The 57,671-nt window shown below is 72.3% G+C and carries 45 protein-coding genes, 2 pseudogenes and 2 CRISPR repeat arrays (1 of these 49 only partly in view); of the genes and pseudogenes, 27 read left to right on the top strand and 20 right to left on the bottom strand.

The window, feature by feature from the left end; all coding sequences use genetic code 11:
- Together cas1e and cas2e are read left to right on the top strand one after the other, a co-directional pair.
- A protein-coding gene (gene cas1e, locus ACZ6Y7_RS26025; RefSeq protein ID WP_465760446.1) for a type I-E CRISPR-associated endonuclease Cas1e crosses the window boundary here: on the top strand, positions 1–292 show its final stretch. The gene continues 623 nt to the left of window position 1, outside the view; the window shows 292 of its 915 coding nt (coding positions 624–915); its start codon lies beyond the left edge, outside the window; the stop codon is at positions 290–292.
- Between the two features lie 49 nt (positions 293–341).
- Complete coding sequence (gene cas2e / locus ACZ6Y7_RS26020; protein ID WP_402224408.1) at positions 342–662, top strand: type I-E CRISPR-associated endoribonuclease Cas2e; 321 nt, start codon at positions 342–344, stop codon at positions 660–662.
- A gap of 959 nt (positions 663–1,621) precedes the next feature.
- Positions 1,622–2,139: a CRISPR direct-repeat array (repeat unit 29 nt; unit sequence CGGCTGACCCCCGCGGGTGCGGGGAGGAC).
- A 330-nt stretch (positions 2,140–2,469) separates the two neighbouring features.
- Here cas2e and ACZ6Y7_RS26015 read toward each other — a convergent pair.
- Both ACZ6Y7_RS26015 and ACZ6Y7_RS26010 read right to left on the bottom strand, forming a co-directional pair.
- Complete coding sequence (locus tag ACZ6Y7_RS26015; protein ID WP_465760347.1) at positions 2,470–2,616, bottom strand: hypothetical protein; 147 nt, start codon at positions 2,614–2,616, stop codon at positions 2,470–2,472.
- A 456-nt stretch (positions 2,617–3,072) separates the two neighbouring features.
- Entirely contained in the window at positions 3,073–4,467 is a 1,395-nt protein-coding gene (locus ACZ6Y7_RS26010) for an endonuclease domain-containing protein (RefSeq protein WP_465760346.1), read from the bottom strand.
- A 314-nt stretch (positions 4,468–4,781) separates the two neighbouring features.
- On the opposite strand from ACZ6Y7_RS26010, the gene ACZ6Y7_RS26005 reads away from it, so the two are divergent.
- The 9 genes and pseudogenes from ACZ6Y7_RS26005 (at position 4,782) to ACZ6Y7_RS25965 (ending at position 13,445) form a co-directional block, all read left to right on the top strand.
- Entirely contained in the window at positions 4,782–5,150 is a 369-nt protein-coding gene (locus tag ACZ6Y7_RS26005; protein ID WP_465760345.1) for a hypothetical protein, read from the top strand.
- Positions 5,151–5,574: 424 nt separating this feature from the next.
- A complete protein-coding gene (locus tag ACZ6Y7_RS26000) occupies positions 5,575–5,856 on the top strand; it encodes a hypothetical protein (RefSeq protein ID WP_465760344.1) in 282 nt (93 codons plus the stop codon).
- Positions 5,853–6,146 carry a hypothetical protein gene (locus ACZ6Y7_RS25995; protein ID WP_465760343.1) on the top strand — a complete coding sequence of 98 codons (294 nt, stop codon included), beginning with the start codon at positions 5,853–5,855 and terminating at the stop codon, positions 6,144–6,146. Before ACZ6Y7_RS26000 ends, ACZ6Y7_RS25995 begins: the two co-directional genes overlap by 4 nt.
- Positions 6,147–6,524: 378 nt before the next feature.
- On the top strand, positions 6,525–6,920 hold the full coding sequence (locus tag ACZ6Y7_RS25990; protein WP_465760342.1) for a hypothetical protein: 396 nt from the start codon (positions 6,525–6,527) through the stop codon (positions 6,918–6,920).
- Between the two features lie 225 nt (positions 6,921–7,145).
- Complete coding sequence (locus tag ACZ6Y7_RS25985) at positions 7,146–7,493, top strand: hypothetical protein (protein WP_465760341.1); 348 nt, start codon at positions 7,146–7,148, stop codon at positions 7,491–7,493.
- Between the two features lie 528 nt (positions 7,494–8,021).
- Positions 8,022–10,025: an N-acetylmuramoyl-L-alanine amidase gene (locus ACZ6Y7_RS25980; RefSeq protein ID WP_465760340.1), complete on the top strand. Its 2,004-nt coding sequence runs from the start codon at positions 8,022–8,024 to the stop codon at positions 10,023–10,025.
- Between the two features lie 41 nt (positions 10,026–10,066).
- A complete protein-coding gene (locus tag ACZ6Y7_RS25975) occupies positions 10,067–11,629 on the top strand; it encodes a DUF2637 domain-containing protein (RefSeq protein ID WP_465760339.1) in 1,563 nt (520 codons plus the stop codon).
- A 34-nt stretch (positions 11,630–11,663) separates the two neighbouring features.
- Positions 11,664–11,911: pseudogene (locus tag ACZ6Y7_RS25970) on the top strand (DUF4158 domain-containing protein); the annotation flags it as partial.
- Between the two features lie 163 nt (positions 11,912–12,074).
- Positions 12,075–13,445: a DNA sulfur modification protein DndB gene (locus tag ACZ6Y7_RS25965; RefSeq protein ID WP_465760338.1), complete on the top strand. Its 1,371-nt coding sequence runs from the start codon at positions 12,075–12,077 to the stop codon at positions 13,443–13,445.
- A gap of 259 nt (positions 13,446–13,704) precedes the next feature.
- On the opposite strand, the gene ACZ6Y7_RS25960 is transcribed toward ACZ6Y7_RS25965, so the two are convergent.
- Positions 13,705–14,760, bottom strand: a complete 1,056-nt coding sequence (locus tag ACZ6Y7_RS25960) for an SMP-30/gluconolactonase/LRE family protein (RefSeq protein WP_465760337.1) — start codon at positions 14,758–14,760, stop codon at positions 13,705–13,707.
- A gap of 105 nt (positions 14,761–14,865) precedes the next feature.
- A complete protein-coding gene (locus ACZ6Y7_RS25955; protein WP_465760336.1) occupies positions 14,866–15,723 on the bottom strand; it encodes an SDR family oxidoreductase in 858 nt (285 codons plus the stop codon).
- Positions 15,724–15,886: 163 nt separating this feature from the next.
- Here ACZ6Y7_RS25955 and ACZ6Y7_RS25950 point away from each other — a divergent pair, with 163 nt between their 5' ends.
- From ACZ6Y7_RS25950 to ACZ6Y7_RS25940, 3 genes and pseudogenes are all read left to right on the top strand, one after another.
- The gene (locus ACZ6Y7_RS25950) at positions 15,887–16,261 is read left to right on the top strand and encodes a winged helix-turn-helix transcriptional regulator (RefSeq protein WP_465760335.1); all 375 of its coding nucleotides are present in this window, start codon (positions 15,887–15,889) and stop codon (positions 16,259–16,261) included.
- Positions 16,262–16,350: 89 nt separating this feature from the next.
- A complete protein-coding gene (locus ACZ6Y7_RS25945) occupies positions 16,351–16,518 on the top strand; it encodes a hypothetical protein (RefSeq protein WP_465760334.1) in 168 nt (55 codons plus the stop codon).
- Between the two features lie 200 nt (positions 16,519–16,718).
- A pseudogene (locus tag ACZ6Y7_RS25940) lies at positions 16,719–17,698 on the top strand (IS5 family transposase).
- Positions 17,699–17,717: 19 nt separating this feature from the next.
- On the opposite strand, the gene ACZ6Y7_RS25935 reads toward ACZ6Y7_RS25940, so the two are convergent.
- The 3 genes from ACZ6Y7_RS25935 to ACZ6Y7_RS25925 are packed head-to-tail and all read right to left on the bottom strand — an operon-like array spanning position 17,718 to position 19,552.
- Positions 17,718–18,320 (bottom strand): GNAT family N-acetyltransferase, encoded by a 603-nt coding sequence (locus ACZ6Y7_RS25935; protein ID WP_465760333.1) that lies wholly within the window; start codon positions 18,318–18,320, stop codon positions 17,718–17,720.
- Positions 18,313–18,930, bottom strand: coding sequence for a hypothetical protein (locus ACZ6Y7_RS25930; RefSeq protein WP_465760332.1), 618 nt, complete (start codon positions 18,928–18,930; stop codon positions 18,313–18,315). Before ACZ6Y7_RS25930 ends, ACZ6Y7_RS25935 begins: the two co-directional genes overlap by 8 nt.
- Entirely contained in the window at positions 18,920–19,552 is a 633-nt protein-coding gene (locus ACZ6Y7_RS25925; RefSeq protein WP_465760331.1) for a TetR/AcrR family transcriptional regulator, read from the bottom strand. The genes ACZ6Y7_RS25930 and ACZ6Y7_RS25925 overlap by 11 nt, the downstream gene beginning before the upstream one ends.
- Positions 19,553–21,388: 1,836 nt before the next feature.
- Here ACZ6Y7_RS25925 and ACZ6Y7_RS25920 point away from each other — a divergent pair.
- From ACZ6Y7_RS25920 to ACZ6Y7_RS25905, 4 genes are all read left to right on the top strand, one after another.
- Positions 21,389–21,592, top strand: a complete 204-nt coding sequence (locus tag ACZ6Y7_RS25920; protein WP_465760330.1) for a DUF5988 family protein — start codon at positions 21,389–21,391, stop codon at positions 21,590–21,592.
- A 14-nt stretch (positions 21,593–21,606) separates the two neighbouring features.
- Positions 21,607–26,859 carry a type I polyketide synthase gene (locus ACZ6Y7_RS25915; RefSeq protein WP_465760329.1) on the top strand — a complete coding sequence of 1,751 codons (5,253 nt, stop codon included), beginning with the start codon at positions 21,607–21,609 and terminating at the stop codon, positions 26,857–26,859.
- Positions 26,856–27,725 carry an oxygenase MpaB family protein gene (locus ACZ6Y7_RS25910; protein ID WP_465760328.1) on the top strand — a complete coding sequence of 290 codons (870 nt, stop codon included), beginning with the start codon at positions 26,856–26,858 and terminating at the stop codon, positions 27,723–27,725. Before ACZ6Y7_RS25915 ends, ACZ6Y7_RS25910 begins: the two co-directional genes overlap by 4 nt.
- A 128-nt stretch (positions 27,726–27,853) precedes the next feature.
- Positions 27,854–28,750: a spirocyclase AveC family protein gene (locus ACZ6Y7_RS25905; protein WP_465760327.1), complete on the top strand. Its 897-nt coding sequence runs from the start codon at positions 27,854–27,856 to the stop codon at positions 28,748–28,750.
- 1,165 nt (positions 28,751–29,915) lie between these two features.
- Here the strand turns inward: ACZ6Y7_RS25905 and ACZ6Y7_RS25900 are convergent.
- From ACZ6Y7_RS25900 to ACZ6Y7_RS25885, 4 genes are all read right to left on the bottom strand, one after another.
- Complete coding sequence (locus tag ACZ6Y7_RS25900; protein WP_465760326.1) at positions 29,916–30,563, bottom strand: peroxiredoxin-like family protein; 648 nt, start codon at positions 30,561–30,563, stop codon at positions 29,916–29,918.
- Positions 30,564–30,721: 158 nt separating this feature from the next.
- Complete coding sequence (locus tag ACZ6Y7_RS25895) at positions 30,722–31,675, bottom strand: recombinase family protein (RefSeq protein WP_465760325.1); 954 nt, start codon at positions 31,673–31,675, stop codon at positions 30,722–30,724.
- Positions 31,676–31,936: 261 nt separating this feature from the next.
- The gene (locus ACZ6Y7_RS25890; RefSeq protein WP_465760324.1) at positions 31,937–32,587 is read right to left on the bottom strand and encodes a response regulator; all 651 of its coding nucleotides are present in this window, start codon (positions 32,585–32,587) and stop codon (positions 31,937–31,939) included.
- Positions 32,584–33,735 (bottom strand): sensor histidine kinase, encoded by a 1,152-nt coding sequence (locus ACZ6Y7_RS25885; RefSeq protein WP_465760323.1) that lies wholly within the window; start codon positions 33,733–33,735, stop codon positions 32,584–32,586. Before ACZ6Y7_RS25885 ends, ACZ6Y7_RS25890 begins: the two co-directional genes overlap by 4 nt.
- Before the next feature lie 133 nt (positions 33,736–33,868).
- Between ACZ6Y7_RS25885 and ACZ6Y7_RS25880 the strand changes: the two genes are divergently transcribed.
- Both ACZ6Y7_RS25880 and ACZ6Y7_RS25875 read left to right on the top strand, forming a co-directional pair.
- Positions 33,869–34,621, top strand: a complete 753-nt coding sequence (locus ACZ6Y7_RS25880) for a class I SAM-dependent methyltransferase (protein WP_465760322.1) — start codon at positions 33,869–33,871, stop codon at positions 34,619–34,621.
- Positions 34,618–35,211 carry a DedA family protein gene (locus tag ACZ6Y7_RS25875; protein WP_465760321.1) on the top strand — a complete coding sequence of 198 codons (594 nt, stop codon included), beginning with the start codon at positions 34,618–34,620 and terminating at the stop codon, positions 35,209–35,211. Before ACZ6Y7_RS25880 ends, ACZ6Y7_RS25875 begins: the two co-directional genes overlap by 4 nt.
- 115 nt (positions 35,212–35,326) lie before the next feature.
- On the opposite strand, the gene ACZ6Y7_RS25870 is transcribed toward ACZ6Y7_RS25875, so the two are convergent.
- Positions 35,327–38,545 (bottom strand): Tn3 family transposase, encoded by a 3,219-nt coding sequence (locus ACZ6Y7_RS25870; RefSeq protein WP_465760320.1) that lies wholly within the window; start codon positions 38,543–38,545, stop codon positions 35,327–35,329.
- 261 nt (positions 38,546–38,806) lie between these two features.
- Between ACZ6Y7_RS25870 and ACZ6Y7_RS25865 the strand changes: the two genes are divergently transcribed.
- The gene (locus ACZ6Y7_RS25865) at positions 38,807–39,394 is read left to right on the top strand and encodes a TetR/AcrR family transcriptional regulator (RefSeq protein WP_465760319.1); all 588 of its coding nucleotides are present in this window, start codon (positions 38,807–38,809) and stop codon (positions 39,392–39,394) included.
- 311 nt (positions 39,395–39,705) lie between these two features.
- Here the strand turns inward: ACZ6Y7_RS25865 and ACZ6Y7_RS25860 are convergent, their stop codons facing one another.
- Positions 39,706–41,136, bottom strand: a complete 1,431-nt coding sequence (locus ACZ6Y7_RS25860) for an amidase (RefSeq protein ID WP_465760318.1) — start codon at positions 41,134–41,136, stop codon at positions 39,706–39,708.
- A gap of 107 nt (positions 41,137–41,243) precedes the next feature.
- On the opposite strand from ACZ6Y7_RS25860, the gene ACZ6Y7_RS25855 reads away from it, so the two are divergent.
- From ACZ6Y7_RS25855 to ACZ6Y7_RS25840, 4 genes are all read left to right on the top strand, one after another.
- The gene (locus tag ACZ6Y7_RS25855; protein ID WP_465760317.1) at positions 41,244–41,882 is read left to right on the top strand and encodes a TetR/AcrR family transcriptional regulator; all 639 of its coding nucleotides are present in this window, start codon (positions 41,244–41,246) and stop codon (positions 41,880–41,882) included.
- A 231-nt stretch (positions 41,883–42,113) separates the two neighbouring features.
- A complete protein-coding gene (locus ACZ6Y7_RS25850) occupies positions 42,114–42,371 on the top strand; it encodes a hypothetical protein (RefSeq protein WP_465760316.1) in 258 nt (85 codons plus the stop codon).
- Positions 42,372–43,196: 825 nt separating this feature from the next.
- Positions 43,197–43,418 (top strand): hypothetical protein, encoded by a 222-nt coding sequence (locus ACZ6Y7_RS25845; RefSeq protein WP_465760315.1) that lies wholly within the window; start codon positions 43,197–43,199, stop codon positions 43,416–43,418.
- A gap of 123 nt (positions 43,419–43,541) precedes the next feature.
- Positions 43,542–43,862 carry a hypothetical protein gene (locus tag ACZ6Y7_RS25840; protein WP_465760314.1) on the top strand — a complete coding sequence of 107 codons (321 nt, stop codon included), beginning with the start codon at positions 43,542–43,544 and terminating at the stop codon, positions 43,860–43,862.
- A gap of 1,327 nt (positions 43,863–45,189) precedes the next feature.
- Here the strand turns inward: ACZ6Y7_RS25840 and ACZ6Y7_RS25835 are convergent.
- From ACZ6Y7_RS25835 to ACZ6Y7_RS25805, 7 genes are all read right to left on the bottom strand, one after another.
- A complete protein-coding gene (locus tag ACZ6Y7_RS25835) occupies positions 45,190–45,360 on the bottom strand; it encodes a hypothetical protein (protein WP_465760313.1) in 171 nt (56 codons plus the stop codon).
- 1,203 nt (positions 45,361–46,563) lie between these two features.
- Positions 46,564–46,887 (bottom strand): hypothetical protein, encoded by a 324-nt coding sequence (locus ACZ6Y7_RS25830; protein ID WP_465760312.1) that lies wholly within the window; start codon positions 46,885–46,887, stop codon positions 46,564–46,566.
- A gap of 17 nt (positions 46,888–46,904) precedes the next feature.
- Complete coding sequence (locus tag ACZ6Y7_RS25825; protein ID WP_465760311.1) at positions 46,905–47,363, bottom strand: hypothetical protein; 459 nt, start codon at positions 47,361–47,363, stop codon at positions 46,905–46,907.
- 45 nt (positions 47,364–47,408) lie between these two features.
- Positions 47,409–48,017: a hypothetical protein gene (locus ACZ6Y7_RS25820; protein ID WP_465760310.1), complete on the bottom strand. Its 609-nt coding sequence runs from the start codon at positions 48,015–48,017 to the stop codon at positions 47,409–47,411.
- Positions 48,018–48,389: 372 nt separating this feature from the next.
- A complete protein-coding gene (locus ACZ6Y7_RS25815) occupies positions 48,390–48,644 on the bottom strand; it encodes a hypothetical protein (protein ID WP_465760309.1) in 255 nt (84 codons plus the stop codon).
- A 177-nt stretch (positions 48,645–48,821) separates the two neighbouring features.
- A complete protein-coding gene (locus ACZ6Y7_RS25810; RefSeq protein WP_465760308.1) occupies positions 48,822–49,100 on the bottom strand; it encodes a hypothetical protein in 279 nt (92 codons plus the stop codon).
- A gap of 443 nt (positions 49,101–49,543) precedes the next feature.
- A complete protein-coding gene (locus ACZ6Y7_RS25805; protein ID WP_465760307.1) occupies positions 49,544–52,765 on the bottom strand; it encodes an AAA family ATPase in 3,222 nt (1,073 codons plus the stop codon).
- Between the two features lie 794 nt (positions 52,766–53,559).
- Between ACZ6Y7_RS25805 and ACZ6Y7_RS25800 the strand changes: the two genes are divergently transcribed.
- Together ACZ6Y7_RS25800 and ACZ6Y7_RS25795 are read left to right on the top strand one after the other, a co-directional pair.
- Entirely contained in the window at positions 53,560–54,219 is a 660-nt protein-coding gene (locus tag ACZ6Y7_RS25800; RefSeq protein ID WP_465760306.1) for a ParA family protein, read from the top strand.
- Positions 54,219–55,361: a ParB/RepB/Spo0J family partition protein gene (locus ACZ6Y7_RS25795; RefSeq protein WP_465760305.1), complete on the top strand. Its 1,143-nt coding sequence runs from the start codon at positions 54,219–54,221 to the stop codon at positions 55,359–55,361. Before ACZ6Y7_RS25800 ends, ACZ6Y7_RS25795 begins: the two co-directional genes overlap by 1 nt.
- A gap of 266 nt (positions 55,362–55,627) precedes the next feature.
- Positions 55,628–57,668: a CRISPR direct-repeat array (repeat unit 29 nt; unit sequence CTCCTCCCCGCACACGCGGGGGTCAGCCG).
- Between the last annotated feature and the right edge of the window lie 3 nt (positions 57,669–57,671).

The raw sequence follows: 57,671 nt of genomic DNA, 5'->3' as shown, positions 1-57,671 counted from the left end.
CGGCAACCAGCAGGCCTTCGTCTACGACATCGCCGACCTGTACAAGGCCGAACTGACCATCCCGCTCGCCTTCTCCCTCCACGCCTCCCCACAGCCCGAAGCCGACGCCCGCCGCGGCTTCCGCGACGGTCTGCGTCTGTTCCGCCTGTTGCCGCGCATCGTCACGGACATCCAGCGCCTCCTCGCCCCGGACCAGGACATCGCCCTCCCTGATCCGGAGGAGCAGCTCGTGGACCTGTGGGACCCGGTCTCCGGCCCCGTCCCGGGCGGGGTCAACTACGCCGGAGAGTAACTGCTGTGAGGCCCGGCCGGCCCGCACACCACCCGAACGGGGTGCACCCATGGCAGCCATGACCGTCATCTCCGCCACAGCGGTCCCCGACCACCTGCGCGGCGCCCTCACCCGCTGGCTCCTCGAGGTCACCCCCCAGCTCTACGTCGGAACCATCTCCGCCAAGGTCCGCGAGGAACTCTGGCAGGCCGTCAGCGGCTGCGTCGGCGACGGGGTGGCCGTTCTCGTCCACACTGCGGCCAACGAACAGGGCTTCGAACTGCGGACCGCCGGCGAGCAGCGTCGCCAGCCCATCGACTTCGACGGCCTGACCTTGGTCGCGATGAAAGGTCTTCAGCCCATGGACGCTCTGATCACGATCGAAGCGTAGGAACGGTGCTGTCGGATGGATCGACCCGGCATCATCGACAGCTGGCTCGTGCCAGGGGTGCAGCCGAAGCATTAGCGGCTGCACCCGGTCAAGCCAACGTTTGAATGGACCAGCGTGCTGCCAGAGACCAGCACCCGGCGCCGGGATTAAGGCTCCTCGAGGCACCGCCGACACATCGAAACTCAAGGTAGGCTCGCACGCTGTCGTTGCTTGGCGACGTGGATCACTGAGAGCTCGTGCTCCGCGCATACTTTGTCCAGCACGGATTCCTAGCGGGGGTCCCTTCCGGTTTGACCTGCATTCAGGTTGCCACTTACGGTAACCAAACCGATGTGCCGTCCGCCGGTCGTCCCTGAGGTTGGTTGCAAGACCTCCCGCCACTCGCAGGTGGGGGCACTGGTTCTGTGAGTGGCTCGCTTGAGGAGAGCGTTGGCGCCGTGGGCCAGATGACCCCCGTTGGTGCGCGGAGGACTGGAACTCGATCATGCGCAGGAGTTCATCGTTCGGCTGACCCCCGCGGGTGCGGGGAGGACCCGCCACACATGAGTCCCACAGCTCCATCCGGCGGGACCCCCGCGGGGGGCGAGGAGGACGCGGCCCCTCGTCCCGGGATTCACCCCGGCTGACCCCCGCGGGTGCGGGGAGGACGCCGACCGCGTCGACCCGGCGCGCGATCCCGAAGTCCCAGACCGGCTGACCCCCGCGGGTGCGGGGAGGACGCTGCGATGAGGGTGGTGTTGAGGACATCTCGCGCGGCAGGATCCCGGCCCGCGTAGAGCGGCTGACCCCCGCGGGTGCGGGGAGGACCCCGTCCGCGACGCGATCGCCTACGCTGGCGCCGGCTGACCCCCACGGGTGCGGGGAGGACCCCGGCGGCTCACCCTCGGTGACCAGCCACGCCGGCTGACCCCGCGGGTGCGGGGGGGGCACTAATGGGCCATCACGTTATGAAGCGCCCAACGGCTGACCGCCGCGGGTGCGGGGAGGACGGTGGCCACGGCTCTGACGTGCACGCCTACCCCGGCTGACCCCCGCGGGTGCGGGGAGGACTCGTCCATCGGGATCTCGGGCATGCGGTGCTGCGGCTGACCCCCGCGGGTGCGGGGAGGACGAGGGGATCCGGATCGCCACGATCGCGATCGCCGGCTGACCCCCGCGGGTGCGGGGAGGACTCCTTGCTCTCTTGCGGGGTCGGTGCGTCCGGCGGCTGGCCCCCGCGGGTGCGGGGAGGACCACAGCTCGGCGTCGGTGAACTCGGGGACGGGCGGCTGACCCCCGCGGGTGCGGGGAGGACGTCCTCCTCAACGAAGAAGGCGTGGCGGATGTAGGCTGACCCCCGCGGGTGCGGGGAGGACGAGCATGATGCCGCTGATGTCGGCGGTGCGCTGGGCTGACCCCCGCGGGTGCGGGGAGGACGTCCTGGTCTACGTCGGCATCCGGGGTGTCGACGGCTGACCCCCGCGGGTGCGGGGAGGACACTTCGTGACCTGCGGCGGAGTAGCGACTTTGCCACTTCTTGACCGGTCTGCAGTGCTGCGCCCGGGGTTTGCGGGCGACCGCTGACAGGCACGCACGCTGTTGAGGTGTCACGGATCTGCGTCCATCGTGTCACGGTCAGCTTGGTGCGAGCCACTGCCGAACCGGAGCCCGTGGTACTTCGACACAGTGTCAGATCCGCGCGGAGCTGAAGAACGGCATCGAGACCGCGTGGCGGGAACGCGGCTACAAGCAGGTCAAGCCGATGTGGACCGGGCGCCGCTCATTCCGCTCGACGGAGTAGCCCGCGTCGCTGAGCACAAGGCCGCGCTCAGGCCGCCACCGTGTCCCGGACCGCCTGCTCGCTGCGCTCACGGAACTCCTCCGCGGTGAGGCGGACACGCTCAGGCTCGGGAGCGGACGGGTGCGCCTCGTCGTAGGCGATCCACCACCACGCGACCACATTGAGCAGGAGCATTGCCCCGACCAGGCTGGCGAGGCCCAGCACAGTCCCCAGGCACCCCTTCGCCAGCCCCTTGTCGAACACTTCCTCCGCCCTGCTCCGTCCCGCCACCGTAGGCGCGCGGCCAGGACCTGTGCTTGAGTACTCGTACTCAAGCGCAGGTCACAGAGCGAACGCCTGAGCGGTCCGGCAAGCACCCCGGCCGCATCGTTCCGACCGCGAAGGCCCAACGCTGGGAGCCCGCCGAGATCGTGCGGGCCCTGCTCGCAAAAGAAGCGGCCGCCGCGGCGCAGCCGACCTCCGCACCGGTCGCACCCGCGCGGCCTTCCGCAGTCCGGGTGCCCGGTCCGCGTGCCGGCGGCGGTGGCTATCGCCCCGGCCGTCCGGTCACGGACGCGTCGTGGGACGCGCGGCCAGGGGGGCGCGTCAGGTCGCTGCCACCCGACTGCGCCTCCCGATTACCGTCCCACCTCAGCCCCGTAGCTCCCCGCGCAGCGCCGGGTAGCGCAGTTCCAGGCCGAGGACGGCGGCCGGGGGCCGCTGGTGGTAGCGGATCCAGAAGGGGGCGGCGCCCTGTTCGGCCTGGGGGCGGCAGCGGTGGCAGAGCAGGCCGCGGGTGAGGCCGGTGTGGGGGTCGTGGTCCTCGGTGTGGGCGGGGCGCCCGGCCTGGGGGAGCACGCCGCAGACGGCGCAGCGGCCGCGGTGGTAGGCGAGGAGGCGTTCGGCGGGGCGCTGGCGGTGGTCGTAGGTGGGCAGGGGCCAGGGGAGGTAGGCGGGGTCGGAGGTGTTCCAGCGCTGCTCCCACCGCGCCCAGAGGCGCTTGCGGACGGCGCAGCGCTCGCAGTCGGTCGGGCAGCCGCCGGAGGCCGGGGGGCAGAGCGGGGCGGCGTCGAGTGCGTGGCGCAGGTCGAGGCGCAGGCGTTCGAGGGGCGGGGCGTCCGGCGGGGCCCAGCCGTCGGGGGCGGGTGGGGGCAGGGGGTGGTCGAGGAGGACGGCGGGGGCCATGGCGAGGCGGTCGGGGGTGACGGTGTTGGGCTCGAAGATGAGCTCCGGGACCCGTGCGGCGACGGCCTTGACGATGCGTCCGGGCATGGTGTTGGAGTCCAGGCGCCGGCCGTTGCGGCTGGTCAGCAGCGGGCGGCGGCCGGTTTCGGGGTCGCGGCCGTCCACGCGGTGCGGCAGGTAGTCGGCGATGGCCTGCCAGACCTCGCGGGAGGGCTGGTGGGTGATGGTGCCGTCGCCCTTGGGCGCGGGGCAGGAGAGGGTGCGGATCCGGCGGTGCGGGTCCTCCTCGTGCAGGTCCTCCAGGTCGATGCCGACGGCCTGCCGGGGGCGCAGGCCGTCCAGGAGGAGGTGGACGAGCAGGCGGTCGCGGTGCGGGGCGGTGTCGTGGGGGCCGCGGCGGTGGCGGCCGGGCAGGAGGTCGTCGGCCGCGTACTGCATCGCGGCGGCCTGTTCGAGGGTGAGCGGTGCGGTGCGGGGCAGCGCGGTGGGGGAGGGGCGCAGTGCGGCGGCGTTGAACGGGGGTTCGGGGATGTGGCCGGCGCCGGCGGCGTAGGCGTAGAACGCTGCGAGGGCGGCGAGGCGCCGGGCGGGGTTGTGCAGGGAGACGCGCGGTGCGAGCGGGCGGCGTGAGGGCCGGTCGGGGTTGGGGCGGCGAAGTGCGGGGGCGTAGGCCCAGGTGGAGGCGGTCGAGGCGTCGGCGTTCCAGGCGCCGATGCCGGTGGTCTCCTCGGTGAAGTACAGCCAGTCCCGCAGGTCGGCCTCGTAGCGGGTGGGCGTGGTGCCCTGCAGGGCGCGGCCGTGCTTGCCGAGGCCGGCGGCGAGCCACTGGGCGAGGACGTCGTACGGGTCGGGCCTGGTCACCGGGAAACTCTATGCGCGGGGCGGCCGGGGACGGGCCGGCCCCCGGACACCGGTCCCGCCGGACCGCGCCCGACCGGGCCGTGGTGCGCGGGGAACGGGCGCTTCCGGCCGGGCCGACGGCCCTCTTTTCGCCCACGCACGGGACGGACGGGCGACCTCGAGTAGTCTCTGCGGATCGGATTGCGAACATCGCACGAAAGCCGCCGCGAACGGGGATCAGGGGTGGACCGTCAGGCACTGGTGGTCGGCGTGGAGGGGACGGCCGGGAGCCTCGAGGACGAGTTGCCGCCGTCATCGCGTCGACGGGCGCGCGCGTGGTGATCGCCCACTCGCTCGGCAGCGTCGTCGCCTACGAGGCCCTGCACGCCCACCCGGAACTCGAGGTCGGCCTGCTCCTGACCCTCGGGTCACCCCTGGGACTGCCCCACGGGGTCTTCGACCGTCTGTCGCCGGCACCCGCCGACGGCACCGGACAGCGGCCCCCGGGCGTCCGCCGCTGGGTCAACCTCTGCGACCACGGCGACCTCGTCGCGATCCCGCGTCCGCTCACCCGGCGCTTCCCCACCGTGGACCTCGACCTGGTCGACAGCATCGCGCCCTTCGACTTCCACAAGGTGGCCCCGTACCTCCGCTCTCCCGTGGTGGCCGCCACCCTCGCCCCGCTCCTACGGGGAACCGGCTGACCGACGTCGTCGGCGCACCTGGCGTGACAGGGCGCCGTCGGTGTCTCGGGGCACGGCTCGGCGTGGCGGGCCCACACGGCACCAGGGGCCGGGCGCCTTCGGCCAGGGCCGCCACGCGAGGCCCGGGGTCATGCCACCGCCGCCTCCGCGAGTACGCGGGACGGCGGGCAGTGAACCATATGGTGCACTGCCCCTCCCGCGAGCGCGCGGTCCCCGCCCACCGGATCCGGTGGATCCGGTGGGCGGGGCGAAGAGCACGCGGACAGGGAGGATCGGCGCGGCCGGAAAGGCCACCGGATGCCGCGCCCGATCCTCGGCCGTCGACCGCAGCTCCTCGACGCCGGAAGGACCCGGGTACCGGAAGGAGACGTCGACGGGGGACACTGGTACCGGTCCCGCCCGCACCAGACGCCCGGAGGACACGGTGAGCGCAGCGCCCCTGCACGGCCATCACGACGGCCGGCGGCCCATCCCCCGAACCCAGGACGCCGTCGCCAACGCCCTGCCGCCCGCGCAGCGGATGGAGTTCTACCGGGAGATGGGCGAGGCCGACGTCGAGACGATCGGGGGCGTGCTGAAGCGGTGGTGGCTGCGCGCCGAGCTCTACCGCGATCCCGAGGGCGACCGGATCCACGACGCCGTCCAGGCCGGCACCGCCCCCGGTACCCCCGCGTCCGCGGTCCTGCGCCGGCTCGGCGCCCAGTGACGGACTTCAGCGACTCCCCGGACGACGAGCACGACCCGCTCACCCTCTCGCCGGCCGTCGAGGAGTTCCTCGGCGACCCGGACACGCCGGCCGACGTGTTCTCCGCCCTGGTGGCGTTCCTCGTCGACCTGCGCGAGAACCCCTTCCCCCACCTGAGCATGCCCGTGCCGGGCCGCCCCGGGATGCACTCCGCGCCGCTGCGCCGGGATCTGGGGCTGGTGGAGTACGCGGTGAACGAGGCCGCCGACCCGCCCCGGATCTACGTCTCGCGGATCCTGCGAGCGGACTGAGCGGCAGGCCCGCCTCCGCGGGAATGGGGATGAGCCCTGTCGTCAGCCCGCGCGAGGCGGCGGGCGGAGCGGATGGTACCGGGCTGTCGCGGACTGTGGCGGTCTGGTCCGCCGCCCGGGTTGGGCGGTCTTCCAGTGCTGACGCCATGGGCCCGGCTGACCCCCGCGGGTGCGGGGAGGACGTTCATGATCCGTTCGATGCGGCCCGCCTCGGCGGCTGACCCCCGCGGGTGCGGGGAGGACGGCGCGCACCAGCACGTCGACTTCCGCTTCGCCGGCTGACCCCCGCGGGCGCGGGGAGGACATCCTGGGAGGAGGCCCTTGGCCACCCCGAGAAATCCTTGAGTCTGAGACGTGACGTCGGGGGATGATGGGGCGATGTTCGTCCGCACGGAGAGCCTGCCGCACACCCCGCAGCAGCCCATGACGGTCCGGGTTCACACCGCCGTCGGGTCCGCTGTGGTGCTCTGGCGCGGTGATCCGCGAGACGCCGACGGCCAGCATGTCATCGAATGGACAGTCGACGAGGACATCCACTGGGGCCAGAACACCCGGGCGGCCTCCGCCGTCGATCCGGAGCTTCGGCAGGAAGGCGACCGGGTGGTCATGAGCGGCCGCCTCCACCTGACCGACGACGGCGCCGCCTACCTCCAGATGGGTCATTGGCCCGTGCAGTTCGATCTGGCATCAGCCGTCCCCGGCAGCCTGGACGGTTCCTGGGTGCAGATCGGCGTCGGATCGGACAGAGTCGCCCTGCATCCCTACCGAACCTGACCGGGCCACCCTCGGGTTCGCGGCCGCCCTTGACTGCCAAGTAGGAGCATCAGGCGTCGTACGAGGAACGGCAGGGGGGAGCCGGGCCGGCCACCGCGCTCGGGCGCCTGAGGGGACCGGGAAGGCCGCGCTGCGCCGGGTTGTGGAGGAACCTGGGTATCCGGTCCGTCCCGGTTGAGTAGTCGCGCCGATGTGCCGTCCTGATCGGCACGGTGGGATCGGTCCATGGACAACCAGCCCGCCGTATCCGCGTCGCGGTCGCATGACCGTGGCGCCTGGAAGTTCCCGCTCGTCGCGACGGTTCTGCTGCCGATCTCCCAGGTTCTCTTCTGCTACGTCGCCCTCGTGCGCGCGGTCACCGTCGACCAGTGCGTGCCGCGGGGAGCCTGCGGGCGGGACTGGGGCCCGCAGTACGACGCCGCCCACGGCCTGACGGGTGTACAGGTCGTGCTCATCGCGGCCGCCTGGATGCTGCCGCGCCGGACGCGGTGGGCTCCTTGGCGCTTCGTCGCGTCCGCTGTGAGCGTGCTGTGCGGCCTGGCGTGCAGCGTGGTGATCCAGGACTTGGGTTGAGGGCGAGCGAGGTGTGCGGACGAGCGCGGCGCGACGCCCGGTGGGACCGCCCGGCGCCTCGTGCGGCCCCGCACCGCGGAGGAGCCGGTACGAGCGGGGCGGTCGCGATGCCGGGCCGCGACCAGGAGGAGCCGCAGCAGTTCCGGCGGGCCGATCGCGACCGGAGCCGCGCCGGCCGCCGTCCACACACCCGTGCGCCGTTCCTCCGGTCCGTGCCAGCCGGTCGACGCCGCCACCGCCTGCCCGGCCTGACGCGGGCGTCGCGCGCGCCCACCCTCCGAGGACCGGTCCCGGCGGGCCGGGCGGGCGACCTGCTGCCGTGGGACGTGGTGTGCCTGCCGCGCGCCGGGGCCGCGGCCGGCCACGCGTGCCCCGGCCGCGCGAATGTCACGCCGGGTGATTCGTGGTCAGACGGGCTACAACCGTGGAATGGTCCGATTCCCCGCCCCCGCTCCCGCCCTCTCCCGGGTGGCCCCGCCGCCCCCGTCCGCCCCGCGGCCCCGCGCGGCACGCCGGACACGGCCCCTGGTGGCCGGCCTGCTCGCGCTGGCCGTCGCCGGCGCCGCGCCGGCCGCCCACGCCCGATCCGACGACGGCACCGCCGCGAGCGTCGTCCCGGCCAGCGCGCTGGTCCTGCAACGCCAGTTCACCGCGGCGGCCGAGGAGTTCGGCGTCCCGCCCGGCCTGCTGCTGGCGCTGGCGTACCAGGAGAGCCGCTGGGAGTCCCACCAGGGCGCGCCCAGCACCACCGGCAACTACGGCGTCCTCGGGCTGACCCAGGTCGACGTCGCCGCCGAGAACGCCGCCGACCCCGGCGGGACGGCCACCGCACGACGCGGCGAGGACCGACCCCGTGCGGCCCGGCCCGCTCGGCCCGCCCGCCCCCGGGTCGTCGACTCCCCGGCCCTGCACACCCTCCAGGCCGCCGCCGACCTGATCCACCGCCCGGCGGCCCGGCTGCGCACCGACAACGCGCAGAACCTTCGCGGCGGCGCCGCCCTGCTGGCGCTCTACCGGCAGCAGAGCGGCGCCGCCCTTCCCGCCGCAGCCGAACCCGCAGACCCCGCCCGCTGGTACCCCGCCGTCGCCCGGTTCGGCCAGGCCGGGCGGACGGGAGCGGCCGCGGAGGAAGCCGGCCGCGCCTTCGCCGACCGCGTCTACGCCACCTGGCGCCAGGGCCTTGCGCGCACCACCTCCGAGGGCCAACGGCTCACCCTGCCCGGCGTACCGGACCTCGCCCTCCCCGCACCGCCCGCGCTCCCCGCGCTCCCCGCGCTCCCCTCACGCCCGGCACCCCCGCCCTCGGCCCAGACCCCCGAGTGCCCGCCCGGCCTGGGCTGCGACTTCATCCCCGCCGCCTACGCGCTGACCGACCCCGGCGACCCCACCTCCTTCGGCAACTACAACCCCGCGCACCGCCCCGACGACGGCCAGCGGATCCGCTACCTCGTCATCCACGACACCGAGAGCGACTACGCCGGAGCGCTCGCCGCCTTCCAGGACCCCCGCGAACAGGCCACCGCGCACTACCTGGTGCGCGCCGGCGACGGCCACGTCACCCAGCTGGTGCACACCGGCGACATCGCCTGGCACTCCGGCAACAAGACCGTCAACATGCACAGCATCGGCATCGAACACGAGGGCTTCGCCCTGCCCACCGACCGCCCCACCTGGTACTCCGAGCAGCTGTACCAGTCCTCGGCGACCCTGGTGCGCCACCTCGCCGACCGCTTCGGCGTCCCGCTGGACCGCCAGCACGTCATCGGCCACGACGACGTCCCCGGCCCCACCCAGGACGCCATCGCCGACATGCACTGGGATCCCGGCACCTTCTGGGACTGGGCCCACTACCTCGACCTGCTGCACGCCCCGCTGGACGCCGGCGCCGACACACCGCCCCGCCCCGGCGACACCGTCACCATCGCCCCGCCCTTCGACACCACCAACGAGCCTCCCGTCAGCGGGGTCTCCGCCCGCCCCGAGAACTTCGTCTACCTGCGTACCCGGCCCGCCCCGGACGCCCCGCTGATCAACAGCGCCACCACCAAGGCCGACGACTGGAGCGACAAGGCCTCCACCGGCGCCCGCTACGTCGTCGCCGACCGGCAAGGCGACTGGACGGCGATCTGGTACGACGGCCAGAAGTGCTGGTTCGCCAACCCGAACGGGCGGGCCGCGCACACCGACCGGCGCACCGAGGCCGGGCCCACCACCGTGCTGACCCCGCGCCCGGGCACCGCCACCATCCCGGTCTACGGCCGGGCCTACCCCGAGGCCGCCGCCTACACGCCCTACCCGGCCATCAAACCGCTGCCGGTGGTGCCCCTGCGCGCGACCGTCCCGGCCGGACAGGAGTACCTCGCCGTCGCCGCCACCCCCGAACGGGCCGACTACTTCTACGACCAGAACATCAACGGCGACGCACCCGACGACCGCACCCTGGTCGTCGGCCACGACACCTACTACCCGATCCGCTACAACCACCGCCTGGCGTTCCTCAAAGCCACCGACGTCCAGGCGACCACCACGTGACAAACTCGCTCCCCGAGCACCGCAGCAAAAGGGGGAGTGCCGTGACACGACCGGTCCTGACCAAAGTCCACTGGGCATTGATCTCGCTCGTCGCGCTGGGCGCGACGGTCGTCGCCCTGATCGGCCTGGCCGGCTCCTACATGGCGGTCCGCCGGGTGGCCTCCGGCGTGGGCATGGGCAGGTTCGCCTACGCCTTCCCGATCGGCGTGGACGCCGGCATCCTGGTCCTCCTCGCCCTGGACCTCGTCCTCACCTGGCTGCGCATCCCCTTCCCCCTGCTGCGCCCCACCGCATGGGGTCTGACGGTGGCGACCATCGCGTTCAACGCCGCGGCCTCCTGGCCCGACCCGCTGGGGACCGGGATGCATGCCGTGATCCCGGTGCTCTTCATCATCATCAGCGAAGCGACGAGACACGCGATCTCCCGCCTCGCCCGACTCGGCTCCGACCGGACCATCGAGAAGATCCGGCTGATGCGCTGGTTCCTCGCTCCCCGGCAGACCTGGGCGATGTGGCGGCGGATGCAGTTGTGGGAGATCCGGAGTGTGGACGATGCGGTCCGGCTGGAGCAGGCCCGGCTCGCCTACCTGACCCTGCTGAAGGACGCCCCGATCGGCCCGAAGGAGAAGCTGCCCGCCGCGGCGCACCTGCCGCTGAAGCTGGCGGAACTCGGCGTGCCGATCGAGGTGACCTACGAGGACGGCCTCGCGGCTGCCGGCGTCGCGACCCGCCCGCTGGACCGGATCTTCGCCGCACGCGCGACGGCCGACCGCCAGCCGACGCAGCAGACCCGGGCTCCGGAGGGCTTGGTTCGGCTGCCGACCGTCGCCGGTCCGCGCAAGGAGCTGGCCCCGGCGGACGGTGAGATACCGTCCGCCGGCACCGGAGAACGGACGGATCCGACGCGGGCGCCGTACGAGGGCGTTGCGGCCCCGGTGTCCGCCCGGCCGACCGCCGGGCCGGGATCGGCCGGGCAGGACTTTGCGGGTGCGGGGCCGGGCCCCGAGGCCTTTGAGGGTGGGGGTCACCGCGTTCCGCGGAGCCCGGCTTCTGAGCAGGCTTTTCCTCAGCCTTCGCAGGTCGGCGCCCTTACGGGGAGCTTCGCAGGGACGGTCTCGGCGGCGCCGCACGCGGTGCGGGCCGAGCCGGAGCCCGACCTGACGGGCGCCTCCGAGCCGCCGGACGCCCCGGGTCCCCGCACAGCTCCTGGGGGTGCGGGACAGCCCGAGGAGCCGGCGCGGGAGAGGGTCGCGGACCTTGCGGAGACCACCCGCAGCGTAGGGGCCGCGCCCTCCGCCGACCCGGGCGAGGACTCCCTGCCGTCCATCGACCCCGCGCTGGCGGACCAGGTGCGCGCCAGGAACATCCCCTTGGAGTGGGCCGTCGGCTTCGCCGCCTGGGTCGCCGAGTACGGACGTCACCCCGGGCCGGAGGAACTCCGCCGCCACCTCTTCCGCCACCCCTACAACCTCCGGGCACGGGGCAAGGGCGATCAGCCGGTGAGCCTGCGCAGCGTCGAGCGCTACTTCAACGACCTGAAGGACCTCTTTCCGCCCACTCGGGAGGACCGGGAGCGGCTCCAGCCGGAGAGCGCCGGGGTCTGACGCGCGCCCCGGGACGACGGTCCGACACCCTCAGGTGTCGGACCGTCGTGATGATCAGGCTGCGTCGTACGGGACCTTCAAGGAGGTCCAGACCCGCCCCGAGCTGGAGCGGTTCTTCTTCCTGGACGACGCGGACCGGGGCCTGATCGCCCTGCGGCGTTCCGACAGCGACCGACTGGGCATCGCCAGATCTACCCGGTGCGGTACATCGGCCGATTCCTGGCGGACGACCCGTGGGACGTGCCGTGGACAGTGGAGGAGTACCTGGCCGAGCAGCCGGGTACCGGGAGCGGCCGACGCTCACACTACCGCCCACCTGCGCGAGATAAGCGCTTATTTCCTAGAACTGCCATCTGCTTTGACGGATAGTCACGTACGTGCTTAGCGTAATCGCCAACGCTGCCCCCAGTAGACGGTATTGGGGTCGCATGGTGAGAGGACGACAGTGACTCAGACCGAATCGCCCGGAACGTTCACCGGGCGGAAGGTTCCGCAGATCGACAGGGGCCGGCTGACGCTCAGCCGTAAGGAGTCGACGTACCTGGCGGTGCGCACGCAGCAGGGCGGCCGCACCGTCTACAGCATCCGCGTGCCGCTGTCGGAGCTGACGGTGATCCTGCCGGTGCCCACTCCGGGGCAGCCCGACCCGGACAACCGGGAGGTCAACGAGCGGCACGCGAAGGGCTTCGGCCAGTACCTGGCCACGAATCCCCAGTGGGTGGCTCCGGCCCTTCTGATCCGCGACCCGGCCAGCCTGTGCCGGTTCGAGCCGGTCAGTGAGGACGGGGAGATCGGCTACCTGACCGTCCCGTGGTCGGTCGGCTCCCTCGGGCGGCTGATCACCATCGACGGCCAGCACCGGATCCTCGGCGTGCACCTGGAGCAGAAGCACATCGCGGACGAGATCAACCGGATCGACCGCGAGCTCTACCGGGCCGGTGAGGCGCGGCGCAAGAAGCTGGAGGCGGAGCGGGAGGAGATCGTCCAGCGCCTTGCGCGCCTGGACGCCGAGTACGTCGGCCTCGACATCTACGTCGAGCTGGACAGCGTCCGAGGCCGGCAGATGTTCGTGGACGTCGCCGACAACGCCCGCGGCATCTCGGGCGCGGTGCGCGCCCGCTTCGACACCTCCCGCATCGCCAACCGCACCCTGCCCGACGTGCTCATCCACCCCATGCTCAAGGGCAAGGTCGACGTCGAGCGCGACCGGATGACCGACGTCAACCGCAACCTGATGGGCGTCAAGCACGTCGCCGACATCACCCGTGCCGTCATCGCGGGTGTCGGTGGCCGGGCGAACAAGCGCGTGGAGGCCCTGACCGACTCGGAGGTGATCGAGTCCGTACGGGACTTCCTCAACGTCATCTCGACCGCCTTCACCCGGCTCGCGGCCATCACGGAGGAGGACGCCGAGAACTACCACCCCGAGCTGGAGGAGCGGCAGCGGGAGGCGCAGAGCCGGACGAACCTCAACAAGCCCATCGACAAGCAGGTGTCGCCGCCGCCGCCTACCCAGGCTCAGATCCTGCGGAAGACCTCGCTGCTCGGCTCCGTCGGCATGCTGCGCGTGCTGGGCGGCGTGTACCGCAATCTCAAGGAGGCCGGCGCCGGGGACGGCGACATTCTGGAGTTCTTCAAGCGCCTGGACCGGCACATGAGCGCGCCGGTCACTGAGTCGAGCATCTGGCGCACCGACCCCAACGCGTCCAAGGACTTCGAGCCGAACGCCCACGCGCCGATCATGCGCACTCAGAACATCATCAGCCTGACCGGCACGATCACCGGCTGGTACACGAAGGCCCCGGCCGGCCTGTAGCGCCCTGACCCAGCGCCCCTCCCCGCTTCCATCGGGGAGGGGCACCGTCATTTTCCCATGCCGGAACTGTGGTCAGCGGCTGAGGAGCGCGCGCGGGGCTGGCGGGGCGAGGCCTTAGTGACGTTCAGTAGCAGCTCTGGAACGTACTGCCGTGAGCAGATCAGCATGACCTTCGTATGGCCCCCACCTTCGGCGCGGGCCCCGGCACCTGTCCGCGCCGGGGCCCGCGCCGTGCGCGTCGGGCGTCCCCGACCGGGCCTCAGCGCAGCGGCAGGCTCTCGATGGTGAAGGCCGGGCTGGTCAGCGGTTCGCCGTAGAGGTAGGTGTCCATCTGGGAGTTGGTCACCAGCAGCCGGTCCCCGCTCACGGCGACGCCGGTGGTGGTGTCGGCGCCTGGGAAGGTGCGTTCGGAGACGACGACTGCCCGGGTGCTCCCGGCGGACAGTCGCAGTTCGGTGACCTCGTTGTTCACCGAACGCGCGATGTACAGGGTGTTCCCTCGCCGGACGATGCCGTCGGCGCTGGGCAGCGGCGGTGCGTCGATCCTGCGGACACCGCCGGTGCTGAGGTCGAGCCGGTAGAGGGCGCCGCTGTACCAGTAGCCGATGATCAGCGACGTGCCGTCGGGGCCGGTGGTGATGCCGTTGCCGTTGGACTGGCCGGCCACGTAGTCCGGCAAGTGGTAGGCCACCCGCAGGGTCCGGTGGGCGCCGGTGGCGGGGCCGTCCACCTCGGCGGCCGGAATCCGGTAGACCACGGCGCGCAGCGAGTCGGTGATGTAGACATCCCCGTTGGGAGCCACGGCCGCGTCGTTGACGAGGGTCTGTTCGCCGGTATCAGGGACGGTATAGGCCGCGACGAGCCTCCCGGAAGTGCTGTAGACGAAGAAGCGCCCGGTGAACGCGCCGGCGACCAGCAGGCGGTTGCCGGTGATCTTGATGCCGGCGGCCTGGGTACGGCCGTCCTGGCCGGCCGGCAGGAAGGGTTCGAGCGTGGTCGCCCCGGGGCGTCCCCGGTAGACGGTGCCGTCGCCGATGCTGCCGGCGTAGACGAAGTGGCGGTCGGCGGCCACGCTTTCGGGGAACGCGCGGGTGCCGTCGAGGGTGATGGCCCGGTCGCCGTTCCCTCCCTGGGAGGCGTGGGCGCGGGCGGGGCCGGCGGAGGTGGCGGCGGTTGCGGGAAGCGTGAACGCGGTCAGGGCCGCGGAGGTGGCGGTAAGGGTGACGAGCGCGCGCCGCCCCATGACGCGGACGGTCCTGCGGGTGGACGCGGCGCGGGTGGACGCGGTGGGCGGGGGAACTGTGCGGGAGGACATGGTCGGCGACTTTCCGGGTGATGGCAGGGTCGTACACGGTCATGGCACGAGGGGTGAGCGCCTCGCGGCGGTCCGGGCGCGACGGCCGCGGGGGCGAGCGGACGGTCAGCGCAGCGCGGCGGCGATCGCGTCGGACAGGGCAGTGGCCGGCCGGCCGATCAGGCGGCTGAGGTCGCCGGATCCCGTGTACAGCTCGCCGCGGCTCATCCCGAGGTCGGCGTCGGCGAGGACATGCGCCAGTTCGGCGGGCAGGCCGACCCCGGTCAGCGCCTCGGTGAGCCGGTCCGCAGGAAGATCGGTGTAGGCGATCGGCTCCCCGGTGGCCGTCGAGACCGCCTCCGCCAGCTCGGCCAGGGTGATCGCCTTGTCCGCACCCAGCTCGTACACGGCGCCCGCGTGGCCCTCGGCGGTCAGCACGACGGCGGCGGCCTCCGCGTAGTCGGCGCGCGACGCGGCGCTGATCCTGCCGTTGCCCGCGGCTCCGATCACCGTCCCGCGCCGGCGGAACAGGGGCAGTTGGGCGGTGTAATTCTCCAGGTACCAGCTGTTGCGCAGCAGTGTGCTGGGGACCTCGCGTTCGCGCAGGTACTCCTCGGTGGCGCGGTGGGTGCGGGCCAGGATGTTGGTCGCCGTGTCCGCCTGCGTCATGCTCGTGTACGCCACCAGCGACACGCCGGCCGCCACTGCCGCGTCGACGGCCCGGCGGTGGTTGGCCGACCGCTCATCCACGGCGGTGGTGGAGACCAACAGCAGCCGGTCCGCTCCCTGGAACGCCGCCGCCAGGCTGTCCGGCTCCGCGAAGTCCGCCCGGCGCACCACGACGCCGCGGTGGCCGAGGTCTTCGATGCGTGCGGTGTCCCGTCCGGTCGCGACGATGTCCGCGGCCGGGACTCCGCGCCGCAGCAGCGCCTCGACGGTGAGCCTGCCCAACTGGCCTGAGGCTCCGGTGACAACGATGGACATGAGATCGCCCCTTCCTGGCCGCGAACTCTCCTCGCGGCGTGACGAACCCCAGATTGACCTGCTCACTCTCCATTGGTAAGTAGCCACTTGCTGGTAAGGTGACCACCTGCGGGAAAGTATCGAGGTGAGTGGAATGGCGACCGCCGAGAATGTGACGGAGCCCATGGCGTCATGGGACCCGTACACGCGCGGCTGCCCCTCGCGCGACCTGCTCGACCAGATCGGCAGCAAGTGGGCGGTGCTCGTGCTGGGAGAACTCGGCAAGCACGGAGCCTGCCGGTTCACCCAGTTGCGGCAGCGGCTGGCCGGAGTGAGCGAGAAGATGCTCACCCAGACGCTGCGCACGCTCGAACGTGACGGACTGGTCCGGCGGACCGTGTATCCCGAGGTGCCGCCCCGCGTCGAGTACGACCTGACCCCCCTCGGCCAGACCCTGCGGGGACCACTGCGCGTACTCACCCAGTGGTCGGTGGAGCACGTCGGCGAAGTCCTCGCCGCACGTCAGGAGTACGACGTCCGCGCCAAGGGCACCGTCTGAGCCCCGCGCCCTACGGCCTCACCCACGCCGCGCAAGTCGCCGACATGACCAGCTCGCGGCCCGAGCTCCTGGCGAGTACACGACGTGGTATGCCCCCCACGACCGCCGGCGGCATCGACAACCAGGTGGGCATCCAGTGGACCGCGACCGACGCGTGGGTACCGGTGAAGACGCCCGCCGCACCGGAAGTCGTCCGCGGCAACACCATCAACTCCGCCAACGACATCGTCACCCCGGACCGGTGGCACCGGCGCTGACTTCGGCGACGGCACCCAGAACTCGACGCTGTCCGGCAGCACCGTCACGCAAACCGCCGCCAACGCGTCAACATCGCCAACGCGTCAACATCGCCAACGCGTCATCATCGGCGAGGCGGACGACTAGGGCCTGTGTGATGTTGTGATCAGTCTTGGGGTTCTGCCCTCTTCTGGGGGCAGAACCCAGTAGGACTGCGGATGTGACGCGTAGGCAACTCACCGATGACCAGTGGACGTTGATCGAGCCGTATCCGCCGGTCGGCAGGTTCGGGCCGTATCCCGAGCGGCTGCGGGAGCAGTTCGAGGGGGTGATCTGGCGGTTCCGCTCCAGTGCCCAGTGGCGGGAGATGCCTGCCGAGTTCGGTCCCTGGCCGACGGTCTACGGCCGGTTCCGGGTCTGGCGGGACGCGGGCGTCTTCACCGCCCTGCTGGAAGGCCTGATCGCCGAGGCAGCTCGCAGGGGGAAAGCAGACTTGTCGCTGGTCAGCGTGGATTCCACGTCCGTCCGAGCTCACCATGATGCCGCCGGGAGGCTTGTCGGCGAGGAGGTCATGGAGGCCCTGGAGGAGGCCGCGCGCGAGCAGGAGAAGGCCCGGCAAAAAGGGGCGAGCCGCAGGAACAGGACGGACAACACGAACGACAAAGCGCCCGGCTCCGGCGCAAGCTCCGCCTGAAGGAAGCCCTCCTCGGTCGGTCCCGGGGCGGGTTGACCGGCAAGGTCCACCTCGCCGCCGACCGCAGGTGCCGGCCGCTGGCTCTCGTCCTGACCGAGGGGCAGGCCGCCGACAGCCCGCAGTTCGTCCCCGTGCCGAAGAAGGTGCGGGTCCGCCTGCCCGTTGGCCGTCCCCGCACCCGCCCGGGTGCCGTCGCCGCAGACCGGGCGTTCTCGTCCCGCGGAAACCGCTCCTACCTGCGCAAACGCCGGATCACGGCGGTCATCCCGGAGAAGAGGGACCAGGCCGCGAGTAGGAAGCGGAAGGGCAGCAGGGGCGGCCGGCCGGTCGGCCACGACGCCGAGCTCTACAAGGAGCGCAACACCGTCGAGCGCCTGATCAACAAGCTGAAGGCATGGCGAGGCATTGCCACCCGCTGCGACAAGACACCGGACAGCTACCTCGCCGGCCTCCACCTCCGCGCCTCAATGATCTGGATCGACGACCTCCTGCGGACCGCCGACTGATCACAACATCACACAGGCCCTAGCTCGGGACGCGCGCCATCGACGTGACGGTCAGCGGTCCCAGCGGGGTCTCGCCGAGCGTGGTGAAGTCGAAGTGGCGGTAGAGGGGGACGTTCGCCGGGTCCGCCGTGGTCAGGTGGACTGCTCCCGGCGTCGTCGTCAGGACGTGGTCCAGGAGGGTGCGGCCCGCTCCACGGCCGGTGAGGTCCGGGCGGACTCCGACGAACTCAAGGGTCCAGGCTCCCTCGGGGGCCCCGCCCTCGGTGGCGTCCAGATAACGCAGGGTCCGGCCGAGGGCGCGCGGCCCGCTGCTCAGCAGGGTCCGGGCCGCCCAGCGCGCGCGGGCGCCAGCGTGCGGGGTCGCGCCCGGCGGGGTCAGGACGGCTGCCGCCAGGAGCCGTCCGTCGGTGTCCACCAGAGCCGTACGGCGGGCCCCGGCGAGGCCGGCGTGGGTGCGCAGGGTGGCGCGGAACCAGCGAGCGCGGGCGGAGTGCGCGCCGCCGCAGATCCAGGAGACGGCCGGCTCCCGGGCGAACGCGGCGGCCAGCAGATCGGCGCAGGCGTCCGGGTCGGGGTCGGTGTCGATCCGGCGGGAGGCCGCGGCAGCCAGGTCCTCAGACATCCCGACTCCGCTCCAGGGGCGCCTCGGGCACGAGGTGGCAGACGAGCAGTTTGAGAAAGAACAGTGGTGCGAACCAGGCAAGCGCGGCCGGCACCGGCAGCCAGAACAGGTTGACCAGGACGGCTGCCATCAACACGGCCATCGCCACGGGCCGCCTGAGGTGGACGGGCGCGAACTCCACCGCCACCGCCCCGCCCAGGAGCAGCGCGGCATTCGCCGAGGTCCAGGCGAGGTCGCCGGAGAGGACGTACAGCCCCATCGCGGCGAGGTGGATCAGGTGCGCCGAGACGAACAGCAGTCGGGAGCGCCGCGCCGCCGGGTCGGCCCGGTGGTACCAACGCTTCGCGGCGTTGGTGGCGTTGGTCAGGACCCCGCCGATCAAGTCGAGCCCGGCCAGGGCGACCACGACGAGTTGCCCTGTCGACCAGTCACGCGAGGCTCCCGAGCTCCACAGTCCGGCGGCCAGCAGCAGGGCGCAGCCGAGGAGGCCGATGGTCTCCACCGCGGACTCGGAGCGGGACTTGCCCGGACCCATGAACCGTTCCATGCGGCCGGCGAGGCCGGACGGGGTGGCCGGTATCTCCCAGGAGATCCTCAGGTCAGTGCGCATCGTTCGGCTCCTGTCCGGGGGCCGCGGTCGCCGCTGCACCCCACAGGCCGCGCAGGAGGCTCCACAGCTGGTCCGGGGGGGCACCCTCCGGGAGGCCTTCGAGGGATCCGCTCGTCATCAGGGCCACGGCCCAGGCGTCCGCGGCCCGGACGACGGCGGCGGTCGCCGACACCATCAGCGCGTGGTCCACGTCGGTACGGATCATCCCGAGTCGACGGCCGTCCGCGACCAGGGCGCCGAACCAGGCGAGCCACAGGCTTCCGTCGCCGCGCCCAATGGCAGCGTCGGCGAGGGCCAGGTCCTCGGGGTGGTCCCTCAGGTGGGCGGCGAGGGCGGCGGATCCAGCGGTGAACCTGGCACCGAAGTCCTCCTCGTCGCGGGCCGGGTCCCAGGGGCCGAGGGCGTCCAGCAGCCGGTCGAGGACTCCGTCGAGGACCGCGGTGAGCAGGTCCTCCCGGCCGTCGAAGTAGTGGTAGGCGGCGGTCTTGGAGACTTCTGCCGCCTCGATGATCTTGTTGTAGGAGGCGCCTTCGGCGCCGTGCTCGGCGAAGTGCCGACGCGCGACTCCCAGGATGTGCTCCCGGCGTTCGGCGGGCAGGCGGTCGAAACGAGGAAGAGGCATGAACACATGATACGCACCAGTAGGGTGTACTGCTAGTGCACCCTACTGGTTTATGGCGGCGGGTCGCAGTTGCCCGAGGTCGGTGAGGATTGCGAATGGTCGGTGGTGCGCGTGGCCTGCCTCGCCGACCGCCTCACCGACGCCCGCCAGGTAGCCCGTGCGTCCCGGCGAAGCGGGAGGTGGGGCCTACCTAAAGCCTGCCGGTCGGCGCGAACCAGGTTGTCCGGGCGCGAGGCGTTGTGGCCGATGCCGGGTCTGATGAGAACCTTCGGAATTCCCGGGGCCCGCTCACGACTCCCCAGCTCCGTGAGCCTTCGAGCGAGCGGGGAGGTTCGGCGAGCGATGGCCGTGAGGCCGCCCGTCTGTCGAGCGTTCGGCCCGACCCGCCCCGTCACGGGCGCCTTCGGCGTAGCTGACGCGATGGGCTCCGCCCACCCTGGACCGGTCGGGCCGGCCCTGGAACGGCCTGACTACTGGGCGGGCCCAGAGGTCTGGCGTTCCCCCAGGTCAACCGCCCGCAGGTGGGGAATCAAGGTGAGCAGGTCTGGCCCACGCCTGAGTCCGGGATGGCCGCTTTCAGGGATCGTCATCAGCCCAGGGCCCCGTGACTTCGGCACCGGTCTGGAAGGCGATGGACTGACCTAGCCATAATTTGGCATGTTCGGGACCGGAAATCGGCCCCCAGAAAGGCCCCTTGGCGCTCTGTTCGGCGTGAGGCTGGCGTGATGGCCTGGCCGGGCGACTGGCAGGCCGCCAGAAGGCCCCTCCGGGGATTCGGGCCACAGCGGAACACCGCTCCGGCCGAAAGACCGACGTCCGCGAAAGCCCCTGGCATGCCAACGGCAACCCGCAGGATCCAGCGCATCCCTGCCTGCGGCGACACCTCCGGCCCCGCCGCCTCAAGCCCGAGACATCAGCCAGACGTCAATGGCAGCGACCAGGTGGACCGTGGCGGTCAGGCGCTCGTGGGAACGCCCGATGGCGTGGGGGCCGGGCTCGTCGGCCGGGGCCACTTTCGACGGGTCCCGCAAGCACACCGGTGGGCACGTGTGATCGTGGAGTCGACCGAGCCGACCCAGTCCAGGTCGCCCTCCGCGTCGGCCTGGGCTAGCAGGTGGGTGAAGACGCGTTCCCAGGTTCCGTCGATCGCCCAGTGCCGCAGCCGGGTGTGGACGCCCTTCCACGAACCGTACTCCGCTGGCAGGTGCCCCCTGCGAGCAGGTCTGGAACCTCCGCGCGATCGCGCCGATCACGTGGCGGTGCTCGGGCCGCCGTCCGCTCCGTTTCGGAGTCCGGCGGCTCTATCCGTCGCCCACGGCACGTCGGTCAACGGCACGACCGGACCGACCACCTGATGACCGACCAGCACCGCGCTCACCGAGCCGGATGCGTCGGATCAGCCGGACGAAGCCCGCCGGATCCGCTCCCGGGCAAACCCTCTCAGCGTCGGTCAGTTGGCCGCGCTGCGCATACCTCACGGACCCAGAGCGACCGGATCCCGGCCAAGCTGTAGGCGGATGGCTCCGGCATCTCCGGGGGCGCGCGAGGCCTTCCGGTGCGCCGGGGTTGCTCACCCGGAGGGTTGACAGCCCTTGGGCCCGCTGCATGAATGAGTCCCACGCGGTGACTGCAGTCGACGTCCCGCTCTCTGAGAGCTCCCGCCCCCGGACACACACCTTGACCGGGTGGCGGAGCCACCCTGCCGGCCGTCCGTGGCGTCGAGGTGCCCGGGTCGGCGACGGCCCCCGTTCACGACTCCCCTCCGGGCAAGGCCGCGGTCTCCCCGGTAGGGCGCCGATCGGCGCGCACGACGTGCAGCGAAGAAGGAGCAACCCGATGGCGACGGTATTCCTCGAGGGCGGACCGGAAGGCCTGGGCCCGCGGGTGAGACAGGTGGAGAGCTCCGAGGCTCCGGAGAAGGTGTCGGTGCCGTTCGGCGGGCGTCACCACCACTTCGAGTCGGTCGGTGAGAGCACGGCCGTCGACGGCCGTGACGTCCCGGTCCTTCGGTGGACCTACAGCACGGCCATCGCCGAGTAGGCCGGAGGTGGGTGATGTCTGCATCAAGTGCCGTGCCCATCGCGATCATCGGGATCGGCTGCCGCTTCCCCGGCTCGGTGCGCTCCGCATCGGGTCTGTGGGCCCTCACCGCAGGCGGGCACCGGACCTCGGGACCCGTACCACCCGGGAGGTGGGACGCGTCCGCTCTGGCCGCCGTACACGATCCGGACGACGCCCGCGCCGCCGGGTGGGGGTGCTTCATCGACGGAGATCCCTGGGCATGGGACCCGCAGGCGCTCTCCGTCGCGCCGAGCGAGCGCGAATCGGTCGACCCACAGTTCAGGGTCCTCGCCGAGGTGGCGTGGGAGGCAGTCGAGCACGCCGGTATCCCGACGGACCGCATCCGCGGTTCCCGCACCGGCGTGTACATGGGCACATACGCGCCTGACAACCTGTTCCGGGAGGCGCGGCCGCCCGAGGAGGCTCCCGACAGCTCCTACCTTTTCGGGAACTTCACCGCCGGGGCGGCGGGGCGTATCGCCTTCGCGATGGACCTGCGAGGCCCGGTCATGGTGGTCAGCACGCACTGCTCGTCGGGGCTCGTCGCGGTGGACAGCGCGTGCGCGGCACTGACGCTGGGCGAGTGCGACACCGCCCTGGCCGGTGCGGTGCTGCTGATGCTGTCGCCGCAGACGCACGTGCTGGAGGCGCCGTTGCTGCTGTCCGGAAGCGGTGCGTGCCACGCCTTCGACGCGCGGGCGGACGGCTACGTGCGCGGTGAGGGCGCCGGGGTGCTCCTCCTCAAGCGCCTCACAGACGCAAGGCGGGACGGCGACCGGGTACTGGCGGTCATCCGCGGCAGCGCGGTGAACAACGACGGCCAGTCCAGCCGGCTCACCGCGCCCTCCACCGAGATGCAGCAACAGGTCTTCCGGGCCGCTGTGGAGCGTGCCGGGATCGATGCGGGCGATGTGGGCCTGCTCGAGGCCCACGGGCCGGGCACCGCCGTGGGCGACCCGGTCGAGTACGCCTCGATCGACGCCGTCTACGGCAGAGGCCGCGGACTGTGCGCCCTGGGGTCCGTCAAGACCAACATCGGCCACTGCGAGCCGGTCTCGGGTGTCGCCGGAGCCATCAAGGCGGTGGAGTGCCTGCGCCGCGGCCTCATCGCGCCCAACGCCGGCTTCGGACAGTGGAACCCGTCGATCCCCCGCGACGGGACCTCTCGGCTGTTCGTGCCCACCCGCCTGACCCACTGGCCGGTGCCCGGCGCTGCCAAGCTGGCCGCGGTGTGCTCCTACGGGGTCAGCGGCACCAACGCCCACCTGGTGCTGGAAGCGCCGCCCCAGCACACACGCGCCCCCGGCCGTGCCCGGCCCGACGAACGCCCCCGGCTCCTGACGCTCTCCACGACGTCGTCCGCCTCGCTGAGCCTGGCCGCCGGGAACCTGGCCGACTGGCTACGGGGGGAGGGGGCCGGCACACCCCTCGACGACGTCGTCCACACGCTGGCCGTGCGGCGCGCGCACGCCGAGCAGCGGCTCTGCATCATCGCCCGCGACCGGCGCCAACTCGCCGACAGAGCCGCGGCGTTCGCCGCGGGTACGGAGAGCCCGGACGTGGTCGCGGGCGGCACGATCCTGCCGCCCGAGCACCCCGGAGCGGTGTTCGTCTACACGGGCCAGGGGTCCCAGCGGGTCGGTATGTGTCAGGGCCTGCTCCGCCAGGAGCCCGTGTTCCAGGACGCGATAGGCCGCCTCGAGCCTCTGATCGCCGCGCAGGCGCGCTTCTCGCTGCGGCAGGTCCTCGCCCACCCCGGGCAACTGACCGGGGTGGCCCGGATCCAGCCCGCCCTGTTCGCCGTCCAGATCGCGCTCACCGCGCTGTGGCGGTCCTGGGGCGTCGAGCCGTCCGCAGTGATCGGACAGTCGCTGGGAGAAGTGGCCGCCGCCGTCGTCGCCGGAGCGCTGACCCTGGAGGACGGGGTGGAGGTGATATGCCGCCGCTCCGCTCTGCTGGCCACCATCACCGGCGGCGCGATGGCCTCCGTCCTGCTGGACGCCGACTCCGTGCGCGACGCGGTCCGCGAGGCGAACGCAGACCAGGTCAGTCTCGCCGTGCTGACCGGACCCGGCGCCACCGTCATCTCCGGAGACGCCCGCCAGGTCGCCGCTCTGACGGCCCGGTGGCAGGCGGCAGGGGTGCCCGCCCGCCTGATCGACGTCGACGTCGCCTCCCACAGCGCCCAGGTCGACCCCGTCCTCGCCGACCTGGGCCGGGCCCTGTCGGGCATCCGCCCCACCACCGCGAACGTCCCGCTGTACTCGACCGTCGCCGACGACCCGCTCGCCGCCGGCCCCCTCGACGCCGCCTACTGGGTGCGCAACCAGCGCGACACGGTCCGTTTCCACCCCGCCGTCGAATCCGCGCTCAGGCACGGACACCGGGTGTTCGTCGAGTGCACCGCCCACCCCCTGGCCGTCCGCCCCGTCCAGGACGCCGCGCTCCGACTGGGCATCCACGACGCCGTCGCGGTCGGCACACTGCGCGAGGGGACCGACGATCAGAGCGCCTTCCTCACCCATCTCGCAGCCCTGCACTGCGCTGGATACCGGAGCATCGACTGGCCCCGCCACTCACAGGGCGAACTGACCGACGTCCCCACCACCGCCTGGAACCGGGAGCGCCACGGCGGCGACCGCACCCCCTACCGCCTGGTCGCCCCTCACCTGGTCGGCGCCGCCGAGCACCCGCTGCTCGGCGGCCAGGTCCACGACCCGGAGCAAACCGGCCGCTGGCTGTGGCAGACCCCGATCGGCCCTGCCCGCCTGCCCTGGCTGGCCGACCACCAGGTGGCCGGCACGCCGGTCCTGCCCGGCACCGCCTTCGCCGAGATGGTCCTGGCCGCCGGATCCCGCGCCTTCGGCACCACCTCCGTCCGCGCCACCCGTGTGGAGGTGTCCCACCCCCTGGTCCTGGCCCCCGAACCCCTGGTCACCACCACACTGCTCGAGGACGGCGACACCGCTCGTGTGGAGATCCTCACCCACACGAAGCAGGGAACGGTCACGCACGCCCGCGGCACCGTCGCCCGGTGCACCCCGGCCGACAGCGCCCCAGCAGGCGGCGCCGTCGGGTACGACACCGCGTGCATCCCCGACACAGCCGGGTGGCACGACAGCCCGCCGGAGAACCTCCACCGTCACCTGCGCGAAGCCCGCGACGTCCTCCACGGCCCCGCGTTCACCGCCATCGACCACATCCGCACCAACCCCGAGCGGGACGAGGCCGTCGCCGGGCTCCGCCTGGCCCCCACCGCACGTGTCTCCTCCCACACCATGCTCCTGCACCCGGCCCTGGCCGACCAACTCGTCCAGGTCGTCGCCTCCGTGTGGCTGGACCACCACGTCACCGAACCCGGCCCCGTCGTCGTCGCCGGATTCGACGACCTGCTCGTCCACGGCCCCACCGCGCACGCCCGCACCGCGCACGTGCGACTGGACGAGGCCGACGAACTCACCTGCTCCGCCACCGGCCGCCTGCTCACCGCCGACGGCACCCCGGTAGCCGAGATCCGCGGCCTGCGCCTGGCCAACATCACCCCGCCCGCCCAGAGGTTCGCCTCCCGTCTGTCCCACCTGGCCTGGGCACCCGAACCCGCCCGACCGAAGGACAGCGCCGAGACCCCGGCCCGCTGGCTACTCCTCACCAACCCGGACCAACCGTGGTCCCGAGAACTGGCCGCAATCCTGCACGGGCGCGGCGCCGACATCCGCCGACTGCCCCGCCGCGATGTCTCCACGGCCCCGTTCGACCAGGAGGCCTACGAGGGCGTCGTGTTCACCACCGCCCGGCCCAAGCCCGGGCACGACCCCGCACACGCCGCCCTCGAGGAGACGGCCGCACTCGTCGATGCGGTGCGACGCCTCGCAGCCCTCCAGCATCCACCGCGCCTCCTGGTGCTCACCCGCACCCCGGCCGAAGCCGACCCGGCGGCGCACCTGGCCGCCGCAGGCCTCGGCGGACTGCTGCGCACCGCCGCCTACGAGCACCCCGAACTCGCACCGGCCTCGCTCGTCTTCGGTCCGCACACGCCCCTCGACACCGTCGCCGACGAGCTACTGAACCCCGGCCCGCCCTTCGCCCAGACCTGGCTGCGGCCCGACGGCCGACACGTCGCCCGCATCCGCCCCGGAGGCGACACCCCGCCGCCCGGCGCCGGCACCGTCCTGGTGCGCCCGCAAGCGGCGTACCTCGTCACCGGAGCCATGGGGGGCCTCGGTCTCGTCACCGCCGAGTGGCTGGCCGGACACGGCGCCGGGCGCGTCATAGCCTGCGCGCGCTCCGCCCCCACCGGGCGCACGGCCGCCCGCCTGGCCGCGCTGCGCCGTGCGGGCACCGAGGTGGAGGTGGTCCTCGGCGACATCGCCCGCCCCGCCGTCGCCGCACACTGTGTGCGGGCGGCCACCGCCCGGGGCAGGCTCCTCAAGGGCGTGCTCCACTGCGCCGGCGTGGTCGAGGACGCCACCCTCGCCTCCCTCGACGACGCGATCCTGCACCGCGTCTGGCAGGGCAAGGCGGCCGGGGCCTGGGCCCTCCACGAAGCCACCGCCGGCCATGACCTCGACCACTTCGTCCTCTACTCCTCCGCGGCCTCCCTCCTCGGCTCCCCCGGGCAGGGCGCCTACGCAGCCGCCAACGCCTTCCTCGACGCCCTGGCCGTGTGGCGCCGGTCACACGCGCTGCCGGCCACGGCCGTCCAGTGGGGGGCGTGGCGGGAGGTCGGCCGCGGGCAGCACCTGGCAGAGCGGGGCTTCCTGACCATCAGCCCCGCCGACGGCATGGACGCCCTCGAACGCATCGTCGCCGCCGGCCACACCGCCACCGCCTACTCCCCCCTGGACGCGCACCGCTGGACCGCCCGCTACCCGCACGTACGGCACTCCCCGCTGATGGCCGCGATCCTCGACACCGCCCCCACCGACGACGGCACCTCTCCCGTGCGTCAGGCGATCTCCGCCGCCGAGCACCCGGGCGAACGCCGCCGGATCCTCGAGAGCCTCGTCATCGACACCATCCGCGAGCTGCTCGGTGGCACCACCCGCCACATCGGCGCCCACACCAACATGATCCTGCTGGGCATGGACTCCCTCGGAGCCGTGCAGCTCCAGCAGCACCTCCAACGGGCCCTGGACGTCACGATCAAGCCCGGCGTCATCTGGGTCAAACCCAGCCCCGCCGCCCTCGCCGACTGGCTCCTGGAACACCTGGGCCACGCGGGCCCCGACCAGGAGGACGTCCGGTGAGAGGACGACACGACCGCCTGCGCTACATCCGGACCCTCCACCCCGAGCGCGACTGCGAGGAGATCGCCAACCTTGTCACCCGCTACGAGTTCCCCTTCGAGTACCGCTTCGGCTTCGCCTTCGGCATCATGAACGACTGCGCCTTTCCCACCGTCAGCCAGGTGTTCGCCGCCACCGGGCAGATCCGCCGCCACGGACAGAAGCGCTACGACGACGGGATGCTCTTCGAGTACGAGATGAAGCACCTGGGCCTGGACTCCCTCCACGGCCGGGCGGCCGTCCGAAAGCTCAACCGCATCCACAGCCACTACGACATCTCCAACGAGGACTACCTCGCCACTCTCGCCTCCCACGTCCTCACCCCGATCCAGTGGATCGACGCCTACGGCTGGCGCCCCCTCAGCGACCACGAATCCCGTGCCCTCGTCGCCGTCAACAACCGGATGGGCCGTCTGATGGGCATCAAGGACATCCCCGACGACCTGAACGGGCACGCCGAGCTGTTCGCGGCGGCTCTGCGCGAACGCGCCCGCTACCATCCCGCGAACCGGGAGGTCGCCCACCAGATCATCCGCGTGGTCGAAAGCTGGTGGCCCCCGCTCCTGCGCCGCCACGCCCCCGCGGTCACCACCGCCCTCATCGCCCCGGAAGTCCGGCCGCTGCTCGGCCTCGACGAGGTCTCCCCAGCCCTCACCCGCGGCGTCCGCACCGCGCTGGCCCTGCGGGGCGCTCTCGTCCGCAGGACCCCTCCGCGCCCCGACCACCGCCCCTACCGGCCGAACCCGCGCAGCTACCCGACCGGCTGGACCCTCGACCACCTCGGTCCGGTGCCCTCCGCGGACGAGAACGAGGACCTGTCGCCATGACCGCCCGCCCCGACGACCGATCGAAGGAGTCTGCCCGCACGACACGTCGGGTACCGGCGCGCCTTCGAGACGCCGGGCACGCCCCTCCGACACCACGGCGCCTCCCGCGCCCCTGGAGCGGCACGGGGGTGCTCTGGGCCGGCCTCGGAGTGCTCGCTCTGGTCTCCTCGGCATGGGTGCTGGGCCGATGGGCCGCAGCCGGCAACCTCCACGTGGAGGTCGACCGGGACGCAGCCATGACGCCGGCCCGCAAGGCCGCGGCCTGGGCCCTGCAGGCCGTCCTGGTCCTGGGGGCCGCGGGCGTGGCCGTTATCGCGGTACGCGGATGCCGTCGCGCCGGCGGCGTCACCCTCGACACCGCCCTCGCGGTCGGCTTCGCCCTGTCGTTCTGGCAAGACCAGATCCTGAACTACGCCGCGGCCACGGCGAGATACAGCCACTACGCCATCCACGCCCCAGGCCTGGGCCCCTACCTGCCGGGCTGGCACGGACCCGCCCCCGACCGACTGATCATGACGGTACTCGGTTCGAGTGGACTGGCCTGGTTCGTCCTCATGGCCTTGGTGTGGCCCCTCGCCTCCGTCGTCACACGGATCAACCGGCGACGGCCCGACTGGGGAACGGGGCGCCTGTTCGTGGCCTGTCTCATCTCAGGGCTCGCCATGGCATTCACCAGCGAAGAAGGAATGATCTTCGTGGGCGGCCTCTACTCCTGGACCGGAGCCGTCCACTCGTTGTCGATCTTCGGCGGGCACTGGTACCAGCTACCCGTCACGGAACTCGTGTCCTTCTCCGTGTTCCTCAGCCTGCCGGCGATGATGCTCCACAGACAGCGGGTCCACGGCGTCACCCCTCACATCTTCCGGGGGCTCGAAAACCCGGGCACGCACAGCGCGACCTGGGCCCGGCTGCTCGCGGGCGTCGGCTACGGCAACGTCCTCGCCTTCGGCTACCTGGCCTTCAACGCGTTCATCGGGTACATCGGCGATCCCGCGCCCACCGATCTGCCTTCCTTCCTGCGGTGAGACCGCGACCTCCCTGGTGCGAAGCCGTCCGCGAGCCGCCGCCTCCACGGCAACGGCCCCGGGAGCCCCGTAGGTGCCGTACGCCGACCGGGCGGGCGTCCAAGCAGGCACGGTGTTCTCCGGCGGGCCGGACCAGACCAAACGCCGGGTCACCGTCGACGTCCGCTGAACCGGCCTGACGTCACCCACTCATTCCAGTTCAGGCGATGCCGTCCGGTTGTGGCGAACGCGGCCTGCCTCGGCGCCGGCCCGACGCCGTACTCGCTGACCGTAGCTACGACCACGACAAGTACCGCAGCCTGATCTGGAACCACGGTGTGAAGCCCCTTCTACGTCGCGGGTACCGGTTACGGCTCCGGACTCGCCGGGGCGTGGAACGCACCTTCGCGCACCTGCGAGCGGCACCCGGTCGGCCCAGCCATGACGCTCTGCGGTCTTCCCGGTGCTCGGCGCCGAGCCCGAGCCCGATCGGCACCAAGCCGGATCCCCGCTGCGAGCGGCGCCGCCCAGACGACGGAGGTGCGGCGCGGGCAGAAGCTGCGTACCGCGAAGGCTGACAGCTGGCCAGAAGCACCGCACCCTCGGACGCCTATCGAGCCGAGTTTGGAACCGCTCGAATGGATCGTGTGAGGGCTCTTCGGACCGCGGTGACCTCGTCTTCCAGCTCGACTGTGCGGCGTTCGAGCCTTCCAGCTCGCGCGGTCTGCTCGGCAAGTTCCGAGATCAGGAGCGCGTTGTGGCTCTCCAGGTCCCGAATGCGGCGGACTCGACGGGCCACTGGGCGCCGGTGGCCGTTGCTTCACGCCGTCGCGGGTGCAGGCCCGCAGTGAGGTCCGGTACCGCTCGTGGGCCTGCAAAGCGTCCGCCCGCCGGCGACGCCAGCACACCCTGGAGGCCGTCCGCATCGGCTTCGCCCTCGTCACCGGGGAGGACGGCGGGCGGGCGGTGCGCTGCCCGAACTGCCGCCACCGAGGTCTCAGCCTCAGGCGGCCAGGTGGGCCGCCCGGTGCTGGTCGGCCCGTCGGCCACGACGCCGAGCTCTACAGGACCCCTGCGAGCTACATCGCCGGCCTCCATCTTCACGGCGCAGCGATCTGATCGAAGACCCCGCCAGAACCCCCGCTTGATCACGGCCGAATACGCGCCCTGGCCGCGGCCTCGCCCCTCAGTCGAGCGCGTCCAGGGCGGCCAGGACGTCAGCGGGCTCGGCGCGCAGGGTGTAGTCGGTCTGGACGAAGGCCCAGCGGATGGTGCCGGTGCGGTCGATGACGAAGGTCGCGGGCAGCGGCAGCGTGCGGGAGTGGCCGGCGTTGACGCGCTTCAGGTCGAAGCCCAACTGGTCGTAGACGGTGCCCAGTTCGTCGGAGAGGTCGAAGGCGATGCCGAACCGCGCCGCGACCTCGGAGCCGATGTCGCTGAGCACGTCGAAGGCAAGCCGCTCCTTCTCGGCCAGGGTCAGGGACTCGTCAGGGATCTGCGGCGAGACCGCCACCAGACGGGCGCCACGGGCGGTGATCGCGTCGTGCTGCTCCTGGAGGGCGCGCAGCGCGAGGTTGCAGAAGGGGCACCAGGCGCCACGGTAGAACGTCAGCACGACCGGCCCGTCGGCCAGCAGCCCGTCCAGTGCAACGCGCTGCCCGGTGGCCGCGGGCAGTGTGAACCGCGGAGCCGGGGCGCCCACGCCGAGCGCGCGCTCCGCAAGGCCGGAGGCGGCGAGCTCGCGTCCATTGCGGTCCATGACCTCGATGGTCTCCGCCGGGATCCACTGACTCCGGTTCTCGTGCACGGCTCGCAGCTGGTCGTGAAGGCTCAAAGGGGTCGCCCTTTCTCGAGGTGGAATCTGGGCCGCTGAACTTGAACCAGTCGTTCCAGGATGACGGCCTGTCAGATCCGCCGTCAAGGACTATCTTGGGGTCCGGCCAAGGTGCCTGCGAAACCCACATTGAGATGATCTTGTAGGCCGATCCGCCATCAGTTGGTCTGGAGGGCGGCGAAGTCGGCCTGGGCCTGGGCAACGGCTTCGGGGTACGCCTGGCGCTTCTCGTGCTCGGCGAGCGCCCGGTAGATGCTGGCCAGGCCGGGGTTCTGGCCCTTGCGCTTGCCGGTGGGGATGATCAGGTCGGGGCGGATCTGCTCGACGGACTCGCCGCCTGCCCGGCGCCGCAGCACGGTGTGCAGCATGTCGTCGGTGATGACGGGCGGCCGGCCGCCGTGCTTGCCCTTGCGGGCGGCGGCGTCGAGTCCTTCGAGGGTGGCTTCGCGGATGCTCTCGCGCTCGGTCTCGGCCATCGCGGCGAAGAACCCGAAGAGCATCCGGCCGGGACCGGACGGGTCGTAGATGCCGGGCAGCGGGCCAGCGAGCATCTCCAGGACCAGGCCGTGGGCGGTGAGGTGGTCGGCCAGCGCGGTGAGCTCGGCGGCGTCGCGGCCGAGGCGCTTCATCTCGTAGACGGTGAACAGCACGCGGCAGTGCGGGGCGTGGGCCTTGATCTCGCGGGCGAGGGTGAGGGCGGCCTCGAACTGGGGGCGGACCCGGACCCGGCTGCTGATCTTCTCGGAGAAGATCTTGTCGCGCGGGATGCCGTGCGCGCTGAGCGCGTCCAGCTGCGACTGGAGTTCCTGGGTGAGGTGGCTGCAGCGGGCGTAGCCGATGCGGATGTCCGCGCCGGGGGTGTCCGTCTCGGGCGCGGCCGGCGGCGGGGTGCCGGGCCGCCAGGGCTGGCCGGGGCCGCGGTCGGCCGGGGTCGGCACCCGCAGCAGCTTGGCGAGCCGGGCCACCTTCTTGAAGCGGCCGGTGTGGTAGATCCCGGCGACCGCACCCGAGCGCGAGCGGCAGGGCGAGCCGGGCTGGACGCCGCAGCGCGGGCAGTCGTGGCGCTCGACGTCGTCGGCGTCGCTCTCGATGGCGTCCTGAGGGTCCGTCACGCCAGAAATCCTCTCACAAACCATTCTCAGAACAGGGGCCCGTCGTCACTTGAGTGAGAACGAGTTCTGAGAACCGATCGGGCACCCGGGCCGCCCCTGGTGACCGTTTCCGATCTTGCTCCCGGAAAGGGTCGTTTGTGAGAGGACGGCGGGGCTGAGCACGACACTGCGCGGGGCAGGCAGGCAGGTCGGTCGCTCCGGACCGGGCCGGTATTCGCTCGGGCGCCCGGTGACTTGCCGCTGGGAGCGGTGGCTGTGCGGTCAGGTGGTGAGGCCGGCGTCGCGGGCGAGGAGGGCGGCCTGGACGCGGTTGGTGACGTCGAGGGTGGTCAGGATGCGGCTGACGTGGGCTTTGACGGTGCTTTCGCGCATGGCCAGGCGGGTGGCGATGTCGGCGTTGGTCTCGCCTTGGGCGAGGAGGGCGAGGACGTCGCGTTCGCGGGGGGTGAGGCGTTCGATGCGGGCTTGGGCGGAAGCGGCGACGGGTCGGTTGGTGGCGTGGTAGCGGTCGATGACGCGGCGGGCGGCGGCGGGGTGGAGCATGGCGGAGCCGGCGGCGACGAGGTGGACGGCGCGCAGGATCTCGACGGGGTCGGTGTCCTTGAGGAGGAAGCCGTCGGCGCCGACGGCGAGCGCGTTGTAGACGTACTCGTCGAGGTCGAAGGTGGTCAGGGTGATCACCTTCGGGGGGTGGGGCAGGGCGCGCAGGCGGGCGGTGGCGGTGATGCCGTCCATGCGGGGCATGCGGACGTCGACGAGGGCGACGTCGATGCGGTGGGCGGTGGCCTGTTCGACGGCCTGGAGGCCGTCGGCGGCCTGGGCGACGACCTCGATGCCGGGGTCGCCGTCAAGGAGGTCGGTCAGGCCGAGGCGGACCAGGGCGTCGTCGTCGACGATCATCGCGCGGATCACGGGCGGGGGCCGTTCTGGTCGGGGGTGGTGGGGTGGGGAAGGCGGGCCGCCAGGCGCCAGGCGCCCGCTCCGGCGGGTCCGGTGTCCATGTCGCCGCCCAGGGCGCTGACGCGCTCGCGCAGGCCGACGAGTCCGTAGCCGGAGCCGGAGGAGGCGTTCGCGCCGGGGACGCCGGCGCTGTTGGTGACCTCGACGCGGGTCGCGGGCGGCCGGTAGTCGACGCGCACGGTGACCCGGGCGCCTTCGGCGTGCTTGCGGGCGTTGGTCAGCGCTTCCTGGACGATGCGGTAGACGGCCAGGCGGTGCGTGGTCGGGGCCTGTTCCGGTTGGCCGTCGACCGTCAGCTCGACGGCCTGTCCGGCGGCGCGCGCCTGCTCGACCAGATCATGAACCTCCCGTATCGCCGGTTCGAGCGCGGCGCCCTCGCCGGCGGTGTCAGGCTCGCGTAGAGCGCCGAGGACCTCGCGCAGGTCGGCCAGCGCCTCGGTGGAGGCGCCGCGCAGCAGGGCGAGGCGTTCGGCCACGGGGGCGGGCAGGTCGGGGCTACGGGTGACCAGGACGCCGGTGTGCAGGGCGATGAGGCTGAGGCGGTGGGCGAGGACGTCGTGCATCTCGGAAGCGATGTGGGCCCGCTCCGCGGCGCGGGCGGCCTCCTCGCGCAGCCGGGCCTCGGTGCGCAGGTGCTCGACCTGGTCGGCGAGCGTCTGGAGCAGGCGCCGGCGGTTGCCCTGCCACAGGCCGACGACCAGCGCGAACAGCAGGACGGTCACCGCCGCCACCCACTCCCGCCCGTTCCACACGGACGTGGCCTCGACGCCGAGCGGGTTGGCGCTCAGGGCGACGGCGATGCAGACCAGCGCGACCCGCGTGCGGCGGGCGAGCGCCAGATCGAACGAGGCGACCGCGAGCAGCGGTGCGAGGGGCCACCCCCACCAGGCCACGGCCGCGGTGGCGACAGCGGGCGCGGCGGGCCACCGCAACGCGGGCACCGTCAGGACCACCGCGCACACCAGCGCCACGGCGAACACCGGGACCGTGTAGCGTCCGCCGGCCACGGTCGAGGCGTTCGCCGCGGCGGCCGCCACCAGGAGCGCCAGGAACACCGCGCGTGTCAGGGCTGCCCAGCCGGGTCTTGATCGTGTGCTCACCCTGCCGATCGTAGGCACCGCCACCGTGGGCTCCCCTCGACGATCGGCTACCGCCACACCCCTACTTTCGTAGGGGGTCTGCGTCGCACAACGGCCGAACCGTGGCCCCTTCCCGGTTCCTACCGTCGAATCCATGAACCACACCGACAAGCAGGACACGAACCGGGCCACCGCCGCGACACGCACCCGTACGGATGGCTGGGCGTTCCTGCGGGAAGCCGTGCGCGACCTGCGCACCACCGGCGCCATCGCCCCCAGCGGCAAGGCCCTGGCCCGCACCCTGACCGACCCCGTCCGCGTCCGTGCCCCGCGCCCGCTGGCCGTCCTGGAGGCCGGTGCCGGCACCGGCGCGGTCACCAGCGCCCTGCTGCCCCAGCTGCCCCGCGGCAGCCGCCTCGACGTCGTCGAGGCCAACCCCCGCTTCACCCCCCGGCTCCGGCACCTCGTCGACACCCGGGCCGCCCGGCACACCCAGGTCACCGTGCACCAGGCCCTGGTCGAGGACCTGGACACCGACCGCCGCTACGACGTCATCGTCTCCGGCCTGCCGCTCACCAACTTCACCCCCGACCAGGTCGAAAAGATCATGGCCCGCTACATGGACCTCCTGCACCCCGGCGGCACCCTCTCCTACTTCGCCTACCTTGGCACCCGCAAGGCCCGCACCCTGTTCTCCTCCCGCGCCGAAGCGCGCCGCCACGCCGCCGTCGACGAGATCATGACCGCCTACCAACACCGCTACGCCGCCGGCCGCTGGACGGTCCTCGCCAACCTGCCCCCGGCCCACGTCTGGGAACTGCGGCGCCCCGAGACCCCCGGCGACCGGAAGCGCACGCTCGGTGTCCCGCTCGGGCGAGACAGCCGGCAGGCCGGTGTCCAGCGGTGAACTTCCTGACCGACGCCCTCGCCCACCTGCCGCCGACCGCCGTATACGCGGTACTGGCCCTGGTCGTCTGCGCCGAGTCGGCCCTGCTGCTCGGCGCCTTCACCCCGACCCTCGCCCTGCTGCTGACGGTCGGCGCCATGGCCCGCGCCGGCACCGTCAGCCTTCCCCTCGTCATCGCGGCCGCTGGCGCGGCAGCGGTCGTGGGCGACTACCTCGCCCACCGCACCGGCGGCTTCCTGGGCGAGCGCCTGCGCACCGGCCGCATCGGAGCCCGCATCCCCGCCGCCGCCTGGCAGCACGCCGAAACCCTTATGACCCGCCACGCGGGCCGCGCCGTCTTCCTCGGCCGCTTCCTGCCGATGGTCCGCACCCTCACCCCCCACCTCGCCGGCGCCACCCGGCTGCCCTACCGGCGCATCGCCCCTTACAGCGCCGTCGCCGCCGGCCTGTGGGCCGCCGCCGAAGCCGGCACCGGATACCTCGCCGCGACCTCCCTTCAGCGCCTTCTCACCCTCGGCGGTCCCGTCCTTGGCGTCGTCGCCCTCGCGGTCATCGCGGGTGTGGTCCTGTGGCTGAGGAAGCGCAGGTAGCTGCCCGGTCCAGCCCGAATGGTGCCGTCCTGCCCGAAACACCCGGCACGGCATCACACTGTGCGGCCCTGACGTCGGTCGGTCGGCCGACCGAGGCCGGCAGCGGGGCGGACCGTCAGGAAGCCTCGGTGTGGTTCTGCGGGTCGAACTTGGTGAAGTCGACGTCCAGGTGCTGCTCGTACGCCTCCGGCGCCAGGTCGAGCTCGTGGGTGGAGTACTCGCCGAACCGCATGATCTTCTCGGTCAGATAGGGCGAGACCTCCGCCAGGTCCTCCGGCTCGACCTTCCAGCCCTCGGCCTGCAGCTCGCGCACCGCCTGGGCGATGTCCAGGGTGTTGTGGAAGATCAGGCAGTTGCTGAGCAGGGCGTTGAACTTGACCACCTTCTCCTGCTCGACCGGGTCGTTGTCGGTGATGACGCCCCGGTTGCCGAACCGTACCCACTCGGAGAAGCCGTTGTACGCCTCGACCTTGTTGGTCGCGGCCGTCACCCGCCGGCGCATCTGCGGATCGGTCAGGTAGCGCAGCAACTGGATGGTGCGGATCACCCGGCCCACCTCGCGGAACGCCGCGTAGTGGGCGTTCTTGCGCGACCCGGAGCGCAGGCGCCGCAGCAGCAGCACCGATGAGACGGTGCCCTCGCGCACCGACAGCGCGACCCGCATCAGGTCCTTGAAGTGGTGCTCGATGAGGTCCCAGTCGATGACGTTGCGCCCCGCCTCGCCGAACAGCGCGTCGATGTGGACGTAGGAGGTCTGCCGGGTGGGCCGGAAGAACACCAGGTCCTTCCAGTTCCTCATCCTCGGCATCAGCTCGAACCCCAGCAGGTGTGCCAGGCTGAACACCGGGTAGCTCTGGCCCTGCGTGTCCGCGTGGATCGTGGTCGGCTGGATCTCGGACTCGTTCTTCAGCAGCCCCTCGATGATGTACACCGCCTCCCACACGCCGCAGGGGATGAAGTGGGTGAACAGCGCGATGTAGGTGTCGGCGACGTGGTGGTAGGCGATGCCGCCGGGCCGGCCGTAGCGGATCGAGGTCTCGGCGACCAGGTTGTTCAGGTAGGTGTCCATGTGGGTGCCGTCGGCTGCCACCGCCGTGCCGTCGCCCCAGGCCCGGGACATGTCCAGCTGGCCGTGGGCGTTGACCACATCCGTGATCGCCTGGTTCAGCTTGGCGACGGTGAAGTGCCGGTTCGCGGTGGCCGACAGCTCGTGCCCGCTCACCCCGCTGATGTGCCGGGCCGCCTCATAGGGGCCCATGTTGGTGCCGTTGACGAAGGTCGTGATGACGTACCGGCCGAAGGCGTCCTTGAGCTTGGGGTCGTGGCCGGAGGCCGGCCCGAAGCGCCGCCACCACTCGATCCAGTACGCGGTGCGCGCCAGCACGCCGAGTAGCGACCGCTCGGGCAGGCGGGCCTTGATGGCCTGCTCCAGCTTCACCGCGCTCGGGCGCCGCTCGTCCGCCCGATACTTCTCCAGCGTGGGCACCCCGGTCTTCGGGTCGATGAACAGGCCCTCGTTCTCCGGGTAGCCGCAGTCCGCGGCGGCTGCGGCCTCGGTGAGCCGGTCCTGCAACTGGGCGCGGAACGCGGCGGCGTCGAACGGCGTCTCGTCGCCGGCTTCGCGGAAGCCGACCTCGACCAGGTAGGCCGGCAGCCGCTCCTCCACCTCCCGCCATCCCAGCAGCTGCTGGCTCCAGTCGGCGTACTCCTCCGAGCCGGGGACTGCGATGTCGCCGCACCGCAGCTCCTCGGCGAGGTTGAAGAGCACCATCGCCTCGAAGTGCCGGCGCACGTACGAGCCCGGGCGGGTCCGGTCCCGCACGATCTTCTGCCAGTTCTGGGTGGCGAAGCGGATGTCCACCACCCCGGTGTCGCGGCCCTTGTCGTCCACACCCCGTACCGGGATGTAGTCGCGCGAGTTGCGGAACCGCAGCAGGTGTCTGAAGGCGTCCAGCACACGGCTGTCCTCGCTGGTGGCCACCAGGTCCAGGCTCTCCAGCAGGTTCAGCATCACCGAGCGGTCGGCCTTCAGGTGCCCGTGCATCAGCACCTCCCAGTTGTCGCCGTGGTGGGCGGAGACCTTCTCGATCTGGGCGTACTGGGCGTCGAACCCGCCGAAGCCGTCCACTGCCGAGGTCACGCTGAACAGGCCGTTGGACTGCACCATCAGGCCCTCGGCCAGCTTCAGGAACGCCGCCGCGACCTGCTGCTTCAGGCGCCGGTTCACCTCCGAGGCCCCGGCCGCCTCGTCCAGGCCCTCCAGCGCGTCCAGGGTCTCCTTGGTCAGCGCGCCGGCCTTCGCCCGGGCCCTCTGCGCGGGCCCGTCCGTGTCCACCTGCCGCAGCAGCGTGCGGTAGTTGCCGATCAGGCCCTCCACGATCGCCTGCTGCCGGCTGCGGATCTCCTCCAGCTCGGTGCGGGCCCGCTTCGCCTTGATCGCCACCCGCTTGGCGAACATCGTGGTCAGGTCGTCGCGCACCCGCATCCGGGCCTTGTGGACCAGGCACGCGATCAGCGTGACCCGCTTGACCTCCGCATAGTCCTGCAACACGCCCGCGTCTGCCGCCTCCGCCTCCCCGGCGAAGTCCGCGATCTTCCCGGCCGCCAGGCCCTCCAGCCACACCCCGGTCTCGCCCAGGCCGTCCAGCCACTTGCGGTGGTCCGCCAGCTTCCTCATGTTCGACCAGGTAGCCCGCTGGGCGGACTGCTTGAGCTGGTTGAACACCGTCTTGCGGTCCAGCCCCACCACGGTCAGCAGCCGCAGCAACCTGGCCCGTTCCTCCTCGCCGACCCGCTCGTAGATCCGGTTGAAGATGTCGCTGTTCACCTCCGTGCGGATGCTCATCGCCATCCGGTCCAGCGTGGAGAACGCCGGCAGCTCCAGGCCCTTCTGGACCAGCTGCTCCAGCGCTACGTTGATCAGGTCCGCTGGGTTGTTCTTCGAGCCGGCCTCGGCCCGGATCACCTCGCGCGCCACCTGCCGGGCCTCACCCGCGTCGAACCGGATTCCCTCGACCCGGGCCCGGACCAGGCCGCGGTGGGCCTCCGCCGTCCGCACCGAGGCGTACTGGCCCGGCGCGGTGCCCTCCGGCAGTTCCACCACCTTGCGGACGAAGTCGACCACCGTGTCCGGTACCTCCTCCCACTTCGGGAAGCGCGCCATCCGCTGGTAGGACTTCAAGAGCAGCAGCAGCGACAGCTGGTGGTCCTCGCTGTCCGCGCGCTCCTGGCACCACGCGACCTCCTCACGGCTCGGCGAGAAGAACAGGTGCAGCTCACGCGCGGTGATCAGCCGCTTGAACCGCGGATACGCCGTCCGCTCGATCGACGTCATGTCCCACTGACCGCCCAACTCCGATGCCAACACGACCACGGGAGCACACCCGCGCGGTGGGCATCGTCATGGAAGATCGACGGGCGGGGACCGGAACGCCCCAAGCCAGGACATGGCAGAACGCCAGATGATATTGATCCGCTCATGGGGACCCGGCCGGCGGATCAAGGCTTCAAGATCATCTCAATGTGGGTTTCGCAGGCACCTTGGCCGGACCCCTATCTTGGAACAACCATTTCAAGTACCCGGGAGCGGTCCGCCATGCCCGACATCAAGCACTTCGACCCGGAGCTGGCGCTGGAGCGCGCCGAGCGGCTGTTCTGGCAGCACGGCGCGGCCGAGGCGTCGATCCAGGACGTCGTCGCCGCGACCGGGCTGAACCGCTCCAGCCTCTACGCCACCTTCGGCGGCAAGCAGCAGCTCTACCACGCCGCGCTGCGCCGCTACCTGCGACACCGCGCGCAGCCGGCCTTCCGCCAACTCGCAGACGATGGCCGGGGCCTGCCCGCCGTGCGGGACTTCTTCGGCGGGCTGATCGCGGTCCGATGCTCGGGCGAGCACGCGGGCTGGGGCTGCATGGTCGTCAACGCCCATCTGGGCACCGAACACCACGACCCGGAGGTTCGCGCGCTGCTCGACGACCACCACCGCCAACTCCGCGACGCGCTACACACCGCCCTCGACGCCGCCCGCCGCGACGGCCAGTTGTCCCCGCACCTGGCCGTCGCCGCCGCCGCCGAAACCCTGGCCCTGCTCGCCTACGGCGTCAACCTCCGCTCCCGCAACGGCGCCGACGCGGACAGCCTGCTGCGGACCGTCACCGACACCCTCGCCCTGTTCGGGGCCTGACGCGCGGTACCCCGCCGGATCACGCCCTCGTCCCGCTCCTCGGCATCGTGGCGCTGCTGCCACCCGGTGCGGCCCCGCCGCCGGGCCACACGAGAGTGCCGGGCGCAGACCGGGCTCCGGTCAGGGGGTCGGCCGCTCGATCAGAGCGGAACACCGTCGAGCGGCTGATCGACATGCTGAATGCCTGGCGAGGCATCGCCACCCGATATGACAAAACACCTGGAAGGTTCGCCGCCAGCACCGCCCGGCTCTGCGCGCGGCCGGCACCCCAACAGCCAGCCCGGAGCGCGAGGCCGCTGCGACCCGGGGGCTCAATCAGCCCGAACGCCCCAGCCCGGGTCGACCGGTGTGAGGACTCCGAGCCGCTCCTCGATCGCCTCGGCCGCGGCCAAACACAGGTCCTCGCGGAACGCGCGACCGACGACCTGCACTCCGGACGGCAGCCCGCCGGCCAGCCCGGTCGGCACGGCCACCCCAGGCACACCCACGAAGCTGGTCACGGTGCACAGGCGCAGCCCCGACCCGACGCGGTCCCGTCCGGCCCGGTCGCGGGACTCCAGTCCGGGTTCGACGGGCGGTTCGGTGAACGACGGGCCGAGCAGGAGCGGGTAGTCGTGGAGGAATTCGGCCCAGGAGCGGCGGATGTGCAGCCAGGTGCCCATGAGCTTCATGAACTCGTCCGCGCTCGCCGGCGGGGTCCGCTCCATCACCAGCCCGATGAAGCGGTCGCCGCCCTCGCCGAGCAGCTTGCGCACCACCGGCCAGGTCGGGGCGAACTCGGTCACGATGATCCGGTGGTAGGCGTCGAGCGCTTCGTCCAGCCGAGGCACGTCCGGGACTTCGTGCACGTCGTACCCGGCGTCCCGCAGCGCGTCGGCCGCGGTCACGACGGCCGCGCGCACCATGGGGTGGACGCCGTGCCCGCCGGGGTCCGCCACGACCGCGACCTTCACCGGCCCGGGGAGGGGCTCGCCGTACGCGGGCACCGGTACGGCCCGCGGGTCCCGCGGATCGGTGCCGACCAGTACCTCGTACGCCAGCCGAAGATCGCCCACGCTCCGGGCGAACGGGCCGTCGGTGACCAGCAGCTGGGACGCAGGGCCGGGGTCGTCCGAGCCGAGGATCCGGTGGTCGGCGGGGAAGCGGCCGGTGGTCGGCTTCAGCCCGGCCACACCGCAGAACTGGGCCGGGACCCGCACCGATCCCCCGGAGTCGTTGCCGAGCCCGAGCGCGGCCATGCCCGTGGCGACGGCCACCGCGTCGCCCCCGCTCGATCCGCCGGGAGTCCGGTCGCGGTCCCAAGGGTTGACCGTGTCCCCGAATAGCTCGCTGCGCGTGTGCATCCCGGCCACGATCAGGGTGGGCAAGTTGCTGTGCCCGATCGGGATCGCCCCGGCCGCGCGCAGCCGGGCCACCGGGGGCGCGTCCGCCGGGGCCACCAGGTCGCGGAAGCGCGGGGTGCCGAACGTGGTCGGCACGCCCTCGATGGCCGTGGACTCCTTCACCGTGAACGGCACCCCCGCGAGCGGTCCCAGCTCCTCGCCGGCGGCCCGCCGCCGGTCCGTCCGCTCGGCGGCCTCCCGGGCGCGCTCCGCCAGAAGCTGGGTGACCGCGTTCACCTCCGGGTTGACCTCGGCGATGCGTTCCAGATGGCTTTCCACCAGCTCGACGGCGCAGACCTCACCACCGCGCACCGCCTCCGCCTGCGCGGCAGCCGACAGCTTCCACAGGGCATCCCCCATGAGTCTCGTCCTCCCCGTCCACGTTCCGATGCGCTTGCATCGGAACTGTATCCTGGGAACCGATACGCCCGCATCGAATAACGGATCGACCAACGGAGGCCCCAGGCATGCCCAGACAGGTTGATCACGAGGACCGGCGCCGGCGGATCGCCGAGGCCGTCTGCCTCCTCGCCGACGAGCACGGGCTGGAGGGCGTGACCCTGCGCGACGTCGCCGCCCGCGCGCAGGTGTCGATGGGCGCCGTGCAGCGCTGCTTCCGCAGCAAGGAGGAGATGCTCACGTTCACGCTCGGGAACATCGGCGAACGGATCACCGAACGCGCCCGGGCCCGCCTCGTCCGGAGCCCCGCCCAATCGGCCGCCACCGCCCTGGGCCACGCGGTCACCGAAGTCGCACTGCTCCGCGAAGAACATCACACCGAGGCGCGGGTCTGGCTCGCCTTCGTCGCGCAGGCCGTGGTCAGTGAGCCGCTCGCCGACACGCTGAAGGCCAACTACGCGGCCCTGCACGAGACATTCACCCAGCTCATCCGGGAAGTCGGCGAGAGCGCCGGACGCGCTGCGCCCGTCGACCCGCAGCGCGAGGCCCACGCCCTCCTTGCCCTCGCCGACGGCCTCACCGCCCACGTCCTCATCGGCCGTCTCACCTCGCAAGAGGCGCAGGATGTCCTGCACACGCACCTGGGCGGCCTCTGGGAGCGGCATGTCCTACCGGGTCACACCACCGTGAACGTCCTGGGCCGCTGACGCGTGATCTGACTCACCGTCCACCGTTCGGGCCCGCCGTCCAACCGGGTCGTCCTCCTCTTCGCCCAGCCGCTCCGACGCCTGGCCCGGCTCACCGTCCACGACGTCCTCGCCGACGGCCACCGGGTCCTGCTCCGGCTCGGCGGGCCGCCCACCCCAGTCCCCGAGCCCTTCGCCAGCTCGCCGCACACCTACGTCCGCACCGGGCGGCCGAACCGGCCCGGCGCAACCATGCCGACCGGCGACTGGCTCTTCCCCGGGCGCCGGGCCGGACAGCCCCTGGACCCCGCGACGCTCGGCAGGCGGCTCGCCGTCACGGGCATCCCCACCCTGCACGGCCGCACCGCCGCCCTACGGCAACTCGTTCTGCAAGCGCCCCCGTCCGTGGTCGCCGGGATGCTCGGCTACCACACCGTCCACGCCGAAGCCCTCGCCGCCGAGGCTGGCAGCACCTGGAAGAAGCACGCCCCCGGCGACCACAGTCGCTGAACGCCTCCCACGTCCACGGCAGTATCGCGACCAGCACCATGCGGACCAGGTCCACCACGGCGAGCGAGCGCAACGTGGTGAACCGCTCCATCAGCGGACGTCCCACGGTGCCGAGCACGATGTACGGCACCGACTCCGCGATGGCCACCAGGCCCATCGCCGCGCCGCCGGATCTCTGCCAGGCCAGCCACATCACCGCCAAGGCATACAGCCGGTCACCGAACACCGACGCCGTCTGCGCGCCCCACAGGAGAAGAACCGGGCCCCGCCGAAGCAGCCGCACGTATCGCAAGATCGTTCGCCCTCCGGAAAGACGAAGTCCCGGCAGCAGGCTCGCCACCGGGAACTCCCGTAACCCTAGGGAAAGGTGAAGATCACCTGTCGCAGACTCCCCGGCCGCCCCGCGGGCCGGCCCGGTTCGCTGCGCCGACCACTGCGGCCCGGCCGCCGCGGTGGTCAGGGCCTGCTGCCCGGTCGGCGTTCAAGACCGTTCGTCGTTCTCTGCGGCGTGCCGGCGGTGCTGGCGCTCACCGCCGGGGCGGGCCGCGGCGCGCCCCGGGCCACCACCTGACCGGCGGCCACCGGGGCCCCCCGTCGAGCCGTTCCGGGGAGACCGTCCACGCCGAGCTGCGCAGCCGCGCAAGCCCCGGTCCATCCGGCGAGGCCAAGCGCGCGATGGCACAGACAGCCGGGGGTGTGGCCCCGGCACAGAGAGGATCCGATGCTGCTCGAGGCTCTCATCCGGGCGCCCTACTCGAAGTGCGAGCCTAAGATCCGGCGGGTTTCCTGGCGGGAGAACGCATCCGACGGGAAGGGCGACAGACCATGACGGTGACAGCGGACCTCGACAAGCTCCTCGACAAGGCGTACGAGAACCTGACGCTGGAGGAGGTGCTCAAGGCCCCGGTGTCGGCCCTGGCCGGGTTGACCGACGCCCACGGCACTGCGCTCGAAGCGCTGAAGATCAAGAGCGTCGGCGACCTCGGACGGAACCGGTACATCCGCGCCGCTGTCGCCATGGCCGATCTGCAGGACCGCGCCCACTGAGCGGACCTACCCGGACCGGGCACGGGGCTGCTGGAACAGGTTTGACCGGCGCATTCGGGGTGAGAAGGACGGTCGAGAGTGGCTCCGGCCCACCCCCCCCCGGGCCCGCGGAGCGCTTCGGCCGTGGACCCGGCCGCCAGCACCCCCCACTGGCAGCCGGGTCCACGCGCATGTCCGGCCGGCTTCGGAGCGACCGTTGCCGCCGAGGCGCTGAGCGACGCCCGCGCCCTGGTCGCGGTGTCGGCGCGCAGCAACCGGGCGAGGGCGGACAAGGACATCTCGGAGTGGCTGCCGCCGCTGCAGGCCTACCGCTGCACCTACCTCACGGACTGGACCGCCGTGAAGACCCGCTGGGGCCTGTCCGTCGACGGTAGGGCGCGAGAGGCGGTGCAGGAGCTCGCGACCGGCTGCCCCGACGCACTGACCGTGACTCTCGCCCGCTGACCCACGGAATACCTCCTTCGCCGCGTCGACGCCGCCGCCCGGCACCGGATCCCGTTCCCGTTGCTGTTCGACGCGGGGCTGGAACCGGCCGCAGCCCTGTGGCTGCCCACCTTCCTTCCGCGCCGCGGTCGCCGAACGCCTCAAGCGGCTCACGCTGGTCCTCGACGCCAACCGCACCGTCCGGGGCGTCCTCTACCCGGTCGCCGACCCGGCCGGCTCGGTCGAGGACGCCCCGGCGATCCTCGACGGCCTCGCTGCCCGCTGAGGCGAAGGCGCCCCAGGCGTGGAGGGCGGGTCGGACGCCGACCGCACCGACCGCTACTGCCGGGCTGGCGGGGCGGCTGGCCGCCGGAACCGAGTACGCGTACTCATGTGCTGTGGCCGCGTGGGCGGGAAGCATGGCCCGATGAGCCGTGAACGCCGTGTCAAGGCGAAGCTGAAGAAGTTATTCGGGACCGTGGGGGTCCTGACCATCTTCGCCGTGCAGGCGCTGAACTCCGGTGTGCCGGCGACGTGGCGACTGCGCCTTGTCGTCCGTTCCAAGGCCGTCCGACGGGCCCGCGACGAGGCCGAGGAACGGTCGCGGGAGCGGCTGGCCACGATCGCGCGGTCGTGCGGACTGCGGCCCGTCCTCAGCCAGAGGGTGGACCAGTGCCGACGGGCTTCCCGGGTCCACCTCTTCAGTGGTTCCAGCGTGGCCCTGAGGGGAGAGCTGCGGATCACCGCCTACTTCGTACCGTCGGCGCCCATGGACCAGGTGGTGCCCGAGCTGATCGAGCGCCTTCCGTCCCGGCGCATCCCCTTCTCGGACGAGTTCGAACCGAAACCGGATCCCAGCAGCCCTGGCCCCCACTCCGGCTCCGACAACCAGCAGTACGTTCGTCTCGACTGGGACATTTCCGGCGAGCACCTCGTCACCCTGTGGCAGCCCCGCAAAGACCGGCACGACCTTCGCCTGCACATCTCGACCGATCCCGAGGCAACGACCCTCGAGTCGGGAGACCCACGGCCCCCTTGTCTCCTGGACCCTCAGCACCGCCTACCACGAGCGACCGACCAGGAACTGGCTCGACAGGCTCTACCACTAAAAACCACCACGGTGGGAGCCGCGGCCCCGCGACGGCGGTGCGCACCTGCTCCACCGACTCGCGCAACGCGTCGGTCAGGCGCTGTGCCTCGGCCTCGCCGACCCGGAAAGCCGGCTCCTGGTGCTCTCACTCGCCCGCACCCTTCCTGCCCGCCAGCGGCTGCCCGAACACGGCGCCGGCTCATGCCATACCTGTACGGGTTGTGTCATTGACCGGCCATTTCCCCAGGTTGGAGCGATTCACAGGCAGGCTGTGTCACCTCTGTTCGGGCAGGCGGCCCGGTCGGCTGCCACGGCGGCGTCCATCGTGGCGGCCAGCCCGGGCAGCTCGCGCTCCGGCTCGTCGAGCACCGAGGACGGCATCGCCGCGGCGAGCGCGCAGACTGCGGCCAACGCGATCCGTTCCCCCATCGCCGGCTCCGGCAGCCCCGCGCCGTGCACCCGGCCGACGACGACGTCGGCCGCCAGGACGTGCGCCAGCTCATCGGCCAGCTGCCGGGGCGCGCGGCCTGGACAGCGGCCAGCCCGGCGGGACCGGCCGCCGGCCGGGAGGGCCGTGCAGGACCACACGCGGGCGCGGACCGGTGCTGCGCAGGGCGTAGCAGTGGTCCGCGGCGAGATCGCACCTGCTGTGCATCTTGACCGCGGACCGGGTGAGGGGCCGCCCGGCCGGGCGGCGGGGGCTCAGCGGTGGAGCAGGTGCTGCGCGAGGAGCGCTCGGCGGCCCAAGACCCCGGCGTGCGGCCACCACCGCCGCCCCCGCGCCCTGATGAGAGCCGCGAGCCGTTCCAGCGTATGGCCGTCGGGCCGGTCCATCGCCTCGACAAGGTCTGCTTTAGACAACCGACGAAGGACACCACCGCTCAGTCGCAGGGTGGTTGATGTGCGTGGGAAAAGCGGGGTGAGGGGCGCGCGCGATTCTGCTGAGAGGGTCGTGGCCTTGGCGGTTGTCTAAAACAAGTCTTTCGAGACGTGTGCGGAGGCTTCGCCCAGGCCGGTGCGCCATCGACTCGGTGAGAATCCGCGCCCTCGAAGGGGGCCACTGACCGGACCGAATCGGTCAGCGTGAGACCGGTCCGACGCTGCAAACCCCCCAGGTGTGGGTCTCCCACTCCACTCGCCGGTCAGTCGGCTCCAGCACCAGCGGCTCGTCTGCTACCTCGGCGATCCACGTCAACAGCACCCCAGAAGTATCCGGCACACCTTGGCACCAAGAACCACCAAAAGAAGACACATCTAAGCGGTCGCCTTCCCCGGGTCTTCGGGGGTGGCTGCCCTGTGCGCTCCCAAGACTCCGGAGGGGCGCAAGTACGAGAAAGAAGCCGTCCAAACCGGGATCTCATCCGAGGTACGGCTGCTCCCGCGGATACGGGGAGGAGTTGACCGACTCAATCCGCACGACCGCGCCCGGCGGCTGACTCCCGCGGGTGCGGGGAGGAGGGCGGCCGCACCAGCGCAGTCGAACTGGCCCACGGCTGACCCCCGCGGGTGCGGGGAGGAGAGTTTCGCCTCGGCGGTGCGCCGGGTTCACGGCCGTGGGCCGCCTCCGTGCGGTCGCGCACGTACGGGGACCCGCTGCTCCGCCGCGCCGTGAAGGGAGTCGCGGGTCTCCCCTCACGGCTCTCGGAGGATGAGCTGGGCCTCTCTGACCGTGAACTCCTCACGCCCGCACGGTGTCGTGACACCGTGCGGCGAGGTGGAGACGGTGACGATCCCGTCGTCGTCCGGCGGGCCGAAGCACTCGCGGACCACACAGTCGACGGTGACCTCCACCGGATAGGCCGAATCAGGGTGGAGATCCATCCCGCCGCCGAAGACCGGGGCCTTGTCGAGCAACGACCAGCGCCGTCCGCCCGCATCGGTGAGCCGGACCTCCACGATCCCCGGGAACGAATCGCCGTCCACCCAGCGGACGGCCTCGCACCGCAGCTCGACCATCGATGTCCCCGGATCCCTCATCCAGACCACCCATCGCAGTGCTCGAACCCGTCCTCCACGCTGCCGCGGAACGCCAGCGCCTCACGGCCGATCCCGAGGGCGCCGAGCAGGGTGTCGAGCGCCGCCTCCGGGTCTTCCGTGGAACGGTCCACCCACACGAGCGTGTAGGGCGGCGTGGTTCCCTCGAGCTCACTCAGGGCGAAGGCCGTCCCCTCGACGCGGAACATGGCGACGTCGACGGGACCGAGATCCTCCCAACCGCGTTCGACCGTCAGCCGCAGACGCGCCGCGAGCGCCGCCAGCGGCGGGCGCAACCCCGCCACCGCCCGGAACGAGCTCGCCGCGAACTGCCACATGCTCTGCTGGAACGCCGGATTGCGCTTACCGCCCTGGTACGACGGGGCCGTCTCCCAGTCCGGCTCCGGCCCCGGCACCTCGAACTCGACCATCCCGCCCCCCGGCGTCGTCACTGTCACCCGTGGTCACCGTATCCTCCAGCCCCCGCCCGTAGGACGCCGGAGCTACCGCGAGGCCGAAGGCCCGCTGCGGCTCTGGCCTTCCAGGCCGAGGCCCGGCCCGTCCTGCCGCGTCTGCCGGCTCTGCTGGGCCAGCCGTTGGGCGGTCAGGACCCGCTGGGCGTCCTCGGCGGCGCGCTGGGCGGGGGGCTGGGCGCCGCGCCGGTCCAGCTCGTTCTGGATCAAGCCCACCGAGGTTCCCAGGCCGCTCGCGCGCTGCTGCGCCTCCAGTGCCTCGGCCCGGGCCGCCTCCACGCCCCGCTGACGTGAGGCCGCGGTCCTCGCGAGCACCTCGGCGTGGCTGCCGCCCGCCTCCTGCCAGGCCTCGAGGACGGCGTCGTGCTGGTCGGCGGGCCCGGCCAGTCTCCTGGCCGACTCCAGCCGGTCGCGAGCGTAGATGAGCTCGTCCTCCTTCTGCGTCGCGGACGACAGGAGCTCGGCCGCGCGCTGTCCGAGCGCCTCGCGGTCGGCGCCGCGCACGACCTGCCGCCCGAGCACGCCGCGCTCCGCCAGTTGCCGCTCGATCTCGGCGGCCTGCTCCCGCGCCTGCCCGACCTCGGCGCTCAGGCGCTCCACCAGCTCGGTGGCGTACCGGGCGTCCAGGATGGCGTCCACCTGCCTCGCGCGTTCGGTGACGCCCTGTTCGACCTCCCCGCCCGGGGCGAGCGCGCGGCGGCGAGCCCCGCGGCCCGGGACTCGGCGTGCACGGCGTGGTTCCGGGCGGCCGCCGCCTCCTCGGTGACCCGGGCGAGCGTCGCCGCGAGTCGGCGTCCGGCACGCTGCTGTAAGGCCCGGCGGCCTGGTCGGCGACGACGGCGGGCACTCGTTGCCATGGCCTGGGACTGCCCCGCCGCCGGCTGGGCGCCGAGTAGCACCATACGTGGCACGGCCTGAGGCGCGGCTCCGCCGAAAACGAAGTCGCGAACACCGCCTCGGCAGTCGAACGCCGCTAACAGTTCGTCCTCGGTCAGCTGACAGGAGCGCGGGTCAGGCACGCGGAACCTGCCGAAGTTCGTCGTCCCACAGACCGATCTGCCTGATGATCGCCTCTCGGTCGTAGGCGGGGACCTGCCGTCGGATGTCACGCACCGCTGTGACGCGCTCCCACCATTCGGCCTGTTCCTCGTCGCTGTCGGCTGCTCGGTGCAGGCTGACGTAGCGGGCGACCAACTGATTCGCGCGCTCGTCGAGAGCCTCGTACACCATCGCGGTGGGAACGTCCTCGTCGAATTCGGTGTCCATCTGTTTCCCCCTCTCATGGATTGTCGTCAGGGGCAGCAGCTCGTTCGAACCCCGCTGTCCGGGATGCCTCTCGTTCACTCCGGAGAACGTCGCGTCGGCGGGCAACGGGCGAAGTCGACGATCTCCGCGCCGAACACCTCCCGGAGGTGCTCCGGCGTCAGCTCGTGCGAGGCGGAGTCAGCCACGGCGCTCCGCGTCCAGCTGGCGGATCCTGGCCGTCCACGCGCTGATTTTGCTGATCATGGCGACCCTGTCGTCGACGTCGACTGCCTCTTTCTCGTCCCGGAGGTCGATGACCTTGCCCCACCAGTGGCGGCGCCCGTCCTCGGTGGCGGCGTCGTCAGAGAGGGCCACGTAGCGGGCCGACAGGTGCGTCGCGGTGTCGATGAGCATGTCGTAGACCACAGAGGTGGGTACGTCGTCGGGAATGGAGACGGTCGGGCTGTGCTCAGTCATCTTGCTCCTCGATTCGCGGGCTCGGGCCTTGTCTTCAGCGAGGTTCACCAAACCCCTTCGTCGTCAGATAGCTCGTTCCGTCGGATGATCGCCGTCCGGTCGCAGACGGGAGCCTGTCGCTCTGTGTCGCTCATCGCGATGACGCGGTTCGAGCCGCGCGGTGTCGACGGGGGCAAGGTCCGCACCCGGACGGCTGGGTCCCGCATCGGCCGCCGGAGGCTGCCCGATCGGCATGGTGATCCAGGAGAACCGGTCTCGGGTTGTGTCCGGGCATGTAACCAACCTACCGACAACTCACGCTCTCCAACGGCTGGTTGTCGGAACCCGTCAGCTCATTTCCCATGGCGATCACCCCATTCCGACTGAGTATTCGTACGGATGGGAATCGACGGGTCACCGAGATAAACCGTCCTGGAAACCGACAGCGGCCACGCGTGAGCGCCCTACAGCCCTGGGCCACCGAATCCCCGACCGCCGCGGTCCCGATCACGGCCCGGCTGGTGCCGCTCCTGCGGGCACTGGGAGTCGACGGCGCGCTGTCGCGCGGCCTGGATCCGCCGCGCCTCCTCGGCGACGCGCTGGTTGTGGGGCAGGGCGTCGCGGCGGTTCATCTCCTGGCGGATCGCCGTCGTCGAGGCCTGCAGGGCGTCCCAGCGTTCCCACGCGGCCTTGGCCTCGTCCCAGGCGGCGCGCAGGCCGCGGCGGCGGGAGGCCTTCGTGCGTTCGAGGACGGTGTCCCGGGTGCCGCCGGCCTGCTGCCAGTTCTCCAGCAGTCGTTCGTGTTCGGCGGGGTCGCCCGCCTGGGCGATGGCCTGGACGATCTGCTGCCGGGCCCGCTCGGCGCGGCCCTCGCGGACGGCGGTCAGCCGTCGCTCCAGGGCCTGACGGTCGGCGCCGCGCACGGCGGGCCGGCCGAAGAGGGCGGTTTCGGCGAGCCGTTCCTCGATGCCGGATGCCTCCCGGTCCGCTTCATCAGCCCCGGCCCCGGCCTCCAGTGTCTGGATCAGGTCGGCGGCCTCGCGCATCCGGAGGATCGCCGCGACCCGCTCGGCTCGCCGTGTGACCTGCTGTTCGACCTCGCCGCCCGGATCGAGTGCGGCGGCGAGCGCGGCGGCCTCGGCGTCCCGGGCGGTCGCCTGCCGGTAGGCGCTCTCCGCGGCGTCGGCGGCGTGGGCCATGGCGTCCGTGAGTTCGACGTCCGACAGCGTCGCGTAGGGGAGCCCCTGCCACACGGGCGGTTCGACCGCCGCGGGAGTGGTCTCCTCGACGGGCGCCTCGTCGGGAAGGTCCGGCGTCGTCTCCTCGGCGACGGCGACGTCCCGGCCCTCGGGCGGTCCGCCGCTCGACGCCGCGAAGGCCGGACCGTCCGCGCCCGGGGCCCGCGTCTGGTCGGCGACGAGCGGTGCGAGGGAGTCGAGGCGCGGTTCGGGCCCGGCCGCCGGGTACAGGGCCTCGCTCCGCCGGGCGGCGGCCTCGACGGCGCGGGCCCGGCGGCCGACCTCGGCGACCTCGTCGTGCAGTGCCTGCCACGCCCGGGCGTCCCGCTCGTCGTCCGGCCGCCCGCCGATCCCGGGGTCGCCGTCGCGCAGCCCTCGGCGGGTGCGCCAGGCGTCGGCGAGGGAAACGGCGCGCTCCCAGGCCTCGCGCAGGTCGTGGTCCGGCGGTGGGACGGGGCCGAGGACGCGCGCCCAGGCGGGCGGGTCCTGGGCGAGGACGCGGCCGGTGCGGCGCAGCGCGGCCTCGATGACCTCGCGGCGTTCGCGCAGGTGGTCGATCCAGGCGGGCGGGGTGTGCCCGTCCCGTTCGACCGTGCGCTCCGCGAGCCACTCGGGCACCGGGCCGCTGTGGTCGGGGACGGGCGGGGGGCTGCCCGGCAGGAGGCGGCGCAGGCGCTGCTCGGCGCGGATCCGCGCGATGACCACGTCGGCCCGCTCCCCCCGCCGGCGGGCCTCCTCCTGTGCCTCGACGTTGGCACCCATCGTCGCGGAGACGATGACGCCTTCCTGGCCCGCGGTGGCCGCGTGGCCGGTGCCCGGTTCGCGTTGCCAGATCTCGCGCATGCGGTCGATCGGCGCCATCCGGGCGCGCAGCCTCTGCTCGTGCACGAGCGCGGCCAGGGTCTCGTAGGCCTCTCGCGCGGACGCGGAGTCGGGGTCCGTGCGGCCGAGGGCACGGGCGTAGCGGCGGGTCCAGGCGATCTCCTCGGCGAGCCGGGCGCGGGTGCGGTCTCCGTACACGCGGTGGGGCCAGGCCTGGACCTCCCGGCCGTCGACCCTGACGCGGCGCGGCTGGTTGGCCACCCGGGCGTCGGCCCGGTGGAGTTCCTCCAGCGCGTGGGCGCGGCGCTCGGCGGCGCGTTCGGCCAGGGCGTCGAGTTGTTCGGCCGTCAGGTCGGCCAGGGGGCGGCGGGGGCTGTGCTCCCGCAGTGTCCGCAGGGTGTCCCGGGCCTGTTCGACGTGGTTGTCGATACGCCAGGACAGTACGGCGGAGGCGTCCTCGGCGTCGTGGAAGTCCCGCTCGCCGTGGGCGGCGCGCAGGATGCGCTCGGGGGCGAAGCCCTCGCGTTCGGCGTCGCGGACGGCGCGCACGACGGCGGGCCAGGCGTCGGCGGCGATGAACGCCTCGGCGGCGGGGCCGAGGACGTCGCGCAGCATGGTCTCGTAGCGCAGGGACAGCGCGCGGGCGTGGGCGTCGGTGTACTCGGCCGCGAGTCGGCGGATGCCCCAGGCCCGGTCCCATTCCTCGCGGACGGTGTCGGTGGCGGAGCGGGAGGCCTGGGTGTTGCGGGCGATGGCGTGCAGGACGTCGGCGATCGTCCGTCCGTCGTCGAGGACGACGTAGGCGCGGTTCTCCTGGCGGCCGCGGGTCCTCGCGACGTAGGCGGATTCGCGGGCGGTGCGTTCGGTGAACAGGCCGCCGCCGGTGTCGACGGTGGCGCCCTGGCCGCGGTGGGCGGTGCCGGCGTAGCCGAGGTCGACGGACCGGGCCACGTAGTCGGCGGGGAGGGTGGCGCGCCCGCCGTGGCCGGTGTGGCGCACGACCAGGGAGCCGTCGTCCTGGACGCTGAGGACCGACCACTGGTCGCCGTTCTTGACGAAGTCCTTGCCGCCGCGCACGACGTTCCTGCGGGCGTTCCTGCGGGCGTTCCTGCGGGTGACGACGAGGTCGCCGCCGTGGGCGCGGGCGCCGTCGCGCAGCCGTGCGGCGCGGGTGGTGTCGAGGCGTCCGGTGGCGAGGCGGTGGGCCTGGGCCATGGCGTTGAGCTCGTCGACGGTGGCGTTGTCGTCGGCCATCATCATGGCGGTGAGGCCGGCCTCGGTGTCGCGCTGCCAGTCGGCGAAGACCTGGTGGAGCATCTGCTCCCGGGTGCCCGCGACGACGCGTCCCCGGTCGAGGTACCAGGTCCAGGCGTCCTCGGGCTCGCCTCCGCGCAGGGCGAGGGAGGCGGCGGCCTCGCCCGGGGCGCGGAAGCGGTGGACGGACTCCAGTTCGACCACGTCCGCGGTGCCGGCGAGCAGGCGCAGCGCGCCGCCAAGCTCGCCGCGAAGTCCGCGGCGGCCGACGCCCTCGTCGTCGCCCTGCTCGACACCGGTGCCGACGCCGCCGAGGCGGCGGAGCGCATCGGGCTGTCGCAGGCTGCGGTCAAGGCTGCGAGGCGGCGTCACACCGCCGCTGAGACCGCGTCGGCCGCGCGCGTGCGTCAGCCGGCGACCGAGGGCGCGGGGCCGCATGCGTCGTAGACGCCGCGAGCCGTGCCGGCCCGGCGGGGACTGCCGTACGCATCCCCCGCCGCAGCGGACCCAGGAAGAATCGAACCTCGGTGGTCACCGCACCGCTCGTGTCCGGCTGCCCCCCGCGCGTGCGGGGAAAGGGCCTCCCAGATGAACGGGAAGCGCGCGCCGTACGGCTGACCCCCGCAGAGCGCGGGGAGGGACGCATCGAAACGGTCGCTGGTGACGAGCACGACCGGCTGACCCCCGCGTGTGCGAGGAAGGGACTTTCCGCCCCGCGGCGATGCAGCACCTTTGCAACTTCTTGACCCGCCATGGCCCAGTCGTGCCACCTGCTGGGTCTCCACGAGGGATCAGAACATCTTCCCACACGACGTCATCGAGGCGAGGGCGATCTCACCCCACCACCACGCGCAGGTCGGACCACAGCAACCGGGGTTCGATTCTCGCGCTTGAGTTACTGCCTTTCAGGCGTTCTCCCCCCTCTGCCGCACAAACGTCGCCATGCCTGCCGAGGAAAAACCAGGAACCCCGCTTCAAAGAGAAGAGGTCGACTCTCGGCACGGAATCAGATCCGATCATTGTGCCCAATGACACGCGGGTCGGGTGAGGCTCCTACGTGATCATCTGGAATGCTGTTCCCCGTCCGCCGCCCTCGGCTTTGAGCGGCGGGCATCCGCAGTACCGGGCAACACCGCCCGGGAAGCCCACGGAGAGAACGGAACATCATGAAGCCATCTGTGCTTGTCGTGTCCACCGACCCCCAGGGGTCCGCCGTCGTCTGGGCGGAGCGGGTGGGAGACAACCTGCCCTTCGACTTCATGGCGGCGCACGAGCAGGCCGATCAGCTGATCCACCTGAAGAAGACCGGCGCGAAGATCCACGTCATCGCCAACCAGAAGGGCGGCGTGGGCAAGACCACCACCACGGTCAACCTCGCGGCGTGCACCTTCGACGTGCTGGGCGAGAAGGACGAGTACGAGCACATCTTCATCGACACGCCGGGCACCCTGGCCGATGAGGAGATCCTGCGCCGGGCGCTGGAGATCGCGGACGACGTCCTCGTCCCGATGATCACCGAGCCGCTGTGCTTCGACCCGACGGCCCGCACCATCCAGAAGGTCATCGAGCCGATGGACATCCCCTTCCGGATCGTCGTCAACAACTGGGACCCCCGGGACGGCCGCGCCGACCTCGAGGACACCGAGGCGTACATCGCGGCGAAGGGCTGGCCGCGCGCCAAGACCGTCCTGCGCCGCTACAAGATCCACTCGCGGGCGGTCGCCGAGGGGACCGTCGTCACCCAGTACAAGGAGAGCGGCACCGCCTACCGGGCGCGCGAGGACTTCTTCCGCCTGTCCCTCGAGCTCGGGTACGGGGGTCGCTGATGGCCGGCCGTCGCGTCTCCTTCGCGTCCATGGCCGCCGACCCGGTCGTCGACGCCCCGGGTGTGGACAGCAGCCCCAAGGACACCACCGCGCGGTGGGTCCCCACCGCCAACTGCCTGCCCAACCCGCGCAACCCGCGCGACGAGCTGGGCGACCTCTCGGACCTGGCGAGCATCAAGGACCGACAGCTGCAGAGCTGCCTCGCCGTCACGCCGGAGGCGTACCTGCGGCTGTGGCCGGAGGATCGGCAGGCGCTCGGAGCGGGCCCGCAGGACGTGGTCATCGTCAACGGCAACCGCCGGCGGGCGGCCGCGCAGCTGTACGGGCGGGGGCAGCTGCTCGTCGTCGTGGACGACACGGTGGCGGAGTCCAAGGCGACCCTGCTGCGCGCCGCGCTCGACGAGAACATGGCGCGCAAGGACTTCGACCCGATCGAGGAGGCCAACGCGGTCCTGCTCATCGTGGCGCAGTACCCGACCGCCAAGGAGGCCGCCGAGGCCGAGGGCTGGTCCCAGAGCTGGATCTCGCACCGCAAGAACCTGTTGAAGCTCCATCCGGAGCTGCAGCGCCAGGTGCGGGCCAAGGCGCGCGGCGAGGAGGGCGTCTCCATCAACGTCGCGCGTCGCCTGGGATCGGTGAAGGGCATCGAGGAGATGTCCCTGGCCGAGCAGACGGCCGAGCTGGAGCAACTGCTCCAGTCGGACGCCGACGCGGTGGCGGCCAAGCGGGCGGCGCGGGTGGAGGCGAAGGCCGCGGCCAAGGCCGCTCCTGCCGACGTGCCGGCCCCGCAGCCGACGGTCGCCCCGACGCCGGCCGCCCGACCGGTGGTGGAGGCGACGCCGGCGGCTCCGCAGCCGGTGGTTCCTCCGACGTCCCGGCCGGAACCTGCCCCGCAGGCTCCGGTTGCGAGCACGGAGCCCACGCCGAGCGCCGACCGATTTTCCGCGGAAAATTCCGAACCGGTCCCGATGCCGGAGCAGCGCGAGAAGCCCGCAGCACCGACCCCGGTGGTGGAGCTCGGCGACGTCGACTGGCACAACGTCGAGGAACTGGCAGACGCCATCTGCCGCACCCTCTCGGCCGATGAGGCCTACCGCCTCGCCGACGCCCTGGCCAACCGTCTGCTGACGACCAGCAGCTGACGTACCCGTGGTGTCCCGCCTCTCCCGGAAGGCGAGGCGGGACACCACAGCTGTCACGGGTCCGACCGCCGACGCGAGTCGGCGGCCAACATCCTCACCGACACTCCGCGGACGCTGCCAGGCCCGCTCATGGCACGATGTCCAGCGCTCCTTGACTCCTCAACAGCCCCCTTCCCACACACAGCGACGCACTGGCAGGCAGTCGATGCCAACACGCCATCAGTAAAGAAATCGCAAAGCCGTTGCTGCGCCGCAGGTCAGGAAGTCTCCTCCCCGCACACGCGGGGGTCAGCCAGATCGCCGAGGCGAAGGAAGCGGCCGCGAAGGCCTCCTCCCCGCACACGCGGGGGTCAGCCGGTCTCCTTCGACTGCCAGGTGCCGCAGCCGTCCTCCTCCCCGCACACGCGGGGGTCAGCCGCCCGACGGCACGTTGATCGTGGTCTTGCTCCACTCCTCCCCGCACACGCGGGGGTCAGCCGCCGAGACAGCCGCACAGCTCCATGACGTCGCGCTCCTCCCCGCACACGCGGGGGTCAGCCGGGGCCCGGCTCCTCCGGCGGCCAGACGAAGGGCTCCTCCCCGCACACGCGGGGGTCAGCCGCTCTTCGTGGGCATCGCCATCGGCTTCTTCCTCTCCTCCCCGCACACGCGGGGGTCAGCCGGACGATGTCCGCGTGGTCCTCGGCCTGCGGGCCTCCTCCCCGCACACGCGGGGGTCAGCCGCGGTAGGTGGCCAGGGCGGCCTCGAAAGTCGACTCCTCCCCGCACACGCGGGGGTCAGCCGCACTCGCCCTCTCGGAGGACGTGCAGTCCGTCCTCCTCCCCGCACACGCGGGGGTCAGCCGGCGGTGGGCGGCGGCGGCGCACAGCGCGTCCGCTCCTCCCCGCACACGCGGGGGTCAGCCGCCCTGGCATCTGACCAGCGCCCAGTACGCCGAGCTCCTCCCCGCACACGCGGGGGTCAGCCGGGCGGGATGGGGCCGCACGTGCGCTGGTGGGTCTCCTCCCCGCACACGCGGGGGTCAGCCGCGTTCGTTGCTCAGAGGCGAACCACCTTGGACCTCCTCCCCGCACACGCGGGGGTCAGCCGGATCCGACCGGCACGGCGATGCACGCCGTGATCTCCTCCCCGCACACGCGGGGGTCAGCCGTGCCAGGCCGTCGACGGCACATGGACCAGCCCCTCCTCCCCGCACACGCGGGGGTCAGCCGCTGTGCGGCGGCCCCGTCGGTGCTGTCAGAGGCTCCTCCCCGCACACGCGGGGGTCAGCCGGGGCGCAGCTGCTCCTCCCGGGCCTACCGGGCCTCCTCCCCGCACACGCGGGGGTCAGCCGCGGGCGACGACTGCGGAGACGCGGTAGTAGTACTCCTCCCCGCACACGCGGGGGTCAGCCGCAGGCTCCGGGCTGGAGCCTGGATCGACCCTTCTCCTCCCCGCACACGCGGGGGTCAGCCGCAGGCTCCGGGCTGGAGCCTGGATCGACCCTTCTCCTCCCCGCACACGCGGGGGTCAGCCGTAGCCGACGACGCGGCTCGACCTTCGGGGGGTCTCCTCCCCGCACACGCGGGGGTCAGCCGCAGCTGCGCGAGGCCGGGGAGGTGTCGGCGTGCTCCTCCCCGCACACGCGGGGGTCAGCCGGAGCGCAGCGCGAGATAGAGCTGCACCGTGGTCTCCTCCCCACACACGCGGGGGTCAGCCGCGGATCGGCATCGACATCGACGCCGCGACGGCCTCCTCCCCGCACACGCGGGGGTCAGCCGCAGCGGCTCGGGGCGGGCGCCTCGCCGTGCGCCTCCTCCCCGCACACGCGGGGGTCAGCCGATCGAGGAGAAGGTCACCGTCCGGGACAGCCCCTCCTCCCCGCACACGCGGGGGTCAGCCGGACGCCGGCGAGCTGAGCGACGAACAGATCCTCTCCTCCCCGCCCCCGCGGGGGTCAGCCGCTGTACGACCGCTCCGCCCCCTCGCCGGCCTCTCCTCCCCGCACACGCGGGGGTCAGCCGCGTAGTGGACCGGGTGGTCCAGGTTGCCTGGGCTCCTCCCCGCCCCCGCGGGGGTCAGCCGCTGTACGACCGCTCCGCCCCCTCGCCGGCCTCTCCTCCCCGCACACGCGGGGGTCAGCCGCGTAGTGGACCGGGTGGTCCAGGTTGCCTGGGCTCCTCCCCGCACACGCGGGGGTCAGCCGCTGTACGACCGCTCCGCCCCCTCGCCGGCCTCTCCTCCCCGCACACGCGGGGGTCAGCCGCGTAGTGGACCGGGTGGTCCAGGTTGCCTGGGCTCCTCCCCGCACACGCGGGGGTCAGCCGCAC

It is taken from the genome of Kitasatospora sp. NPDC053308 (assembly GCF_055585785.1).
The sequence above is the reverse complement of the archived record's forward strand: the minus strand, read 5'-3'. Positions and strand labels throughout refer to the sequence as shown.

Excerpts from the sequence above, each read along its gene's own strand:
- cas2e (WP_402224408.1), top strand. The coding sequence starts at position 342 with ATGGCAGCCATGACCGTCATCTCCGCCACAGCGGTCCCCGACCACCTG.
- ACZ6Y7_RS26015 (WP_465760347.1), bottom strand. The coding sequence starts at position 2,616 with ATGCTCCTGCTCAATGTGGTCGCGTGGTGGTGGATCGCCTACGACGAG.
- ACZ6Y7_RS25990 (WP_465760342.1), top strand. The coding sequence starts at position 6,525 with ATGTTCGTCCGCACGGAGAGCCTGCCGCACACCCCGCAGCAGCCCATG.
- ACZ6Y7_RS25985 (WP_465760341.1), top strand. The coding sequence starts at position 7,146 with ATGGACAACCAGCCCGCCGTATCCGCGTCGCGGTCGCATGACCGTGGC.
- ACZ6Y7_RS25960 (WP_465760337.1), bottom strand. The coding sequence starts at position 14,760 with ATGTCCTCCCGCACAGTTCCCCCGCCCACCGCGTCCACCCGCGCCGCG.
- ACZ6Y7_RS25955 (WP_465760336.1), bottom strand. The coding sequence starts at position 15,723 with ATGTCCATCGTTGTCACCGGAGCCTCAGGCCAGTTGGGCAGGCTCACC.
- ACZ6Y7_RS25950 (WP_465760335.1), top strand. The coding sequence starts at position 15,887 with ATGGCGTCATGGGACCCGTACACGCGCGGCTGCCCCTCGCGCGACCTG.
- ACZ6Y7_RS25945 (WP_465760334.1), top strand. The coding sequence starts at position 16,351 with ATGCCCCCCACGACCGCCGGCGGCATCGACAACCAGGTGGGCATCCAG.
- ACZ6Y7_RS25935 (WP_465760333.1), bottom strand. The coding sequence starts at position 18,320 with ATGTCTGAGGACCTGGCTGCCGCGGCCTCCCGCCGGATCGACACCGAC.
- ACZ6Y7_RS25930 (WP_465760332.1), bottom strand. The coding sequence starts at position 18,930 with ATGCGCACTGACCTGAGGATCTCCTGGGAGATACCGGCCACCCCGTCC.
- ACZ6Y7_RS25925 (WP_465760331.1), bottom strand. The coding sequence starts at position 19,552 with ATGCCTCTTCCTCGTTTCGACCGCCTGCCCGCCGAACGCCGGGAGCAC.
- ACZ6Y7_RS25920 (WP_465760330.1), top strand. The coding sequence starts at position 21,389 with ATGGCGACGGTATTCCTCGAGGGCGGACCGGAAGGCCTGGGCCCGCGG.
- ACZ6Y7_RS25915 (WP_465760329.1), top strand. The coding sequence starts at position 21,607 with ATGTCTGCATCAAGTGCCGTGCCCATCGCGATCATCGGGATCGGCTGC.
- ACZ6Y7_RS25880 (WP_465760322.1), top strand. The coding sequence starts at position 33,869 with ATGAACCACACCGACAAGCAGGACACGAACCGGGCCACCGCCGCGACA.
- ACZ6Y7_RS25870 (WP_465760320.1), bottom strand. The coding sequence starts at position 38,545 with ATGACGTCGATCGAGCGGACGGCGTATCCGCGGTTCAAGCGGCTGATC.
- ACZ6Y7_RS25865 (WP_465760319.1), top strand. The coding sequence starts at position 38,807 with ATGCCCGACATCAAGCACTTCGACCCGGAGCTGGCGCTGGAGCGCGCC.
- ACZ6Y7_RS25860 (WP_465760318.1), bottom strand. The coding sequence starts at position 41,136 with ATGGGGGATGCCCTGTGGAAGCTGTCGGCTGCCGCGCAGGCGGAGGCG.
- ACZ6Y7_RS25855 (WP_465760317.1), top strand. The coding sequence starts at position 41,244 with ATGCCCAGACAGGTTGATCACGAGGACCGGCGCCGGCGGATCGCCGAG.
- ACZ6Y7_RS25850 (WP_465760316.1), top strand. The coding sequence starts at position 42,114 with ATGCCGACCGGCGACTGGCTCTTCCCCGGGCGCCGGGCCGGACAGCCC.
- ACZ6Y7_RS25845 (WP_465760315.1), top strand. The coding sequence starts at position 43,197 with ATGACGGTGACAGCGGACCTCGACAAGCTCCTCGACAAGGCGTACGAG.
- ACZ6Y7_RS25835 (WP_465760313.1), bottom strand. The coding sequence starts at position 45,360 with ATGGGGGAACGGATCGCGTTGGCCGCAGTCTGCGCGCTCGCCGCGGCG.
- ACZ6Y7_RS25830 (WP_465760312.1), bottom strand. The coding sequence starts at position 46,887 with ATGGTCGAGCTGCGGTGCGAGGCCGTCCGCTGGGTGGACGGCGATTCG.
- ACZ6Y7_RS25815 (WP_465760309.1), bottom strand. The coding sequence starts at position 48,644 with ATGGACACCGAATTCGACGAGGACGTTCCCACCGCGATGGTGTACGAG.
- ACZ6Y7_RS25810 (WP_465760308.1), bottom strand. The coding sequence starts at position 49,100 with ATGACTGAGCACAGCCCGACCGTCTCCATTCCCGACGACGTACCCACC.
- ACZ6Y7_RS25800 (WP_465760306.1), top strand. The coding sequence starts at position 53,560 with ATGAAGCCATCTGTGCTTGTCGTGTCCACCGACCCCCAGGGGTCCGCC.
- ACZ6Y7_RS25795 (WP_465760305.1), top strand. The coding sequence starts at position 54,219 with ATGGCCGGCCGTCGCGTCTCCTTCGCGTCCATGGCCGCCGACCCGGTC.